Genomic DNA, 57,671 nt, shown 5'->3' with positions numbered 1-57,671 from the left:
TATATGCCTCGTCAATCCTTGTGCCTTTGCTTGCTCCATCGATTTCCAGGTATCTGCAATAGGCAATTGCTCCAATGGAATATACTCATCGGGTGTTTGTGGAAAACCCACTCCTTTTTTGAAGGCCACAGGCCAATGGATGAGATAGAGATCCAAATAATCCAATTGCAGTTTGTTTAAGGAGTCTTGAAGGGCAGGGGCCACAGATTCCGGATGATGGGAGTCGTTCCAGAGTTTCGAGGTAATGAAAAGTTCCTCGCGCGTTAATTTTCCTTCAGCGAATAGGGAGGACAATACTTCACCGATTTCTTCTTCATTTCCGTATACGGCCGCTGTGTCTATATGCCGGTAGCCTGCTTCTATGGCATCTATGAGGGCGTTTTTCAATTCGTCACCCGTTGCTTTCCAGGTACCCAATCCTATGGCATGGAAGGAATCTCCATTGCTAAATGTAAGTGTTTTCATCTCCTATTTTTTAGGCTACTGAAATTACGAAGAAAAAGTGCAAATAGAAAGGGAATATGCTAGTTATTCCTAGGGTGGAATTGTTCGATGACCGAAGCCAAATGAGAAGTGTCTACATGGGTGTACACTTCGGTAGTGGTAATGCTTTCATGCCCCAACATTTGTTGAATGGCCCGTAAATCAGCTCCATTCTGAAGTAAGTGCGTAGCGAAGGAATGCCTAAAGGTGTGCGGGCTCACTTTTTTACGAATTCCAGCTTTTTCGGTCAGTTGTTTTATGATCGTAAAGATCATTGCGCGCGTTAATGGCTTCCCTCTTCGATTGAGAAAGAGGAAGTCGGTAAATTCATCCGGAATATTTTGATGGGAACGCACTTCTTTTCGGTAAATCTCTATGAATTTAATGGCAGAGGGCGCAATAGGAACAAAGCGTTGTTTATTTCCCTTTCCGGTAACCCGTATAAAGCCTTCTTCAAAAAGCAGATCGGATATTTTTAATTGGGTGGCTTCAGAAACCCGTAATCCGCAGCTGTACAGTGTTTCCAGTATGGCCCTGTTTCGTTCTCCCTGATCTTTAGAAAGATCGATCTGTCCAATGATTTGGTCTATTTCTTCCTTGGAAAGAGTATCGGGTAGTTTTCGTCCCAGTTTGGGGGATTCTATCAGTTCTAAAGGATTTGTTTTTCGGTATTCTTCGAAAATAAGATAATTGAAGAAGCCGCGAAGTCCCGAAATGATTCTACTTTGGGAACGCGGATTCATTTCCTTTGCTATCTGATAAATGAATTCTTGAAGTGTTTTCTCTGAAATAGTAAGGGGAGAATCTGTTATATCATGAGTCGCCAACCAATCCATCAATTTTTGAATGTCATAGGCGTAATTAGTGATTGAATTTTGGGATAATCCCCTTTCAATATGGAGATAATGTTTGTAATCGGTAAGCGCCTGTGACCATTTCATACGCTATTTAAAGATATTTTAAAAAAGTGAGGATGAAATAACAACCTAACAAAAATCGTTGTAATTTTACAATAATAACTAAACTTTACCCCCCATTATGAAAAAAATAGTAATAACCGTTATCGCGGTATTTGTGTCTACAGTCACATTTTCTCAAGGCTTGGATTTAGGAATTAAAGCAGGTGTTAACTTTGCCAATATTACAGATGCTTCTGGATTGGACAACCGTACAGGGTTTGTGTTCGGTGCCTTTGCTGGTGTAAAATTGGGTGACAAGATCGGTATTCAAGGAGACTTGTTGTACTCGCAACAAGGAGCGGAGGCCGATGTGGATAAGATCGATCTTAACTACGTAAACATTCCTATTGTCCTAAAATATTTTATTACCGAAAATCTTCATATTCATGGAGGACCTCAGTTTGGTTTTGTAGTGGATGACAATGTTAAGGATGTGTTCCAGAATGTAGCGGAGGCTGAAACAGCAGATGTTTCTGGTGTTGTAGGAGCTGGAATTGACCTTCCCATGGGAATCCGCATCGACGGACGTTATAACTTTGGACTTTCGGACGTAATTAAAAGCACAAGTAGTTCCGTGAATGTGGAAAGCGGTAAGAATAGTGTTATTACACTTTCATTGGGATACTCTTTCCTATAAGTTAGAAAATTGTCAAGATTCATCAAAAAGGGGTTGCGGGATGCAACCCCTTTTTTATTGATAATCAGTTCTTTAATTGGTTTATTTTTAAAGAAATAGGACTATTCTCATTCTTTGTTTAGAAAAATATTCTTTAGTTTCGTTTTAATAATCAAACTTCAAACTAAACAATTATGAAAAAATTATTCACCATGTTGGTGGTTGCGGTATTCGCTTTCACCATCAACGCTAGTGCGCAAGAGATTTCCTTTGGGGCAAAGGCAGGTCTCAACTTGGCTTCCATTAATGGAGACGACGCCGACGATGCCAACTTCGATGGGAGAACCAGCTTCCATGTGGGTGCTGTTGTTAATATCGGGATCGGAGAGTTCTTTGCCGTTCAACCTGAAGTAGTGTATTCTGCACAAGGATTTACTGCAGAGGAAGAAGGGGTAGATGTAACCGGGAAACTGGATTACCTCAACATTCCTGTTTTGGCAGATTTTACCATTGCAGAAGGCTTAAGCCTACAAGGAGGGCCTCAATTCGGTTTTAATATTACAAGCGAAGCCGAAGCCGACGGAGAGACCGAGGACATCGATGATGTTGAGTCTGTAGATGTTGCTGCAGGTATTGGCGCACAGTACAAACTTCCCGCTTTGGGATTGTTCTTCCAAGCCCGTTACGTAATCGGTTTAAGTGATGTTGTATCCGATTTTGATGGAAAAAATGCTAATCTAAGTCTTTCTGTGGGATGGTTTTTTAATTAATTCAAAATACCCAGAATGAATTGAAAAGGAGCCTAAAGGCTCCTTTTTCCATGGGATTAACAGGGAAATAGAACCCATAATCGAAAAAAATAGGGTTTTTCCTGTATAACTGTTAAAGAAAATTTTTATAGATTCGTCCCAATTAATCAAACTTCAAACTAAACAATTATGAAAAAATTACTACTACTAGTTGCAGTTTTCGCGTTTGCGTTTTCTGCACAAGCACAGACAGAAAAGGGAGGTTGGTTCTTCGGAGCTGACGCCGGTGTTTCTTTTTCTTCAACCAAAACTACTCCAGAATTTAACGGTACCGAAGGAGATGACACAACTACATCTACCTTTTCAATCACTCCAAGTGCCAACTACTTTGTTATCGATAACCTAGCTGTTGGATTGGATCTGTCTTTTACTTCTTCTAACACTAAGTTCGATACGGAAGGTGGAGAGCAAGAAGTAAAGAGCAATTCTTTTGGTGTAATTCCTAATGGAACTTATTTCTTCGGAAGTAGCAATACACGTCCTTACATTGGAGCTGGAGCTGGTTTATGGTCCATGGGAGGAGAAGAAGATGCAACCAAGTTCAGTGGTTTGGCTATTAAAGGTCAAGGTGGTGTAGCTATTTTCTTGAATGATACAGCTGCTGTAAACATTGGAGTTGAGTATGTAAATGCTAATCTATCCAACAAGGAAGAGAGCGACCTTAAGAACAAAATGAGCATCATTTCATTTGGAGCTGGTTTCTCTATCTTCTTGAAGTAGGATCATAACGACCTTATTATATGAAGCGGGGCCTTACAGGGCCCCGTTTTTTATTTCTGCTTCCAGAGTTTAAAGATAAACCAACCAGAGAGCCCTGCGATGGCCAGTAATATTAAAGCGCCTGTGAGGTTGCCATAAATGAGATACCCCATGCCAAATAAGGCAGTGTAGACTAAGACGACTCCTAAGAGCATGGATGCAAGGTCGATGGTAAATCGATCGTTGGATGTAGGCAGTTCTTCCCCTTCTTGTTTCGCTTTCTCCTTAAAACCATTCCATCCACTACCATACGGTGTAATAGCCTTGTAAAATTTAGTAAGGTGCTTCGTGTCGGTAGGTTGGGTAATTAAGGTGGCGACAATCCATGCAATGGTGGTGATAAGAACACCTAGTACTAGCTTTTCATGGTCTTCCAATCCCAATTCCGTAAACTCGAATATCAATGCAATAACAAAGGATACGACCATCCCAGTAATTTCGCTGTAGGCATTGACACGCCACCAGAACCAACGGAGGATAAAAATAAGCCCTGTTCCTGCTCCAATTTGGAGCAAAATATTGAAGGTATCCAATGCACTTTCAAACTGAAGAGCCAGCAAAGCAGCCAAAATCATAAGGACAACTGTAGAAAGTCTTCCTACGGAAACTAATTCTTTTTCAGATGCTTCGGGCTTCACAAATCGCTTGTAAAAATCGAGGGCTACATAAGAAGACCCCCAATTTAGATGCGTAGAAATCGTACTCATAAAAGCAGCAATGAGGGACGCCACCACCAATCCTAATAGACCGGCAGGCAAGTGTGTTAGCATGGCCGAATATCCCAAATCATGTCCCATCGTCGCTTTGGGAAACTGTTCTGCAATGTCTGTAAGCTGCGGATACAGTACCAAGGAAGCCAATGCAATTAAAATCCAAGGCCATGGACGTAGGGCATAATGGGCAATATTGAATAGGAGGGTAGCTCCTATCGCATTCTTTTCATCCTTGGCAGAAAGCATACGTTGTGCGATGTATCCACCACCCCCTGGTTCCGCTCCAGGATACCAAACGCTCCACCATTGCACCGCTATGGGAATAATAAGTAGGGTGATAAGGCTCTTTGAGTTACTGAAATCCGGAAGGAAATTCAGTTTGTCCGATACATTTTCATTCTGCAATAGATTTTCCAATCCACCGATTTCCGGCATAGTAATGATATAATAAGCGGCCCAAACGGAACCTATCATAGCAACAATAAACTGCAGGAAGTCCGTGAAAATCACTCCGCGTAGTCCTCCAATAGAGCTATAGGCTACCGTAATGATCGATGCGTAAACCACCGATTGCCATGGTTCGAGATCGAAAAGGATTCCGCCTATTTTAATTGCTGCCAAACATACGGAAGCCATGATCATTACATTGAAGAAAACGCCTAAATAGAGGGCACGGAACCCACGCAAGAAAGCGGCTTCTTTTCCACTATAGCGTAATTCGTAGAATTCGAGGTCTGTGAGTACTTTAGAACGCCTCCATAGTTTAGCATACACGAATACCGTAAGCATTCCCGTGAGTAAGAAGGCCCACCATACCCAGTTCCCGGAGATACCGTTTTGTCGCACGATATCGGTAACAAGGTTAGGAGTATCTGCAGAAAAGGTGGTGGCCACCATGGATATTCCCAATAACCACCAAGGCATGTTCTGTCCCGAAAGGAAAAACTCTTTCGTGTTCTTTCCCGATCGTTTGGAAACCAGTATTCCAATGATTAGGAAAACAACAAAAAATGAAATAATGAGGGCCCAATCGAGAGTAGCTAATTGCATAATGGTGGTATATTAGTCTTTAAGGCTTTCTGCCTGACCCACCCAATCGTCTCGTTCTATACGTCCTGGAAAGAAATCGATCAATTCGGTAAGCACACGAATGTCCTCATCCTTAAATCGACTTATTTGTTCGTAATTGTATATGCCTATTTCATTGAGTTTTTGCTCAATATAAGGTCCAATGCCGTTTATTTGGGTTAGGTCTTGTTTATCGGAAACTTCGGCATGGCCGAAATTATCGAAATTGAGTTTTGGTTTGTTCAGCGTATAAGTAATGTAACTGGTACGTGCCTTTTCGGCTATATCCTCGGCGGGTAAAGCAGTTGGGATTTCCTCTTCTTCTGCTTCTTCAATTTCACTTTGCAACTCTTCTTGGGTTTCCTTAACCACTTCTATGATCTTAGGCTTAATTTCTGTGAAGATGACATCGATGTCCTTTTCATCCCGAACACGTTTTGTTCTTTCAGAAGTCTTATTAATCTTACGCAGTGCCTTGAGGTATTTGGATTTTTGCATGTACCAAGCAGAAAAATAACCAATTAAAAAGGTACTCAACATCAAAAGAAATACCCCGAGATAATCAGGTAATTGGTTTACAAATTCGGTAAGCTGATCCATTAACTTGAACTGTACTTTATTTCAATTCTCCTATTCAATAAACGACCTCTTTCAGTTTTATTGCTTGCAATGGATTTAGATTCTCCTTCGGAGCGTGCGATGATCTTCTTTCTGTCCAATTTGCCCTTGGTTACCAAGTACCAGCGTACCTGTCTCGCATGTTTTAATCCCACTAAGTAATTATCATTGGCATTTCCTACATTATCAGTATGCCCTACGACCTCTACAATTAGGTTAGGATTCGCAGCCATTGCCTCCTTGACTTCCGCCAATAAATCCTGTAAGTCTTTATTTACAAAAATATCATTATTTACCAATTTAGGGTAAATAGTTTTGTCTTCTGGTAATTTTAATGCGGCCTCGGCTATTCGGGCTTCATCTAATGGACTGAAAGAAAAGGAAATACCATTTTCGTGTCGTCCGTTTTCATCAAAATTAATTTCACGGATAATAGGCTTAATAACAATCTTCTCTCGGGCCATACCCGTCTCCAAAAGCAATTCTTTCACTTTCTGGCCTCGCTGAAAACCCCAGTTTGGGGTGTGTATATCTTCAGAAGCACTATATAGAGAGCAAATGTGAAGTTCTTCATTGGGGTGGGAGATCATATACGTATTCAGCTTGTACTTAAAATCCTTGACCTCCTCGTTCAAGATGATATCACTGCTGTTTTTATGAAAACCAATGCCTTGATTGAATAAGAAAATGACATCGTTCTTTGGCGTAATGGCTTTCAAACCAAGGTGCTGTTCATGACTATCAAACGGTTCCACCTCGTTTTCAAGTCGATTAAGGCTATCCCCCTCAATAGGCTCTAAAGATTCATCGGTAATGGGGCCTTCGTCAATCTCTACCGTGTCTGTAGAGGTGCTAGCCACCTCCTCAGGCGGATTGGTATTTTGGTGAACCGGATCTAGTATGGAAAACAACCACAGCCCAAAAAATGACCATACGAGGAATACTAGAAGAGCCGTTAGGAAATTCTTCATTTTGGGTAATTGGTTGTTTTAGAGGTGTTGAAAAAGCTTTTCAAGGCATAACAAACTTACTAAATTAATTAATGACAAGGCCCCGAAAATTTAATCTATTTTTCACATAGACTAAACAAATTTTGATTATGTTTGTAACAGAAATGCAAATGAGAAACTTACATCATCACCATTTATCACGACTGGCTCAGGCGAGGTGATAGATTGTATGTGTAATTTAAACATATTTACAAACCCGTTTGAGTAGTCAAACGGGTTTTTTTATGGCCAAATTTTAACGAAAAAGAATAGGACAATGATTAAATTAAAAATTGCGGTTCAAAAATCGGGGAGATTACACGACGACTCCCTAAGGTTGTTGAAAGATGCGGGGATCTCTATCGACAATGGAAAGGATCAATTAAAGGCAGAAGCCAAAAATTTCCCCGTAGAGGTATATTATTTACGAAACGGGGACATTCCGCAATACCTTAAAGACGGTGTGGTAGACTGTGCCATTATTGGCGAAAATGTCCTAGTGGAGAAAGGGGAGGATATTGAGATAACAGAGCGTTTGGGCTTTTCTAAATGTCGCGTATCTCTTGCTGTTTCTAAGATATTTGAATACGACAGCCTTTCCGATTTAGATGGGAAACGTATCGCTACGTCATATCCAAACACCACCAAAAAGTATTTGGAAAAACGAGGAATTTCGGCCGATCTCCATGTCATTAATGGAAGTGTAGAAATTGCTCCAAATATCGGATTGGCAGATGCCATTTGCGATATTGTGAGTAGTGGTAGTACACTGTTCAAGAACAATCTAAAGGAAGTGGAAATTATGATGAAAAGCGAAGCAGTACTCGCTGTTTCTCCTAAGCTCCCTTTAGATTCGGCACCTATTTTAGAACGTCTGCGTTTCCGGATTCAATCGGTTTTAAAGGGAAGAAGTTCTCGCTATGTGCTGTTGAACGCTCCCAATGACAAACTCGATACGATTGTATCCCTTATTCCCGGGATGAAGAGCCCCACCATACTGCCACTGGCCGATGAGAACTGGAGCAGTGTGCACAGTGTCATTAAGCAAGAAGAATTTTGGGAAGTGATCGATCAATTAAAGGAAGCCGGAGCACAAGGTATTCTGGTCTGTCCTATTGAGAAAATGGTTATTTAAAAGAAAGCTATGCAGATTATTGACAATCCAAATAAAAGTGAATGGGATGAAATTCTGGAACGTCCCACCCAATCCGTACAGGATATTGAGCTTACCGTAAATGAGATTTTTTCAGAAATCAGGCAGAAGGGAGATATTGCTGTTTCCAAGTACACCGAACTATTCGATGGAGTGGTGCTAAAGGACATAAAGGTAGGCGAAGACGAGATTCAGGATGCTGTTCAGGAGATTTCAACAGAACTAAAAGCGGCCATTAATACGGCCAAGGAGAATATTGAAAAATTCCACAAAGCCCAGAAAAGTGACCGAATTGAAGTAGAAACCACTCCTGGAGTGCAGTGTTGGATGGAAAAACGCCCTATAGAAAAGGTTGGGCTCTACATACCCGGAGGATCCGCTCCTTTATTTTCTACCATTTTAATGCTGGCTATACCGGCTACTTTGGCTGGTTGTAAAGAAATCGTGCTATGTACCCCACCAAATAAAGAAGGAAAGGTAGCTCCGGCTATTTTATATGCAGCGAGTTTGTGTGGCGTTACGCAAGTTTTTAAAGTAGGAGGCATTCAGGCGATCGGAGCTATGACTTTCGGAACAGCTACCATCCCTAAGGTCTTTAAGATTTTTGGTCCTGGGAATCAATTTGTGACTGTGGCGAAACAATTGGCCACCAAATTTCAAGTGGCTATAGATATGCCAGCGGGTCCCAGTGAGCTAATGATTTTTGCCGATGAAACCGCTGTGCCGTCCTTTTTGGCTTCCGATTTATTGAGCCAAGCAGAACATGGTGCGGATAGCCAGGTTATGTTGGTTTGTACTTCTAAAAAGATCGCTGAAGAAACACAAAAAGAAATTAAAGTTCAAGTTGAAGTGTTGAATCGCAAATACATTGTAAATCAGTCAATTGAAAATTCAAAAATTATTCTAATGGATAAAAACGAAGACGCCCTTTCATTGATCAATGCCTATGGTCCTGAGCACCTTATTATTGTGAGCGAAAATGAGGAATTTTTTGTGAATGGACTGTCAAACGCAGGATCCGTATTTCTTGGAAACTTCACACCGGAAAGTGCGGGCGATTATGCTTCGGGAACCAACCACACATTACCTACCAATGGATATGCAAAGCAGTACAGTGGGGTAAACTTGGAAAGCTTTATGAAGAGCATGACTTTTCAGAAAATATCTGAAGACGGTATTAAAAACATAGGAAGCGCTATAGAATGCATGGCAGAGGCGGAAGGTTTACAGGCCCACAAAAATGCGGTGACCCTTCGACTAAATTATTTGAATGCGTAAGGTATGAGTCAAGTAGATAACAAAAGAACGGTACAGCAATTGGCAAGACCTAACGTTTTGGCCATGAAGCCTTATAGTTCGGCACGTGACGAATTCAAGGAGTTCGATAAGGAAATGGTTTTCTTGGATGCCAATGAAAACCCGAATAACACCCAGGTAAATCGTTATCCCGATCCGCAACAACGGTCTTTAAAGGAGCTATTAGCTTCCCAAAAGGGAGTGAAAACCGAAGAAATACTTTTGGGTAATGGAAGTGACGAGGTACTGGACCTTATTTTCAGGGTGTTTTGTGAACCTGGGAAGGACAGTGTAATTATAGTACCGCCTACCTACGGTATGTACAAGGTATTGGCAGAAACAAATGATATAGCATGTTTGGAAGTTCCGTTAACTCGAGATTTTCAATTGGATGTTTCAGAAATACTAGCCGCCCAAACGGCTGAAACCAAATTGTTGTTTATCTGTTCCCCCAACAATCCATCTGGCAATACCATGCAAGGGGAGGCCGTTCGCGAACTTATTGAGAAGTTTGACGGTATCGTGGTTATAGATGAAGCCTATATCGATTTTACCGAAGGTTCCAGCTGGACCAAAAGAATCAACAGTTATGACAATCTCATCGTAACCCAAACCCTTTCCAAAGCTTATGGTATGGCAGGAATCCGATTGGGAAGCTGTTATGCTTTTTCAGAAATCATTGCTTTGCTCAATAAAATAAAGCCACCGTATAACATAAATACACTCACCCAGATATACGCTTACGAGCGTATTGTGGACAATGAAAGGTTTACAGAAGAAGTCCAAACCATTATTTCGGAACGGGAACGCTTAAAGAATGCTTTGAAAGAAGTAGCAATAGTGAAACAAGTCTTTCCTTCCGACGCTAATTTTTTATTGATCCGCGTGGATGATGCTCAACAACGATACACCCAACTCATTGATATAGGTATGGTAGTAAGAAATAGAAGCACGCAACTGCATTGTGAGAATACCCTACGCATTACCGTGGGTACACCTGAAGAAAACAATTTAATAATCAACGCATTAAAACAGCTCTAATGGCGCAAAAAGTATTATTCATAGATAGGGACGGAACCTTGATTAAGGAAACAATAGACGAACAGATCGATGCTTTCGAAAAACTGATTTTCTATCCCAAAGTGTTCGCATGGTTAAGCAAGATAGCTAGTGAACTGGATTACGAATTGGTCATGATAACCAATCAGGATGGTTTGGGGACCGAAGTCTTTCCAGAAGAAACCTTTTGGCCCGTTCACAATTTCATTTTAAGCACTTTCGAAAATGAAGGGGTTTGTTTCAACAAGGTGTTTTTAGATAGGACCTTTCCGCATGAAAATGCACCTACCCGTAAGCCGGGAACAGGATTGCTCACCGATTACTTTTCCGATACCTACGATCTTGCCAATTCGTTTGTCATAGGAGATCGTTTAACCGACATGGAACTGGCCAAGAATTTGGGGTCTAAGGGGATTTTTATTAATGATAAAACGGAATTGGGAACTTCCGAAATTACGGTAAACAGAGCTGATTTGGATGCCTATATAGCCCTTGAAAATAATGATTGGGAGGAGATCTATCGCTTCTTGAAGCTTAGGGATAGAACCGCATCCTTAGAGCGGAATACCAACGAAACCCAAATTGCGATTCAGTTGAATTTGGACGGCACGGGGAAAAGTGACATTGATACCGGAATTGCTTTTTTCGATCACATGTTGGATCAATTGGCGAGACACGGGCAAATGGATTTGGAAATTAAGGTAAATGGTGATTTGGAAGTGGATGAGCACCATACCATAGAAGATACGGCCATTGCCCTAGGAGAGACCTTTCACAAGGCGGTGGGCAATAAGTTAGGGATGGAACGTTATGGCTTTTGTTTACCCATGGACGATTGTTTGGCACAAGTGACCATCGACTTCGGAGGCCGCAATTGGCTAGTTTGGGAAGCTGAGTTTAAACGTGAAATGGTAGGGAAGATGCCTACGGAAATGTTCTTCCATTTCTTCAAGAGCTTCTCCGATGGTGCCAAAGCCAATCTCAATATCAAGGCCGAGGGAACCAACGAACACCATAAGATAGAGGCCATTTTTAAAGCCTGGGCCAAGGCTATTAAATCGGCCGTGAAAAGGGATACTGAAAAAATGATTTTGCCATCCACAAAAGGAGTATTGTAATGAAAACGACGATCATAGATTACGGAGCAGGGAACATTCAGAGCATACTGTTTGCGCTTTCCCGCTTGGGTTTTGAAGCAACCTTGAGTGCCGATGCGGACGAAATTAGGAATTCGGACAAGGTGATTTTCCCGGGGGTCGGCGAGGCGAGTAGTGCTATGGATAAATTGAAGGCTACGGGGCTTGACGAGGTAATTCCGGAGCTCAAACAACCCGTTTTGGGTATCTGTTTGGGGATGCAGCTTATGTGCCGTAGTTCTGAAGAGGGAAATACTGATGGATTGGGTATTTTCGATGTGGAAGTGCGTCGGTTTTCGCAGAAGGTAAAGGTGCCTCAGGTAGGGTGGAATACCATATTTGGATACAACTCGTCTTTATTCAATGGGATTTCAGAAAATGAATATATGTACTTAGTACACAGTTTTTATGCACCGGTTTCCAATGATACGATCGCTTTATCCGAATATGAAACGGAATATAGTGTGGCACTTCAAAAGAATAATTTTTATGGGGTACAGTTTCACCCAGAAAAGAGTAGTAAAGCAGGAGCCCAACTCCTGAAGAATTTTTTAGAGTTATAAAATGAGGATTATACCCGCAATCGATATTATTGAAGGAAAGTGTGTAAGACTTTCCAAAGGAGATTATAGTACCAAAAAGATCTACAATGAACGCCCATTGGAAGTCGCTAAGGAGTTTGAAGCCCATGGCATTGAATACCTTCATTTAGTAGACCTAGATGGTGCAAAAAGTAAGCATATCGTCAATTATAGAGTGCTGGAAGAAATTGCTACTAAAACGAATTTAAAAATCGATTTTGGAGGGGGATTGAAGTCCGATGAAGACCTTCGGATCGCTTTTGAAAGTGGCGCACAGCAGATAACAGGTGGAAGCATTGCTGTGAAAGAACCTAGCACTTTCGAGCGTTGGTTAAAGGCCTATGGCAATGAAAAAATCATTTTGGGAGCCGATGCCAAGGATCGGAAGATAGCCGTAAGCGGTTGGTTGGAGGAAAGCAACCAAGAGCTTATTCCGTTCATTAAGGGGTATCAGGAAAAAGGGGTAGGCTATGTGATATCCACCGATATTTCCAAGGATGGAATGCTTCAAGGACCTTCTTTTGGTCTTTATAAAGAGATTTTGGAAAGTTGTGATGTGAAATTGATTGCTTCCGGTGGTATCTCCACCTTCGAAGAACTACCCAAATTGGCTGAGATGGGCTGTGAAGGAACCATCATTGGTAAAGCTATCTATGAAAATAGGATTACGCTAAAAGAGTTAGAACAATATATTCTGAATAACTAATGAAAGATTTAATAGTTAAAGAATTCAAGGAAAATGCAATCTACCGAATGCAGGAGAGTAGCAGGATGATAGGTATTGCGATAGACAAGATAGGAGAACCGGCCGTTTGGAAGCGTCCCAATGGCATTTCCAATAGTATTGGCAACCTCATATTGCATTTGTGTGGGAACATACGACAATACGCCATTTCCTCTTTGGGCAATCTACCCGATGTTCGGGTTCGTGATGAGGAATTCGAAGCTCAAGAAGGCTTCGCCAAAGCCGAATTGATGGATCAATTAGAACAAACGGTGACTGAAGCCATCAACACGATTAATCAAGTTTCCGAAGAGGAGCTTGTTAGGATTAGGGACGTACAAGGTTTTCAGTTATCCGGTATTGGGATCATCATGCATGTGGTGGAGCACTACAGTTATCATACAGGACAGATCGCATTTTGGGTGAAACAATTAGAGGCACAGGATCTAGGCTTTTACGATGGGTTTGATCTAAACATTAAAAACGAATAACATGCTTACGAAACGAATTATACCCTGTTTGGATATTAAAGATGGCCGTACGGTAAAAGGGATCAATTTTGTTGGTCTAAGGGATGCTGGCGATCCGATAGCATTGGCCAAGCGCTATGCACAAGAAGGTGCGGACGAACTGGTGTTCCTGGACATTTCGGCTACAGAGGAACGACGTAAGACCTTGGCCGATTTGGTTAAACGAATTGCAGCCGAATTGGACATTCCTTTCACCGTGGGTGGTGGAATTAGCCGGGTAGAAGATGTTGGATTGTTACTGAAAAATGGGGCCGATAAAGTCTCCATTAATTCCGCTGCAGTAAAACGCCCTAAGCTAATCAATGAATTGGCGGCCAAATTTGGTTCCCAATGCGTTGTGGTGGCTATCGATGCCAAGCAGATTGATGGGGATTGGAAAGTACATTTAGTAGGAGGAAAGGAGCCCACTAATATTTCCCTTTGGGATTGGGCCCAAGAAGTGGAGGAACGTGGGGCAGGAGAAATTCTTTTTACTTCTATGGATCATGATGGTACTAAGAATGGGTTCGCGAACAAGGCGCTTTCCAAATTGGCATCACTTGTCAATATTCCGATCATTGCTTCCGGCGGGGCAGGGAGTATCAACGATTTTGCGGATACCTTTTTAGAAGGAAATACGGACGCAGCCTTAGCGGCCAGTGTTTTCCACTTCAAGGAAATAGAAATAGAAACATTAAAACAAGAACTAAAAGAGCAGGGAATTCCTGTTCGCATTTAAATACAAACCTTATGGAAATTAATTATGCAAAGTACCCAGACGGATTGGTTCCCGCCGTGGTACAAGATGAAGTTACAAAAAACGTGCTCATGTTGGGTTATATGAACGAGGAAGCACTCACCAAAACCCAAGAGACAGGACGTGTTACTTTCTTTAGCAGAAGTAAAGGGCGTTTGTGGACCAAGGGTGAAGAGTCCGGTAATTTTATGGAAATGACATCCATTAAAATTGATTGCGACAATGATGCATTTCTCATTCAAGCAAAACCATTAGGGCCCGTTTGTCACTTAGGAACGGATACTTGTTGGGACGAAAGGAATAGGTCCAATTTTGGATTCTTTTCGTATTTGGAAGAGGTGATTGAAGAACGAAAGAACAATCCCGAACGCGTGAATAGTTACGTAGCTTCCCTTTTTCGGAAAGGAGTGAACAAAGTAGCCCAGAAAGTAGGGGAAGAAGCCGTCGAGGTAGTGATCGAGGCCATGGGGGATAATGACCTTGATTTCTTAAGCGAAAGTGCCGATCTTATGTTCCACTTTATGGTGATGCTTCAGGCCAAAGGATTCCACTTGCGCGATGTTGAGAAAACCCTACGTTCCCGTCATAAGTACGATAAGGACGAGGTAGAAGCATAAAGAGAGGGCACCTCGATAACCGTCGAAGACGGTCAGGCACGTTTCACTTCGTTCGAAGCACTCGGTGACCTTTTTCTGAATTCTCAGATTGGTCTTCTATCCTGTATTCCAGGAGACAAGGGGTTATGGAGGTGGCACACTACAATGGACTTCGGGTGATTTTCGAAGAAAATTGTATCGAGAAGTCCAATTTAGAAATGCTACTTAATCCTCATCCAAAATCCGAACGCGAAGTTCAGGAAACTGCTTTTCCAGTTCTTCCTTGATACCAAGGACGTGACCAGCACCCACAATGACAATGGCTCTGGTGTGATTGTACTCCAAGACCTGTTCCCCGATGTTTTTGGCCATGCCTGCGTTGCGACGATCCCATACTTCACCCGCTTTTTTGCAAGGTTCGAAAGGTGTTTTCCGGAATTCGAATCGGTTACTTACCCGATAGCGTCTTATAGAACTTTGCTTGTTGCTATAGGTACCCAAATTACCAAACAATCCAGGGAGGATATGTTTTCTATAATCCCGCTTATTGTGTTTTACCAAATATTCAATTTCACCATCTTTCCTGCTTTGTTTTATGCATTGTCTCCATAGTCTACTATATTCTGGAGCTTCTTTTTGGTAATCCATGGAATAGATAAAGTTCATGCCCATAGCAATGGCTAATTTGGAGGTTAAGTCCCCATTCTCATGGCGTAGTGGCTTTTTGCTTCCCTTTATACCATATTTATGGAGATATTGATAGTAATACCAATTGGCTTTATCCTTCTGCACAGCATAATAATGCTTTAAGTACTCAAAGTCCTCCGATGTCATGTTTGTGATGTCCTTTTTGGTCAAAGTCAGGGTTCTTTGCTTTTCTTCTTGGAATATTTTTGAAATACTATCGGAATAGGGCAAAAAGAATTGACTTTCGTCATTTGCTAAACTCAGGGAGTCATGGGGACGATTGTGCTCCGTATAAATAGCATCTGGTTCGTATGTAATGGCAATTTTCAATAAGGGCTTGTAGGCATGTTTAACGATTTTGGGAACATCATGCATGGTGCCCATAATGAGTACTTCGGGTTTTTGTTCTTGGCTCCATACTAGGGAAGAAAACAAGAAGGAAATTGAAAAGATAATTACTGATTTCATGTCGCGATTTTTCATTTTTTACTGCGACAAAACTATTCAGTAAAACTTCCGAAACATTCTATTTATAGGTCTTTGGGGTAAAACGCCGCTATTTTGTGGCGAGTGGAATGGCCTCTTTTACTGCTGCCGAATAACTTTTGGAAACAGGGACTTCAATTTCTGAATGCAACACCAAGCTTAATTTTCCAGAGGCATTTTTGTACTGTTTAAAATGATACGGATTTATTAAATAAGAACGATGCGTTCGTAAGAGCTCTGGGAAGGATTCGGAGATTTTGGTCAGTCGATTGCGAATGAGCTGTTTTTTTAATTCTCCATGTTCGGAATAAGAAACTTCCACATAGTTGTCGTCCGCCTTTACACAGATGAGGTCATTAAAGAAGATACGAAGGCCTTCGTAAGTGCCTTCTCCTTGGATTTCGATTTTCTGATCTTCGTATTGCTTTTCCCTATACTTCCCGAACGCCCATCGACCTATGATCACGATGGGGAGTAATACGGAAATGGCCGGAAAGAAAACGTTCCCTATATAATATCCAAAGGAGTAGGGATTAGGTTCATCCACCATTACCACATACAAATATACACTCCGGGTAACGATAAGTGCCCAGACAACGAAAGAGACCAAGAAAAGCAGTTCGCTTTTTACATACCAATTACTGTTGCTTCGTTTCCAAATCCAACGTTGAACTGGCATCATCATAAGATATGAAATGGCTCCACCCAAACCGTAGAAGGGGAGATAGATGAGTTTTTCGGTGTCCCCGAATTCATCTACGTCCAAAGGCTCGGTGAAGTAAAGAAAAGCGAATATCCATAAGGCCAACCCAAGTGCAATGAACATATGGTGTTTTAGGGAAGGATCGAAAGGATAGTGCTTATTCAAAAGAATTCGATTTTTGAAAAACGAAAGTAGTGCGAATTATGCTTATAGAAAAGGACTTCTCGATACAGTTTTTCTTCAAAAAACCACTCGAAGTCCTATGAATCGGTCGCCGAGTGCTTCGAACGAAGTGAGACGTGCCTGACCGTCTTCGACGGTTATCGAGGTGACATCTTAAGAGATATAAATAAAAAAGACCCGCTTTTACACGGGCCTTTAATGGTTTATGGTATTTGGTGTTTATTATGATAACATGCCTTTCTTCGCTTTACCTCTACTATAAAGATAAAGGAATAGGGCGACTATAATTACTAAGATAGGCATCGCCGCCGCCTGGGCCATCCCAGCTACTTCAATAATATCGGTAGCGAAGAGCCAATAAGGCATCTGAATCAATACGGCAATAAGCGACAATAGGAAAAACACTACAGCGAGTCTTTTACGCATCAACAAGAAGAGGCAGCCCAAAACCCCCGTTATCACTGCTACTCCGAACACGACACTATACCATGAAGGAAGGGCATTGAAAATTTCCATAATGTCTGTCGGATAGTCATCGGCTACGGCATCTTTCATAAAAGTTGCCATGGTGAAATTTAATAGTCCATAAAGATTCCAAAGCAAGGCAAGAACGCCAATAACCCAAAACAGGGCACCGGGTTTGTTAGTTGTTGTCATTTTCTTTTGGTTTTGGTTGTACTCAATAAATATAGATATTTTTGTGCAATGTTCCGTAAACGCTACTACTATCTACTTACCATTCAGTTCCTTGGATTCCGTTATCATGGGTGGCAAAAGCAGCCCGATGTACTCACATTGGAGCGCATGGTTTCCCGAACCCTTCAGTATGTATTAGGGCATAACAACTTCAAATTATTAGCGGCGGGCAGGACCGATGCTAAAGTATCTGCGCACATGCAGTATGTGGAATTATTCTTAGATAATGAACCCCTGCAAATAGAAGAGTTCTTTCCGCTTTTCAATCGCAATTTACCACAGGATATAAGGGCCTTGGAGATACAGGAAGTTGACGAATCCTTCAACATTATAGAGGCTCCTACGGAAAAGGAATACATCTATCTTTTTGCCTACGGAGCGAAGACACATCCTTTTGCTGCTCCTCTTATGTATACGGTTTTTGAAGATTTGGATTTGGATACCATGAAACAAGCGGCTCAGCTGTTCGAGGGGACACATGATTTCAAAAACTATAGCTACAAACCTACTCCGGAAACAAAGACAATCGTAACCATAACCCAAAGCGAGATTGTTGAAAATGAATTATATCAAGCCAATTTCTTTCCTGAAAAGAGTTACTTATACCGCATTCGGGGAAAGGGCTTTAAAAGGCATCAAATCCGTCTCATGATGGGAGCACTTTTCGATGTTGGGGAAGGCAAGTTCACCCTTTCCGATATTGAAAAAAGCCTTCAGGAAGATGTGACGATGAAGTTAGAGCGTATCGTTCCGGCCAGTGGATTGCTGTTACAAGAAGTGAAGCTATAATCCGAATAGATTTTTGTACCTTCATACTCCTAAATTTTGAATCGTATGAGTGCGCTACCCAAAGAAGTTCTAAGCTTTTTGAAAGACCTTAAAAAGAACAACCATAAGGATTGGATGCAAGAGAACAAAAAGCAGTACCAAGCCAATGAAAAGGTGTTGAAAGCATTGTATGCCGAGTTGGAAACAGGGTTGAATGAAGATGATCAGATTGAAAAGGTAAAGGTATTCCGAATTAATAGGGACATTCGTTTTAGCAAAGATAAAACGCCTTATAATGTACACAGAAGTGTTAGCTACAGCAGAGCGGGAGCCCATAGGAGGGGAGGGTACTATTTACGTATAGAGCCAGGAGGTAATTCGGCCATGGCAGGAGGTTTCTTTAGTCCAGAACCGCCAGATCTACTTAGAATACGACAGGAATTTCAGATGGACCCAGATTCCATTCGGAAAATCTTGGCTGAGCCCAAATTTGCCAAGGCTTTTGGTGGTGAGTTCGAAGCTTGGGATCCTGTGAAAACAGCACCTAAAGGATTCTCTAAAGACGATCCCAATATCGACCTTATCCGGTTAAAGAACTTCTTCGTAACCCATAAGTTTACTGATAAGGAAGTGCTATCACCCGATTTTGCGGATAATGTCCTGCATCATTTTAAGCTGCTTCGTCCGTTCTTCGACTATATGAGCGAAGTACTTACCACAGATCTTAACGGAGTCTCGCTTTTGGATTAAGACACTCGCGCGTACTCCAGTAATTGGAGATTACTTTTAAGGCGCTCCTTTACGATGTTCATCATCCGTTTGTTAAGTGCGGACGAATTCTCCGTATAAGCTTGGTATTCCTCAAGCGTGAACTGGCCTATGATAATGCCTTTTAAGGAATTACGGAACTTCATATCCTTATGAATAGCGTTCTCTATGTAATCCAATCGCTTTTCGATGGAAAGGTCGTAGAATACATTTTTATGCTTTCTAGCATAATTCCTAAAGACAGCAATTAAAAGGTCATTCTGTAACTTGGCAATAGGCCGAATAGTGCTGTTTTGAAAGGTTTCTTCAGGAGTCATTCCCGGCAGTACTCGGGCAGTGGGAATTTGCGGACGGAGTCCTTTGAGGACACGATCTCTTTCTTCCATAACGAGATTGTTTTATTAAAAGTAGGAATAAAGTGACTTCGAATACCAATGCTTTCTAAGAGTTATGAACTTGTTTTTAACAGCATATTCCCCATAAAAAAAGGCCCCAATTCCTTTTATGGAGGGGCCTTTCGCTTATAACTTGATTCCTATTATTTGACTAGGAAATCTTCTTTCGATTTTATGGCGGGCTTCGGAATATCGTTTTTCTCCAAGAAGGACATAAACTTCTTTCCTTCTTTTTCCATGATCTTCTGAAAACGGGCCTTTTCGGCAGTATACTCTTCCGAAATAAGAACATAGTTGTTCTTTCTATCCTGAGTAACGCGGTCATAACTACTGGCAATATTAGAATACAGGGTTCCCATACGCTCCCTTAATTCCGGTTCGGCCGAAGCCACATAGTTGTCACCCGAAGTAATAACAAGATCACCTCTTAGACTTTCTAAAGCATCGTATAACTTCTGAGCCGTCTTTTTGCCTTTTGGGTGCTTTTCCATTACCATTTGAGCCGTCTTTTGGGTCTCTGTCAATTGGTGCACCGTGTATGCTAAGTCCTCTACCATGTTGTACATATCCATGGTATATTTCTCTTGCTCCTTTCGTTCTGCCAAGGTGGTTAAGGAAGTGTCATCGTATTTGGTTTCGATGATATGTTCGTAGGTCTTCTTTCCTTTGGTTAAGACGACCTTGTATTTTCCGGCCGGTACTCGGGTAGAGGTAAATCCACCAGCGGCAAAGGTCTTTCCTTCCGCCATTTTTGGCCTTTCACCAAAGAATCCCCATGTAACCACATTGATTCCTTTCGATTTGCCAGGAGGGATGGTTATAATTCTGTTACCGTCCATGTCTTGGATTTCCAATGCCATTTTCCCGAAGGTATGTCTCTTTTTAAGATAGTAAATAATTCGGGCTGCAGTAGTTTTATTTCGTCCCACAAATTGCGTCTCGGCACCAAAGCTTCCAGAAAAGCCACTGCTTTCTTTCATTGTGAAGGTTTCATTAGTAAAGAAATGAACATCCTTCGATAGCACCTCTTGGCTCAATTCACGTAATGGGCTTATATCGTCAATAATGATCACACCACGTCCGTGCGTTCCCATAACTACATCGTTGGTTTGCTTTTGTAGATCTACAAAATGCACAGCCACGGGAGGCATATTGTTGGTAAACTGTGACCAGTTTTTTCCGCCATTAATGGTAACATACAATCCCATTTCGGTACCCAAGAAAAGCAGATTCTCGTTTTCATAATCTTCCTGAATGTTTCGCACAAAGGCAGGTGCCTGTACGTCTTCCGAAATGATATTGGTCCATGTCTTTCCGTAATCGGTGGTTTTAAGGGCGTAAGGGGTAAAGTCTCCGCTCGTATGACCATCGAATACAGCATAAGCGATTCCTTTGCCATGAACACTGGCCTCAATATGATATACCCAAGTGTTAGCAGGGATGCCTGTAAGATTCGCGGTTACATTGTCCCATGTTTTTCCACCGTCCTTGGTTACCTGTACATTTCCATCGTCGGTTCCTACCCAAAGAATGTTCTCATCCAATGGAGATTCTGCAATGGTGAAAATGGTCGTATGGTTTTCGGCTCCACTATTGTCCATGGACAGCCCCCCAGAATCTTGCTGATTCTGCTTACTGGGGTCGTTGGTAGTTAAATCGGGTGAAATAATCTCCCAAGAGTCTCCCATGTCATTACTTTTATGCACAAACTGGCTACCCATATAGAAACGGTCCGGTGCATGGTGACTTACCGCCATAGGGGCATTCCAGTTCCAACGCAATTTGGCCTTTCCTTTTTGCTGTAACGGCTGAATCGTTTTGGTTTTGTGCCTGTCGGCATCGTAGCGCCAAACGTTTTGGGCCCCTTGCATTTCAGAATAGATGATATTCTTGGTTGGGTGCTTCAATACACGGAAACCATCACCAAATCCAACGCTGTTCCAATCCCTTGCATTCACTCCACCTGGAGAAGAAGAAGGACCGTACCAAGATCCATTGTCCTGTAAACCTCCATACACATTGTAAGGTTCTGCGTCATCTACGCTAATGTGGTAGAACTGGGAAAGCGGTAGGTTTTCCACTATTTCGAAAGTGGTTCCTCCATTCCAAGAGCGGTATACACCACCATCGGTTCCGCTGTACATAATATCGCTGTCTTTGATGTGAAAAGTAACATCGTGAATATCACTGTGCATGTTACCCAAATCTTTAAAAGTCTTTCCTCCGTCTCGGCTTATGGAGCCGTTCAATCCACCCTTTACAATAACGTTTGGATCACGAGGATCTACCGTAATACGGGAAAAGTAGAAAGGGCGAACCACCAATCCGAAGTCATTGTTTAAGTGTTCCCAACTCTGTCCAGAATTGGTAGATTTCCAAAGTCCGTTCTTGGCTTTGTCCTCAGTTTCCAATACCGCATATAAGATATTGTTGTCACTCGGTGCTACCGCAACGGCAATTCTCCCTAGGTCTCCCGGAGGGAATCCATTGTGGATTTTATTCCAATTGGCACCACCATCGGTAGATTTATACAAGGCACTGGTAGGACCTCCTGAAGCAAATCCCCATCCACTTCTTCTAAACTCCCACATGGAAGCATAGAGCGTGTTTGGATTGTTGGGGTCCATAATAACATCGGCTGCCCCAGTAGAAGGTCCGATGTAGAGTATTTTATTCCAGGTCTTTCCGCCATCGGTGGTTTTGTATACCCCTCGGTCTTCACTATCGCTCCATAAAGCTCCCAAAACACCTACATATACTTCGTTGGTATTGTTAGGGTTAATAACTACAGAGGCGATACGCTCACTGTTCTCAAATCCGGGTATTTCGTTCCAAGTACTTCCTCCATCGGTAGAACGGAACAATCCGTCTCCAATAGAAACGGAGTTTCGCGTCCAGGTCTCTCCGGTTCCTACCCAGATAGTATTATCGGGGTCCTTCGGATCTAAAGTCACTACTCCAATAGATTGTGGGTGTTCGTCGAAAATAGGAGAGAAGGTAGCTCCTCCGTCTACACTTTTCCAAACCCCTCCACCGGCAGTACCGGCATAGATGATTCGGGTGTTGTTGGGGTGCATTTCGAGGTCATTGATACGACCGCTCATTAAGGCTGGACCTATATGGCGAGCGTTCATATCCCCGAAGAGTTCTTTTCCTTTAAGTGCAATTTCCTGTGCTGATCCTGTGAAGGGCAATACCAGCAAGGCACCTAAAAATAATATGGCCTTTTTCATGGGTTGGTGTTTTTTGAATTAAAAAAATCCCCTGCAAGCAGAGGATTTATATAGGTTTGTGATATTAGTTTTTGGTTCCTTCGGCCGGAGTGGCTTTCTCTGGCATTACGAAGATAGACTCGTCGATATCGGCATTGAACTCAACTTCGGTCATGTTAATGGACTGTACTACTTGACCGCCCATTTTAACGTCGAATGTGTAAGGGTAGAAGATATCGCCCGCTTCTAAGTACTCACTGTAAAGGGTTTGTTGCACCATTCCCTTTTGTGGTCCAGAAGTAATTTTTTCTTCAGAAACAATCGGAACGTAGTTTTCGGTATCGAAATAGTACATTACAGAATGTGCCTCTTCCTTACCGTCTACCATGATTGGGTTTTTGGTCAACTTAACTTTGAAAGCCTCTGTACCTTCTATGGTCTCTTTTCCTTCATAAGAAATGGTATACCCCTTGCTTTTGTAATCTAGGAAAGGATCTGGGAAGTCTTTGGCTTCGTTGGCCTTGTAGTTTTGTGATGCTTCAGAATCTGCGGCTTCTGCTTCCATGGTTTGGAAGTTCATTGCCCATTGTTTTTCACCATCAAATGCTTGAGGGATAAATTTCGACCCTTGCAAATCTACCTCGGCAGCCATTCTTCCGTCTACCATAGTGTACATTATAAAAGGGAATTTCTGAGGACCAAAAGAAGCGGTCCCGGTCGCTTTCATCGATTTAATTTTTTTCCAAGCGTCCATTCCGCCTGTATTTTCAAAAAAATTGTCAACGATTTCCTCTGCTGTTTGTGCCTGGGTATTAGGAGTAAATGCTACTAAAGCACAAAGAACAAATAAGAGTTTTAATGTTTTCATGAAATTTCGTGATGTTTTGGTGATAAGAGTTAGACTATCGAACCCTTGGTTTTGTTACATAATGTAACCACTTTTTTTGAAAAATTTCAGGAGTATTTTAAATACCTTTACAAAAACGGAAAAAATGAAATTCGGAAAAGTAGATAATCCAGCCATCATAGACTTCACCTTACCACCCGATCATGAAGGTACATCGGCAGTGCTTTCTAAGAACGAAAAGCTCGATAAACCCAATGTTTATGTGGGTTGTGCCAAATGGAATCGGGCCGATTTAAAGGGATTCTATCCCCGTGGTACCAAGGATGAATTGGAGTATTATGGAACACAGTTTAATTCTATTGAATTGAATGCCACTTTCTATCGAATTTTTCCCGCAGATACCTTTGCAGGATGGTACGATAAAACCCCAGCCGATTTTCGCTTTTTTCCAAAGGTGTTTCAAGGGGTTACCCACTGGAAGCGACTACAGGATTTTGAAGGGTACTGGAACGAGTATATTTTGAACGCTTCCAACCTAAAAGAGAAGCTCGAAATGCCCTTTGTGCAAATGCACGGGACCTTTGGCCCGAAGAATATGGATCGTTTGGTGCCTTTCTTTGAAGCTATTCCGAAGGATATGAGAGTCGCTGTAGAATTTCGTCATACGGATTGGTTCAATGACGAAACGGTCGCCAATGAATTGTATGATATCCTTGAGAAATACAACATTACCAATATTGTCGTTGATACTGCAGGGAGAAGGGATTTATTGCATATGCGAATGACCAGCCCCTCGGCCTTTATCCGTTACAATGGGGCCAACCATGAAAGCGATTATACACGTTTGGACGATTGGGTAGATCGATTGGAAGAGTGGGTTTCCCAAGGGCTACAAGACATATACTTCTTTGTGCACCAAAATGTAGAGAAGGCATCGCCTTTGCTTTCGGCACATTTCATCGAAAAAATAAACGAACGCCTTGGGACCGATGTTCAGATTCCCGTAATGGCCAAACAACATACTCTTTTTTAAATGAGATTTCACACTAGAAAATGGATAAAACCCGAAGACCTAAACCCCAATGGTACGTTGTTCGGGGGACGACTTTTGGAATGGATAGATGAGGAAGCGGCACTGTATGCCATCATTCAGTTGGAAAATTCACGTACCGTGACCAAATTTATGAGTGAAATTAATTTTCGAAGTTCTGCCAAAAAAGGAGACATTATCGAAATAGGTTTGGAAGTGGTAAAGTTTGGAACATCCTCCCTTACTTTGCAATGTGAGGTACGAAACAAAATGACACGGGAAACCATTATTACCATAGATTCCATCATCATGGTGAGTTTGGGGGATGACGGAAAACCCAAGCCGCATGGGAAAACCGAAATAGAATACGTGAAGGACCGATTAAAAGGTTAGTTCTTTTTAAGACTCACTAAATCCGTACTGGTTGGTTTTTCGAACAGTTCCAACTGAAAATAGGGGGTAGCCGCTATCAGATGGTCGAAAATGTGTGCCATGATCTTTTCATAGTCCTGCCATTCCTTGCTTTTACTGAAACAATACACCTCCATAGGAATCCCTTCGGTGGTAGGGGATAAATGCCTAACCATGAGGAACATATCCTTGTTAATTCCCGATAATGTGTTCAGGTAATTCTCCACATATATCCGGAACACCCCAAGATTGGTTTGATTGCGACCATTAATGGGAAGACTTTTGTCGGCATTTTTATCCGAGTTATGACTATCGATTTCCGTTTGCTTTTCTGAAAGATATTCGGTGATCAATTCAATTTTAGAAAGCTCGGCAATTTGTGCTTCGGTAAGGAATTTTACGGATCCCTGTTTTATAAAAAGTGATCTTTTAATTCTTCGTCCGCCACTTTCCTGCATGCCTCGCCAATTCTGAAAGGAATCGGAGGTAAGACTATAGGTAGGAATTGTGGTATAGGTATTATCGAAATTCTGAACACGTACCGTAGCCAAATTGATTTCGGTCACATAGCCATCGGCCCCGTATTTACTGAAAGTGATCCAATCACCTATACGAACAATGTCATTTACCGTTACCTGTATGCTGGCCACAAACCCCAATATGGTATCGCGAAAGATCAATAATAAAGCGGCCGAAGCGGCACCAAGTGTTAGTAGGCTCTTTATTTCATAGCCTGTAAGTCGGCTTATAATGAGGAACAAGCCAATTCCCCAAGCAAATATCATCAACACCTGAACATAACTCTCTAAAGGTTTATCTCGGTATTCTTCCTTAGTTTTTAGATAGTTGGTCGTGGTTCTAAGGATGCTTCGAAATACTAGGACACTTAGAATGACGATGTATACGTCTATGGCAATCAGTAGAAATTCGGAAATCGGAGGATATCCTTTAAAAAGCAATGGTTCCACATACCAAATGACACCGACAGGAATAAAATGGGCTACAAATCTTGGGAAATTACTTTTTACCAAATAATTATCATAGGTCGTCCTAGTTTTACTGCTGAAAATGCGAAAACCCGTAACGATGGTCTTCCTTACCAGAATATCCAGTAGAGTGACGATGGCGGCAACTAGAATACAATTTATGATTGTACTCAATGCCAAAGCCAATGCAGGGTTCATACCCGCATCGACGAAATAGGTATTTAACCAATCAAAATACGTGGCTAGGGATTCGCGGTTCATCTCAAATATTTACGTTCGGCATAAAAGGGGCCGAAAGGTAAGATAGAACAAAGTAGCACAACGGAAAACACCGACCAACTCCAGTTCAATTTTTCTTTGATGAAATAGGCACCAATCACGTACAGCATGAAAAGGATACCATGTGCCATTCCCACAACCTGAACCATTTCCGGTTGGCCCCATATGTGTTTTAAGGGCATGGCGATTCCCAATAACACCAAAAAAGAAATAGCTTCTAGTACACTAATGATTTTGAAGGTTTTAATCGATATATCCACGGGCGAAAAATTTTTGCAAAGATACGTCATGATTCATTTAGAACCTGCAAAACAATAAGAATTAATCGCAGGGTAATGGATCGTTTTGGGTAGGGTAGGAACGGTTTTTTCTAAAGCTGTAGTGCCACCATTCGGTACGAACGGTTTGAAACCCGTGTTTCCGCATTCCTTCTATGAGCATCTTTCGGTTGGCTAGGATTTCTTCGGAAAAGTTGTAGTTGTCAATATGGGCCTCCCGACCAAAATAGTCGTAATCGCTTCCCATTTCCACATAGCACCCTTCTAAGGTAACTAAGGTAATATCTACTGCAGCACCTTTGTTATGGATACTTCCTTTTCCGTAGGGATTGGCCACATATGTAGGTCTGGGAACTTTGGCCCACATTTTTTTCTGGACATCCAAAGGACGGTAACAGTCATACAGTTTTATTTTGTAGCCCAATTCGCAGAAATACATATTGGCTTCGTTCAATGCCTTAGCCACTTCCGGCCGGAGTAGGCATTTGGCGCAATCATATAGGGTTTCCCCAATAAAATTATCGGGTGTGGCGTACCTAATTTCGTAGGCGAATTCATCCGAAAGGGAAGCCATATCTACCAAGGCATCTTGGGCAATTCCCGGATAGCATAAGAAGTGGAGCAGAAGGGGTATCCATCGATTCATGAAGGGGAATTTAGTGAATTATTGAATAAGAGTACCTAGGAATTTGTATTTTAGAATGAATTCTAAAACAAAACCTGAATTTGAAAAACGCAATCTGCTTTATCTTATTAGCGGTACTTTGTATTGCTTGCCAGAATGAACCTAAAGTACAGCCAAAGTATTCCAATTTTGAAACCGACTTGGAAGAAAGGAATTTATTTGGAAAAGTAAAGTCTTACGATCAACGTATCGCTCGCATAGAAGGCGGCAATCTTACTTCTATGAAAGATCCCGTGCTTAATTTAACTGAAGAGTTTTCCGAAAACGGTGCCTTGCTGAAATCTGAATCTTTTGATGTTTTTGGAGCGTCCCAACAAACCATAGCACATTATTTTGACGATAGCGAATTTCTTGTGAAGTCCGTAACAATAAATAAACAAGGCCCAATTGGAAAAACGGTGCAGCTCATTGAGCGGGATACTATCAATAGCAGGGAAACTATTAAGGTTACCCTTAATGACACTATGAATTACGAATTTCATTCGAGGTTTGATGCATCCGACAGAATAGCCGAACAAATAAAGATTGAAAAAGGGGATACAACTGTCGTGCGTTATGCTTATGAGTATGATGCGAATCAGAATTTAATTCGGAGTACTGAAACCAGCGGAGAAGAAAATACCATCAATACATTTACATATGATGAAAATGGAAATATGATCGAGTCGATTTGGGAAGCGGATCACTTTAAGTCAAGAACCCTTACAAAGTATAAGGACAATCGTATTACTGAAATTCACTATTATAATATCTATCCAGACGGCACGGAACACTTGGAAAGCATCACCCAATACGATGAATATTACAATCCTACCAATACAAAATCATATCGGGACAATGAGTTGGATAACGAAACTAAAATGGAGTATGAGCTCGATGATCAAGGCAATTGGATAAAAAAGAAGATGTATTTGAAACAACACTTTGCGAAATCGAATGAATTTGTTCCCATATCTGTGGAGAACAGAGAGATAACATATTGGAATTAAATAGATTCAAGGGATTTTAGAATTATAAAATAGGGATTATGGGCAATTTAACGGGTAAAGTAGGCTTTGTAACAGGAGGTACGAAAGGAATCGGATATGGTATCGCCAAAGCATTTTTAGATCAGGGAATGAATGTAGCGATTACGGGAAGAACCCCAGAGGGAATTCGGGAGGCCATAAGATCCTTGAATGAGTTTGGGAATGATTCGGCTTATGCTATTGGTGTCGTTTCCGATGTTACGGATTATGATAGTCAAAAAGCAGCTGTTGCCCAAGTCTTGGAAGAATTCGGAAAGGTCGATGTGGTCATTGCCAATGCTGGATTGGGACATTTTGCCCCTATAGACAAACTAACCGTTGCTCAATGGGAACAAACCATAGATACCAATCTAACCGGTGCTTTCTATACTCTGAAGGCAGCATTGGAGGCCCTTAAGAAAAGTAAAGGCTATTATATTACCATATCGAGTTTGGCGGGCACCAATTTCTTTGCGAGCGGAAGTGCTTATAATGCAAGTAAGTTTGGACTTACTGGCTTTACACAATCTGCAATGTTGGACTTACGACCTTACGATGTTAAGGTATCGACCATAATGCCTGGAAGTGTCGCGACGTTTTTCAACCAAAACGAACCTTCGGACAAGGATGCTTGGAAAATACAGATTGAAGATATTGGTCAAATAGTGATCGATCTGCTCAAGATGCATCCACGTACCTTGCCTAGTAAGATTGAAGTACGGCCGTCGAAACCGCCGAAACGATAACTTAATTTTTCGGAAACTTTTTCTGCTCCTTGCTATGAATGGCCCAATCGATAGCGGAATCTAAATCCTTGAATTTTTTAATAGGAGCGTTGGAGAAGATCTTTTCCAGTACAACACTCATCCATCCCATTTTGCTATAGGCTACTACAGCAATGCATCTTAAATGGTGTCGTTCTTTAAAGAATTGCATCCAATCCTTGGGTTGTACGGAATACGAATGAATGCGATTGGAAATGTAAGCGACTTTAATTTCGGTGGAACCGAAGAAATCGTAAACCCCGTGAATGACCTTTTCTGCCAAGGCCCAATTGAAATGAACTCCCTCGAAAATTTCACCAATAACATACTTTTCGAAAATGTAAAAATTCCCAAATTCGAATTCCAACTTTTTCAAATAATGCTCTCGGTACTTTGAATTTTCTACGCTAACGGGGGCAATGAATTCATTCATAACCATGAAAGTACTATTTTTTTCGATCGGTGTCAAATAAAAAACGGCTTCCAATCACCTTGAAAGCCGTTAATTCGGTAAGAATTTTCTTATAACTAGTTGGCACTCAACAGGGCCAAGAATTTATCGAGGTTCGGAAGAATCACAATTCGGGTTCTTCGGTTTCTACTTCTTCCTTCGGACGAATCATTATCAGTTAAAGGTTGGTAGCTACTTCTTCCTGCAGCGATCAGTTTAGAAGGGTCTACATCGAAATCATCCTGAAGCTTACGAATCACAGCTGTAGATCGTTCAACACTCAAATCCCAATTGTCCTTAACATAAGCACCTTTCTTAACAGTTTGAGCATCGGTGTGTCCTTCGATTAGAACTTCCATTGCTGGTTCACTGTTAATTACATCGGCCAAACGTTGTAGTAAGTTATTGGCTTTTGGGTTAACACGGTAGCTTCCCGATTTAAATAATAGTTTGTCGGAAATGGTGATCATTACGACGGTCTCATCCACATCGATGGAGATTTCATCTTCTTCTCCTTCGGCTACCAAGGTGTCGTCCAAGTTCTTTTTAAGGTTGTGGGAAATGATAAGGTTCATAGAATCCTCAAGGGTTCTGGCTTCTGCCAATTCATTTTGGTCCACATTGGCCAAGGCTTTTTTCATTTGCTCCTTGTCACTATTGGAAATCACTACATTACCATAGTTTCTAAGGCTGTTGTTTTCCAATTCAACGTTGGCATCGGTTAGGGAAGCGATTTTAGCGTTGTAATTGGCTACACGATCTTCAATTTTGGCGTATTTCGCCTCAATTTCTTCCTTTTCCACCTGGGTCTTGGCAAGGGTAGAGCGAGTCTCGTTGTACTGATTCTCTAGTTCGACATATTTCTTTTTGGAAACGCAGGACGTAAATACAAAAGTCCCACTAAGCAGGGTTAGTGCAATAGCTTTTTTCATTCTACTAAGTTTTTAACGGTTTGTGGGGTGCAAGAACCGAAATATGCTTAAAAAAACAAGTTAAGAAAACTTATAATTTTGTTAATTAACAAGACGTAAAGGAATAGAGATCAATTAATTTAGGATTTTCAATGTCGCAGTTAATTCGTAAATTTATATTGAAAAAATTGTAAAAATCGCTATGCAAGTTTCAACAGATGTTCCCAACCCTACCAACAATCCCCCGATAGATATTACCAGTCCATTAGAGGTGATTGTTTATATTGTAATTCCTATTGCGTTGTTGATTGTTTATTTTTGGGTTCGGAAGAAAGGAAGATCAACTTCAAAAGACCAAGTAGGAGAGGATACTTAAAAAGAATTTTTGGTTTAATTTTTGATAGTCCCAAAGAGATGAATGCCACACTTATGAAATACGCCCTACTATCACTGTTAGCTCTAACAGTTACATTCTCCTATGGTCAACTGGATACCAATACCAATAGTGTACAATTTGAGGTAGAAGATACCGATGTAAATGATCCTACGGGATTGGAGCTGCCCGCACGTAAGAGATATGGTTTAACTACTCCTAAGGATGAAAGGGATCCCAAGACCGATATGTCTTTGGGAAAAACGGACCCCGAACCTTTCGATATGTCTAAAACCGATGGCCTGCTGGAAAATAACAAAGGGAAAGCACCTAAGGCCTTTACAAAGGATAAAGAACCGCTCCCTGAATATGGGCAGGATCAGTTTTTAGGCGATATGAAAACGGGATCCGCCTTTGTGACCATTAAATATAGGGATCATGAATATGTAGATGGAGATCTTATCCGTGTCTACGTAAATCAAGATATCGTACAATCCCAAGTGTTTCTAGGTGGGAGTTTTTCTGGCTTTGTCCTTAATTTGGAGCCAGGCACCAACCGTATAGAATTCGAAGCCCTGAATCAAGGTTCCTCAGGACCCAACACAGCAGAACTACATGTGTACGACGACAATGGCTTCATCATTTCTGCCAAGGAATGGAATCTACTTACGGGAAGCAGAGCCAGCATCATTGTAATTAAGGAAGAGGAATAATCTACTACGCTTCTTTTTTGGCATCTAAATAACTTCCTAAGCGATCTAAGGAATCATCCCAGAACTTATCGTAGAATTGCAGCCATTTTTGTACTTCCTCCAAAGGTTTGGGGTTGGCATGGCAATAGCGCTCCCTTCCTTGAGAAGTGATCTGAATGAGTCCGGCACCTTCTAAGGTTTTAATATGCTTGGTAACTCCCTGTCTTGATATTTGAAACTGCCCAGAAATCTGTGAAATAGACAAGGCCGTAGCGGTAACCACTACGGCATGAAATATTTCCCGACGTGTGGGGTCGGCAATGGCTTTTAAAACTTTGGTAATCTTATCCTGCATGAACCATTTTTTGAGCGTGTTCTTCTAAAGCGACCATGCATTTGTCCCAACCGTTGCTATAGCTTGTGAACATGGTAAGGGCGGTATCTCCGGAATAATTGGATATTCCCGAATGTTCTAATCGGAGGAGAGTACCATTTTCAGTGGTTTCCAATTGCCAGGTCACTGTGGTTTCTACGTCTGTGTTCTCAACAATCCACGTATATACTAGTGTATATGGGTTGGCTGCCTTTACTTCGCCAGTAATGTTAGTACAGTTATTTTCTTCACTGGCTACAAAGGTGTATTGGTATCCGGGTTCGGCCTTAAAATCTGCCTGTATGAACCATGTGGATATTTCTTCGGCTTGAGTAATGGCCTTCCATATCGTATCGATAGGATGGTTAAAGGTAACTTCTTTACTAATGCTATCTTTCATAATGACTAAGGTTTACGATTAAACATGCAACTATACGGTTGCTAAATTACAAAAGATATTTTAAAACGCAACTTTTTGGTTGCTTATTTTAATTCTGCTTCTGAAATCAATAGGGGATAGGCATCGCGCACCTGCTTTATTTCGTCTGGACTCAGCTGTGAAAATGCGCGACCTTTAAACGTCTTGGCAATGTAATGTTCTCGTAATTCGAAATACGCTTTATTGAGTTCTACTTGGATGGCTATAAAATCCTTGTAACGGGATTTTCTGCTCGACTGAAGGGAAATAATGGCTTGGGTAGGATTATCTGAAGACCCTACAAATCCGATCCCTTCGCAATACGTACAGCTCTTATCACCATTATTGTCGATGAACTTCTTCAGGGTTTCTTTTAATTCGGAAAAATCGATGAGCGCTTCGTCGGCTCTGAGTTCCCCTTTTTGGTTCAATTCTAACCGTAATACATTTCGTTCATTGAACGTTAGGTCGCAGGGTGGATCCACACATTTTTTAGGAAGTACTCGTGGAATTCCCTTGTCATTGGGTATAATGGTCGTTACTAAAAAAAAGATGAGCAGGAGGAAGGCGATGTCGGCCATACTGCCTGTGTGAATGCTGGGTGTTTGTCTGGAATTTCTCATACGTGCAATGGTTTGCAGGTAGTTTCACAAGAAAAATGCCAAAGACTGTAGAAATAAAAAAACCGCCTCTTAATTCATAAAAAGGCGGTTTGTAAAAATAGGTTATAGATAACGGCCGCTAATTGTTGTCGTCTTCGTTTTCGCCTTCATTCTCTTGCCCTTCCTCTTCTTCGTTTTTGGAAGGTGCCATGATAGGCTTTACTTCCCCTTCTTCGTTTACACGCATCATTAAAGCATCATAAGAATCGATGTGGATGTACATTTTTCCATCCAACATCACCACAGGGTTTTGCATTTCGGCTAAGGGAACAGATGCTCCTATGAAAGCCTTCCCTAATTGTTCTCTTACTTTTTCATCTTCAGCCACATTATAGGTTCTGTACTTATAAGGACTATTTTCCAAACCACTTACAATGGTATCACAGGTCTGGCACTTTTCAGTAAGATACAATGTGATGTTCTTTTTGGGATCGATTTTAATGAGTTCGAATTCCTTTCTAATCACCCGTCTCGAAAGGCTATCGGTAATATCCAATTCGTATTCGTACACGGGTTGTTTGCCTCTTTCAATAATGAGGCTTAAAAGGTTAACACGGGAAGTCGCAGGTACCCGGGTTTTCCGGGGAACTCCCTTTCGTTGTCTAAATCCGGTTCCAGTTACTTTGATAGCAACATCCAGATCTACTAGGTTCTTGTTTACCGCGTAAAGGAATAGGCGGTTGGCTTTTCTTTCTTCCTCAATATCCACTTTGTACTCCTGCGCGAAGGCGACAGTAGAAAATAAAGCAAATAACAAGGTTAAGCTGAGGTATAGGTTCTTGTTCATATTGCAGGGCTTTTTTCAGGTTTCAATATAGTAATTATTTAATAATCTCAGGGAAGCACAAATGGTGCCACAATTTTTAAAGTGATTGCACGTGCTTTATAAATGAAGAGGCGCGGTTCATAAATGTTGATGGGAATAACGTATCTTTAATGGTTCAACAATCAAAAAAATTGCTCATGAAAACTAAACACACCCTCACCCTGTTTTGTTTCTTGTTATCTATGGTAACCTTTGGTCAAGAATCTTCCGATGCAGAGGTTCGAGCCTTGCACGATGAAACCCCAGATGATCCCTATGTAGCTGTAGATAAGTCCTTAATGCCCAGGCAGCCCGCCTATAGTTTTATTGGATCCAGTTATTTTACTACTCAAGTTAATGTAGATGCTGAAGGAAACGACATTATTGGAGATGCCGGAAATGAACCCTCCTTGGCGGTAGACCCCACTAATAACGACCGAATCGTTGTCGGGTGGCGACAATTCGACGCCATTGCGAGCAACTTTAGGCAGGCGGGATATGGCTACTCCTTAGATGGAGGAGCCACTTTTACCTTTCCAGGGGTTATAAATCCAGGTGTCTTTAGATCGGATCCGGTTTTGGATTTCGATGCCAACGGAAACTTTTACTACAATAGTCTACAGGGAACCTTTGCCTGCGATGTTTATAAAATTGAAGATGGAGGAGTCGATTGGACGGGACCCTTCCCCGCATTTGGAGGGGATAAGCAATGGATGCGTTTGGATAGAACCGGAGGTATCGGGGATGGACACAATTACTCCAATTGGAACTCTGCATTCACCACCTGTTCTCCGGGTTATTTTACCCGCTCTACAGACGGGAGTACCACCTTCGAAAACTGTATCACCATAGATGGAAATCCCTTTTGGGGCACCTTGGCAGTAGATGCTGCTGGAGATCTATACATTTCTGGTAGATCCGGTGCTAGCAATGTTCTGGTAAAATCTACGACTGCTAAGGATGCTGGATCGGCCGTAACATGGGATTTTGCAACCACCGTGAATATGGGAGGTAGTGTAGCCGCCGGATTGCCTATTAATCCGTCGGGACTGGCAGGACAGCTTTGGGTAGATGTAGATTTGAACAATAACAATGTGTACATGTTGGCATCGGTAATACCTACGGGAGGAGGTGATCCCATAGATGTTATGTTTGCTAAAAGTACAGATGGTGGAGCGACCTTTGCAGCTCCAGTTCGTATCAATACAGATCCTTTAGGGAATTACAATTGGTTTGGAACTCTTTCCGTGGCGCCCAATGGAAGAATTGATGTTATTTGGCTGGATACGCGTGATGACAATGGCGGACTTGATTCCGTACTGTATTATGCCTTTTCTACAGACGAAGGTGAAACGTGGTTGTACAACCAACCCATTTCGGATTCATTCGATCCTACCATAGGATACCCGAACCAAAGCAAAATGGGAGATTACTTCGATATGAAAAGTGATAACGACCATGCACATATTGCTTGGTGTAATACTTTAAATGGGGGACAGGATGTGTATTACACGCGTATTACCCCATCGTTATTAGGCGTAGGTGATCTGGCCGTAAATCCATTCAACGTATCGGTTTCGCCGAATCCGGTAACCCAAGAAACCGTTATATCTTTTGAAGTAGCATCCGAATCGAAAACCGAAGTTGCGGTATACGATGTTCAAGGAAAGAAAGTATATAGTTTGCTTAATGAAGTAGTGTCTGGTCCGCAACGTATCTCTTGGAATACGCTCGATAAAGAGCAGTTTAATTCCGGAATTTATTTTGTTACGATTGCAACGGGTGATTTAAAATCCGTTGCCAAAGTTGTGGTGAAATAAGACACTATTTCCTGAAACCAACGCCCGTCCCGAAATATTATTGAGACGGGCGTTGCTATTTGTGTAACGATACGACAAAAGAAGAGTCTTTACCTTAAAACTAACAAGCCATGCCCACCAAACTGATCCCTGTCCTCTTTGTTTTACTCCTTTCTTATGCCTGTGCTAACAAGAAAAAAGAAGACAAAGTTGAGGAGTCCTTTCACCTTACGGCAGAACGGACAGCGCGTTTGGATAGTTTGAACGTATTCTTCACCCAAAAGGCGAATGAAGATATACTCCCTGGTTTTGCTGTGAGCATCTTTAGCAAGGATACCGTATTTCTTTCCAAAGGCTATGGTTTTGCCAATATGGAGAAGCAATTGCGCTACAATCCACAGACGGTGCAAATGATCGCATCGGTTAGTAAAACCCTTATTGGCGTGGCACTCATGAAGGCGGTAGAGGAAGGGAAACTTTCTTTGGACGCTCCTATAAACGAGTATTTACCCTACCAAGTAGTTCACGCACATTTTCCAGACAGTTTGATAACCGTTAGGCATTTGGCCACACATACCTCTGGTATAAACGATGAACCCAATGGAGGAAAGGGAAATATTTTCGCTAAACCTTTATTGAAAGAAAATTGGCGTGAAGTCTGGCATCCTATCATTGCCAAATACAATACGAATGAAACGCGGCCTATGGACGAGTTTCTACAGGATGTTTTTTCTGAAAAAGGAGCTTGGTACGACGAAGATACGTTCTTGAACCATGCCCCCGGAACTCATTATGAGTATAGTAACTACGGATCTGCACTATTAGCGCATATTATTGAGATTGCTGCGCAAACCGATTACCGCGAATACACACGAAAACACATTATAGATCCGCTACAGATGAAGCGTTCTGGATGGTCGAAGGCAGAAGTGGATACGTTGAACCATATTGCTTATTACAACGATCGTTATCACGCCCTCCCAGAGTATTCCATCGTCACCTATCCCGATGGCGGCTTTTATTCCACAATTGAAGATATGACTTTATTCCTTCAGGAAATGATGCGCGGTTATGACGGGGAAGGCAAACTACTCAGTGCCGCTTCCTATGAGGAGATGTTTACTGTGTACAATGATTCCTTAGACTCCCGTACCGGTCTTATTTGGGATCTGGATCAGGGCTGTTGCATAGGGCATGGCGGTAATGACTTCGGAATTGCCACGATGATGTTTTTCTTCAAAGAGCAAGGGATCGGGAGGATCCTTTTCAGTAATCTCGATGTACAACAAGAACAGCAGGATGAGGCTTTCTATGGCATTCACAATGAGCTGTACACTTTCGAATAGTACGGTATGCCTTTGTTCAAGGGCTTTCTAAAAATTTCTTACCTTATTCTGTCACGTTTTTATAAAGCGTGAGTTTACTATTTCAGAAACACCAAAAAAACCAGCTTCTTGAACGCACTAACCGACAACACGCTCATGCTAGCCGTTAAGAATGGCGAAGTGGATCGATTGGGAATGTTATACGAACGTTACAAAGTTTGGGTGTACAATTTCTTTTTTCAATCCAATCACAATGCAGCGCTTTCAGAAGATTTGGTTCAGAATGTGTTTATGCGCATCCTTAAATACAAGCATACGTATACAGAAGAAAGCAAGTTTGTCACCTGGATGTTTCAGATAGCGAGAAATGTAAACCATGATCATTTCAGAAAGAACAAGAAACACATGGATACAGTAGACTTGGATGGCGTAGCCTTTAAAACCGAAAATGGAAAGGGAGCCGAGGAAACTATGGAATTGAAAGAGTCTAAAAATCTATTACACGAAGCATTGAAGCGACTGTCCTTAGAAAAAAGGGAGGTCATTGTGCTAAGCAAATTAAAAGAATTGAGATATAGAGAGGTAGGAGCGATACTAGGTTGTAGCGAAGATGCGGCAAGAACGAAGGCGCATAGGGCTTTAAAGGAACTGAAAACCGTTTATCTCCAACTTCAAAAACAATAGGATATGGATAAGGAAACATTACACGAACTATGGTCCGATTATGTGCTGGGACAACTTTCGGAAACCCAAATGCAGGAGATAGCATCCTATTTGGAGCGTCATCCTGAGGTAAAGGTGGAATTAGCCGATTGGGAGCCCCTTATGGAGGCTTTGGATGCTGAGTTGGAGGCGCCCAGCCAAGAAATGGATAAGGGTTTTTACACGAAGCTTCAGGAAGCGATGGATGAAAGTCCGAAACAGGAATCGGAAACTACAAAAGTATTCCGTCTGCGCCCTTGGGCAATAGGGATTGCTGCTAGCATTGTGATGGCGCTGGGCTTCTTTTTAGGCAAACAGTGGAATACCAGTGGTGCAGAGACCCAAACATTGGTAAGTGCTAATGAAAAACTGAAAGAAGCAGAACAGGAAACCAATGAGGTACGAACGCAATTGGTGATTTCCTTGGCCGATCAGCCATCAGCTTCCAAACGCTTGGAAGCCTTGAGTGAAGTGAAGAAACTGGACAGTGCTACCGACAAGGTGATAGAGGCTTTGTTTAAAATGCTGAATAACGATCCTAACGTGAATGTACGTTTAGCTGCCGTCACTTCCTTGTCTAAATATGTAGAGAACCCCATTGTTCGGGAGGGTTTGGTCATGTCCATTACCCAGCAGGAATCCCCCTTGGTACAAATTGCCTTGGCCGAACTTATGGTAACCCTAAAAGAACAGAAATCGATTAATTCCATGGAAACCTTGCTGAAGAAGCCGGATATTAATAAAGCAGTAAAGGAGAAACTGGAAGAATCCATAAAGGAGATTATTTAATTAAATCATTTAGTCATTCAATCATTCAATCATTCAATCATTAATTCAATCAATCAAGTTACCCACCTACGCTTACCTAACGGCACGCTTCGGTGGATAAGGAAAAGCGAACAATCATGAGAAAATTACAATTAATTACATTGAGCTTGTGCCTACTATTTGTGGGGGTGAGCTATGCTCAGAAACATTCAGAAACCATTACCGATCAGAAACGATTTCCGAGTAATTCATCAGAAAATCTATTGGTAGTGTACAATGTAAATGGTCCTGTACGGGTAGAAGGAACCAACGGGAATGAAGTTTCCGTAACGGTTAAAAAGACCATAGAAGGAAACAATACCCGACAATTGGAGCAGGGAAAAAGCGAGATTGGTATCAAAGTAGAGACCCGGGGAAACATCATCTACGTGTATCACGATTCGCCTTATACGGAATTCAATCTAGAAACAGGTCGATTCAATCATAAAGGCTCTTGGAATGGCAGTAAGTATCACTATAAGCTAGATATTACTGTGAAAGTACCCAAGAACACCAATCTAGAATTAAGTACCATAAACAATGGAGATATTTTTGCCAGTCGTGTGGAAGCCAATGATATTACCGTGAGCAATATTAATGGAGCCATTACTTTGGAAGATATCGCAGGTAAAACCTATGCCAACGCCTTGAACAAAGACATTAACATCAGTTATTCCAAAAACCCAAGCAAGGATTCGAAGTATGCCTCATTAAATGGTGATATCAATATCAATGTTCAAAGCGGACTCAATGCCGACATTTCTTTTAAGAGTTTGAATGGTGATATCTATACCAATCTGGAGACACGTTCTTCCAGTGGGGCCATGGAAATGTCCAAAAGGAAAGGAAAGAAGGGCACAAAATATAAAATGAACAAGGATACCCAATTTCAGATTGGCTCTGGAGGGGTTCAATTGGATTTCGACGTACTGAATGGTGACGTCACCATAAAAGGATAATAGCATGAAAACACACTATAACACACTAAAGCACTTCGGAATACTACTGCTTCTTTTGGTAGGAACCCAACTTACAGCACAGACCAAAGAAACCTTTACCATTCCATTATCTAATCCCGGCCAGGAAGGAAAATTGGTGGTAAATATTATCGATGGAAACATTACTGTTCAATCACACAATGGGGAAGATGTCATTGTAGAGGCCACTGGGCAACAACAAGGCAACAAGGGCTGGAACAATAAGAAACAGCAACGATCTAAGAATGGCATGAAACGAATTGTAGACAATTCCCTTTCTTTTACGGTAGAGGAAATTAATAATAAAGTATATATCAAATATACCCCTGGTAAATGGGTGATCGATTTCGTAGTAAAGGTGCCCAAGCAATTTTCCTTGGATCTCAAGACCGTGAACAAAGGAAATATTGTGGTAGAGGGTGTTGATGGCACGCATGAGGCCAGTAATACCAATGGTAAAATCACCATGCGAAATGTGGGAGGCTCGGTCATTGCAGATGCTCTAAATCAGGACATTGTAGTTACATTCGCTTCGGTTCATAACAATGCAAATATGATGTTTAGTAGCCTTAATGGAGATGTTGACATAAGTTTCCCTAAATCGCTTAAAGCTAATGTGTTAGCTAGTTCAAACAATGGCAATGTGTATACCGATTTCGAAATTGTAAAAGTGAACAATGGAGGTAATGTAAAGACGACCAACAAAAATGGAGTGTACAAGGTAACAAGAGAGAAAGGAGTTGCCGGAACCATTAATGGTGGTGGAGCAGATATTGTATTCAAAACATTAAACGGGGATATTTTAATACGCGAAAACAAATGAGATTAGTAGCTCTTTTTGTATTCCTTTTTTCTTCGGGAATCTTATATGCGCAACAATCCTCACCTGCGATTGCCTATCCAACCACGGACATTGTGGTAGATGGTAACCTCAACGATTGGCCCAAAAACGCCACATCCTACAAGTTGACTTATGTATTCGATGACCCCAATAGGCCTGCTGATGATTTCGCTCCGTCATTCCGTGTGGCTTATGATTCCAAAGGAAAGCACCTCTTTGTAGGTGTAGAGGTGATAGATGATGATCATCTTTCGGTTGCAGTAGGTGAAGAAGGAAACAGGGATACAGTCACTTTGTATGTGGACCTTCAGCATGACACCAAAGGCGGGGCTAATGTACTGTTCACAGCAGGTGATGAGGGATATACCGATATTTTTAAGAGATCTCCGGATTTTGATGGCGTACATGCCGATTTCGATTGGGAGGATGTTACTGTGGCCGTTAAAAGAATGGGAAAGGTAACCACTTATGAATGGCAAATAGCTTTGGGCGATGATTTAAGGCCAATGCACCCCATTGGAATCGATTTCTTTATTAGTGATCGTGATATGGGAGAGGAAGAAGCGGCCCTTGCCATCTGGACTCCGCAATTTGGAAAGAGTCTTGGAGCTATACGGCTAGGCGAAGTACTTCCGGTAAGTGAAGATACGGACTTGGATTGGGTAGAAGGAAGGGTAACCGCCGCCGATACGCTGGTTGGGCCGATAGAACGGATTAAGTTTGTGAATAAGAGGCACCCCGAACGTTGGTTTCAGACTGCTGTAGATTCTACGGGATACTACAAAACAATACTTCCAGAAGGAACCTACACTGTATCACCAACCTATGATTTGAACTTAGATCTGTTTTCAGGAAGTCATGGACATGAAACTCGCCGTATAACTCCCATTGCCGAAGTGAAAGTTCAAGTTGGGAAGACTGAAAAAGCGCCTGATTTGGTGCTGAAAACGATTGCCAAGCCCAAGTTCGAAACACTTTCAGAAGGGGCCTTACGGGCCAAGAAACCCGATCTAAAGGAAATTGATCGATTTATAAAAGAGCATCAGGATTATTATGGAATTCCAGGGGTTTCTATAGCGCTTATCAAAGACGGAGAGGTAGTTTATAACCTGAATCGTGGGGTAAAGCATAGGATCACGGGAGAAAAACTGACCAATGAATCCTTATACGAAGGGGCTTCTACCACCAAGACTTTGTTTGCTGTAATGGTGCTTCGTTTGGTAGAAAGGGGCATTATCGATTTGGATAAACCCTTATTGGAATACCTTCCGTTTCCCTTGATAGAAAAAGACGAGCGATCCAAACTCATTACCGCAAGGATTGTTTTGAACCATCAATCGGGATTAAGCAATTGGCCGTATCCCAGTAAGTTTGGTGGTCCCGGAGGATGGATGAACGGTCCTGATATTACCTTGAATTTTGAACCGGGCTCCGAATTTGGTTACTCGGGAGCAGCTTATAATTACCTGGGTAGGGTAGTGGCCCATCTTACGGGGAAATCTGTTTCACAAGTTTTTAAAGAAGAAGTGGCTATTCCCTTCGGATTAAAGAACACCCACTTCACTTATGATCGAAGTATACTTGACCAGCTAGCTACAGGGCATTATCACGCTTTTCCCTCTTACAAGGAAAGAACCGATGTAGATAGTCCGGCTTCAAGTGTAATGACCGAAGCAATGGACTTCAGCAATTTTGTGATTGGGTTAATGAAAGAGGAGCACATGTCGCAGGCAACCTACGAAAGTATATATACACCTTATACCAAATTAACTTCCGAGCAACGCATGTACGATCCCGAGTATCCGCAAGGAGTCGCCAATGGCTTTTTTGTACAGGAAACACCCGATGGCAAGATCATAGGCCACGGAGGAAACAATGGGGATTTTAACTGTAAATATGCCTATATCCTTGGAGAGCAAGTGGGATATGTGGCTTTTGCGAATAACAACTTGGGGGAGGATTTTGTAAGGGATTTAGAGCTTTTCCTTTTTCGGGGAACTACAGAGGAATAAAATTAAAAATCCCTCACTGGATATTCCGTGAGGGATTTTATCGAAACGGTTCTGTAGTATTATCTGTGGATTGCATAACTACTGGCTTTAGCGTATTCTACCAATTTTTCATTCCACTTACTTAGTTTCTTGTTTAAAAATTCTTTTAGCGTTTTCATAACATTGAAATTTAGTGGTCCGCTTATGGGCAGACGGGTTAAACTTTTATGGTTTTGACTATTTGACTCTGAAATAGCCTAGTTGTTTAATAGGAATTCAACAAGCGTGCCAAAAAAAATTTACTTAGGTGTAAATCGAACTGTATTCATGAATTACGGCCTTCGATTTTATCATGGACAAAGTATGGACAATTCAATTTTAGATTTGTGATTGATTATTTTGTATATTATTGAAAATCAATTACTTGAAACTTAAAAATTGATTGTGCTGTCTATTGTAAGGAAATTGAAGCCATGGATTGGGGTTTCAGAAGGCATTCAAAATGAGTATCTTGGGAACAACTAACTCCCATCTATGAAATTTTTTATTTCCCTTTGTTTTTCTTTTTTGTTTTTCATTTCAGCCCTTGGGCAAAACACCCAAAAGGTAGATAGTTTATTAAATGCTTTATCGGAAGCAAAAGATGATACCGAAAAGATTACACTTCATAAAAGTTTGTTTCTGAAAACCTATGAAAAAGAACCTGCTGTAGGAAAACAATACTTAGATAGTATTGAAGCTATTTCGTTTCGTATGGACCCAAATGAATCGGACTTCGATCTGACTTGGTATAAAGGGCTGTATTATAAAAGGACGTCCAATTTTCCCTTGGCCGAAACTTGGTTAAAGAGGGCAATAGCAAATTTTGAATCTAAAGGAGACATTAACTCCAGAATGCGAGCTATTAATGAATTGGGAAATGTGGAACGCAAGATGGGAAAATATAAGGAAGCCATGAATTCCATTCAGTTGGTTTTAAAACTAAAACAGGAATTGAATTTGGGTGAAGTTGAAATTGCAAGAAGTTATGTATCCTTAGGAAATATTCATGGGGTGCTACAAAATGTGGACTTGTCTACTGAGTATTTCAAAAAAGCCGAAGCCATATACGAAAGGAATGCTGGTGCTGAAGAAGATCTGGCCAAAGTGCAAGGCAATATTGGATTAAATCACAGGAAAAAGAAAAACTATAGCGAAGCGTTGTCCTACTACAAAAAGACATTGGCCTATTTTGACAAGGCTGGATATCCCATTAAAAAGGCGCGTGTTTTGCATAACATTAATGTGTTATATAGGAGGTGGGATAGTTTACCGCAGGCAGAAGACTATGCGCTGCAATCGCTACGGCTCACCCAAGAGTTTAATAACCCAGGATTGGAAGCCAAAAATTTGCTGTCCTTGGCAAAAATAGCACACATAAAAGGCGATTTACGATTGGCTCTGGATTATTATGAGAAAAGTATCGCTATAAATAAAGAAATTGAGCAGACCCCTCATTTAATTGGCAATTACAAGAGTATTGCTAATGTTTATGCCGATTTAGGGGATTTCAAAAAGGCATTTGAGTATCGTGTGATTACTTCAGATATGGAAGCTCGCCTCTACAAAAGGAAGAATGTGGACAAAGTAAATGAACTTGAGGTACAATATGCCACCGAACGAAAAGAAGCCGAGATAGCCCTTCAGCAACAGGAAATTAAGACCTTGAATGAAGAGGTAAAAGTGTCTAACCTTACCAAAACGCTTTACGGTATTGGGATGTTTGCTTTTTTGGCCATTACAGGGTTGCTGTATTTTGGTTTCAAACAACGCATTAAAAAGAATCGGATTGCTAGGGAAAAGCAAGAGGCGATTTACAAGCAGGAAATAGCATTCAAAAAGAAAGAACTGACTTCCCAAACCCTGCATTTGGTGCAGAAGAATACATTTATTGAAGAGCTGAAGAGCAATCTGGAACGGATCAAGGAATCGCCTGAGCTCTTCAAAATAGAATTCAGGAGACTCATTATGTTACTGAAGAAGGAAAAGGCAGAGGATAAGGATTGGGAAGTTTTTAAAAGTTACTTTTCGGAAGTGCACAATAACTTCGATTTAAAACTGAAGGAGATCTACAACGAGATCACCGAAAAGGAAATCCGATTGGCTTCTTTTTTGCGTATGAATCTATCTACCAAGGAAATTGCTTCTATGCTCAATGTACTTCCCGATAGTGTACTAAAATCGAAGTATCGATTGAAGAAAAAACTGAAACTAGAAAAGGAGGATGACTTGGTTTCTTTTCTTTCCACACTTTAGTTCTTATTTGAAGTAAAATTTACCCTTCAAAAAGTGTAACAATTACCTATAAAAATCTATCTAATATTAGATAGATCATCAATCAATCAAATATTATGAAAAAACTAATCCTCCTCCTCGTGGGTTGCTTGGCTTTGCAGGCAACCGCTCAAAGTTCATTTACGGCCCAACAGTGGCAAGAAGACCTAAAATTCCTTCAACAGACTGTTCATAAAGACTATTCCTTTCTCTTCAAAAAAGTAACGCAGGAAGAATTCGATACGGCGGTCGATCAATTTCACAAAGACATTCCCAATTTAGAAGAGCATGAGATCAATGTAGGTTTTGCCAAGATCATTGGTTTGTTCAAATACGGCCATACCCGATTGGGAATAAGCAACAATCCGATTCCCTTCAGTCAGTTACCCATTAACCTGTATGCTTTCTCAGACGGGGTATATGTACAAGGAATTCATAAAGACTACGAAAAGGCATTGGGAGCTAAAGTGATAGCAGTAGGGGACATGCCCATAGAAAAGGCTATGGAAGCGGTGTACCCTGCGGTTCCTGTTGAAAATGAACAATTCTTCAAGGCATACGGATTTCTATATTTAGTAAGTCCGCAGGTATTGCACGCCCAGAAAGTAATCCCTCAAATGTCAGATACCGTATCGTTAACCTTTGAAAAGGATGGAGCAACTTTTAAAATGCCGCTTCAAGCGCTTCCCTTAGGCGAGTTGGTACCAAAAAGCTATGGTTTTGTACAACAAAAAGGAGATTGGCTGGATGTACGCGATCAGAGCAAAACGCCTTTGTACCTAAAGAATTTGGACAAGATTTATTACTTCGAACATCTTCCCGAAAAGAAAGCGGTATACGTACGTCATAGTCAGATTCAGGACGAACCTAACGAACCCACTCCAGCTTTCTATTCGCGTTTATTCGACTTTATTGAAGAGAACGACGTAGAACGTCTTATTCTAGATGTGCGTCTTAACGGTGGTGGAAATAACTATAAGAACAAAGCCGTGGTAACGGAGATCATCGCTTCCGAAAAGATCAATACCGTAGGTAATCTGTATGTTATATTAGGGCGTCGTACTTTTTCTGCCTGCCAGAACCTGGTAAACGAATTGGACAATTATACCAATGCCATTTTCCTAGGAGAACCCACGGGAGAGAACATCAACTTTTATGGGGACAATAATCTCGTAGAACTTCCCAACACCAAATTACCGATATATCTTTCTTTCGCTTGGTGGCAGGACAAACCCCAATGGGAGAACAAGCCTTGGTTGGCACCGCACGTTGCAGTGGATATGAGCTTCGAGCAATATAAGAACAACGAGGATCCGGTCTTAGATACATGCCTAAACTTCTCGGACAACAATTTCATTTTAGACCCTATGCAGTATATGACCGATCTGTATATGGCTGGGGATCAGGAAAAACTTTATAAAGAGGCTTCTAGAATGGTAAATGATCCTTCGTATCGATTTTTCGACTTTGAAGGAGAACTTAATAGAGTAGGGTACAATCTATTGGGCCGTGGGCAACATCAGGATGCTTTGGCCGTATTTGGTTTTGTTTCCCAGTTGTTTCCAAATTCTGCCAATGCTTGGGACAGCTTGGCCGAGGGATACTTAACCATAGGGGATAATACCAAAGCCAAGGAATTGTATCAGAAAGCGTTATCTATGGATCCTGAGGGTAATGTAGGGCGTAATGCCACCAAAATGCTAAAACGTATAGAGCAAGGTCATTAAAAGAAGAATCCCCCGCCTGAATGGTGGGGGATTAAAGAAAAATTTAAAAAGGAACGTTTGGCTAACGGTGAATGGCATAGCTGCTAGCTCTAGCAAGCTCTACCAATTTTATGTTCCATTCCTTAAATTTTTCTTTCCAGAAAAGTAAAAATTTCTTCATACACGTATATTTTGAAGTTTAACAATCTCTATACCATGAATAAGGAGTTTGTTCTTCTTTTTGACAAGAAATGCGGTAGGATAAAGGGCTTACCCTAGCAGGTGTAGATTGTATTGATGGTGATTTGAAGCGTTATATAAATGTACGAAATTTCTGGTTAAGTGATGCTCGTTTTCAGCGAAAATCGTTGAAGTGTAGGGAATTATCTTTTAACGGCATTAACTATTTCCTATTAACCTTATAGAGATACTGTATAATTATCATTTTTCTTTCTCTTATAACAAAATTAACTTGCATAGGCTTCTATTCTTCGTAATTTTATACCTCTCCCCACAAAAAGCCTACTACCGTGAAGAAACAATCGACAAAAGATCCTAAATTAGTTCCATTCGATGGTATTGGCCTCTGTTTTAGCGGAGGTGGATACAGAGCTACCTTTTTCGCCCTTGGGGTGATATCCTATTTACACCGAATTCAGTACAAAAATCAGTCCCTACTCAGTAAAGCCCGAGCAGTAAGTTCGGTAAGTGGAGGTACCTTGCTGGCAGTGGCTTATTCTAAAGCAGCGCAATCCCCAGATTTTGATTTCGCCAAATTCTATTCGGGGTTTTACAATCAATTCACCCCAGAAAATGACACACTGCTTAAAGATGCTGTAGATAAATTGGAAAATCCCAATGTTTGGAAACAGCATAGTTACAAGAAGCAGAGTATCATTAACGCCTTTGCCTTGACCTATGCCGAAATGGATGTTTTTAAAGGTGGTTTCGGCGTATACGACCATGATGACAAAATAGAACTCAACAATGTGTGCTTTAATAGTACCGAATTTTCATTCGGATTGCCTTTCCGATTTCAAAATCATGGCATATTTGGCAATAGTCCATTGCGTAATGAGCATTCGGATGATTTGAAATTCGACGTGCAGTTGGGAGACATTGTGGCTTCTTCGTCCTGTTTCCCCTTAGGTTTTGAGCCTTTGATTTTCCCAGACGATTATTTCTCCGATCATAATTCAGAAGCTTATAAAGCCTTGAAAAGTGAAACCTACTTTAAGGAAGGTATTGGGATTATGGATGGTGGTATTGCCGACAATCAAGGGATTGAGAGTATGATCAACATCACGAAGCGAAAAGGAATGAAAGACCGTTTCAATTTATTGATCGTAAACGATGTAGCCAGTTATAAAATGGTTCCATGGGCTCCCGATAACGATCCTGTGAGGAATAAGAAATCCTTACGAACCACGCTTAAGAGCATCCTCAGTTACTTTAAGGTGAAGTGGTTCTATTGGTTGATACTGGTTATTGGTATCGCTCTGTTGTTTTTAAATGGTCAAGGAATGTTCGGGGAAGGGCAAATTACGGCCTTATACATTGTAGGAGGCCTATTAACAGGAATAGGTGTTGTTCTAGTGATTTTGGGTACGATACTGGCTTCGGTTAAGAACAGCGCCTCCAATTGGATTACGAATTTGATAAAGAAGAATGTTCCGGAAGTATTGTTGAATGATGTCCTCAGTTTTCAGAATTTGGAAGTAGGCTTGGTAAAACGTATGCTCACCGAACGATTAACATCAGGTGCCAAAATGATCAATGATGTTTTTTTGAAACAAATACGCCGACTTAACTATGATATGCTTTACAATGAAGAAAGCCTGGATGACAAGCGAATTACTTCGACAGTATATCAGTTAAATGGCGAGAAAACGCCTTACGGCAATAGTGCTCTAAACAAAAAGATACAGCCAAAACCCAGCAAATCCTTAACACATACTGCACTGATCGCTTCGCAAACCCCAACGACCTTATGGTGGGACGAAGAGGATATCAAGGTGAATAGAATGGATTCGCTTATTGCTTGTGGCCATTTCACCACTTGCTACAATCTATTGGACTATGTAATCGATCTTCAGAAAAAGGGATACGAGTCCGAGGAACTCACAGCACTTCGAACAGCCCTCACGGCAGATTGGGAAGCGCTTAATAAAGATCCGATGGCCTGGGTGAAACCCTAGAATTACGGCATTTCCATTCTTAAATTAGGTATATATACTTATTGGGTTCCCATGGGGTTTTGGATAAGTTTGTTAGATGCAGTTTGCAATACTAAACCTTAAATAAAAACCTAGTACCATGAGTTATCTTTCATTTAAACCGGGCCCATCGCAAGGGGATTCCGGTTCTAGAAAACGATCTACCAAACCCCAAGGATCCGTTAAAAAAGCATTTTCCCAGTGGATTCTTGAGAATCACGGGCAAAACCTTAATAAAGAAGTTAAGCGGCAACGTTCCCTTAAAAAGGCAATGTATACGCCAACAACGGATCAAGCGACCGTTGGAATTATAGGAGGTGGGTTTGCCGGACTGTACTCCGGACTTATTCTTCAGTCTTTAGGAATTGAATGCGAAGTGTTCGAAGCTTCCGATCGTGTGGGTGGTAGGATAGATACTTGGTATTCTACAGAATATGATCCCAACGATCCAGATGCTGCTGGACTTTACGGAGAAGTTGGAGGGATGCGTGTTCCTCAGTTTTCGGCAGATATGCTACCCGTGCAACACCTAACCCTTGCTGTGAATTCTGTGTTGAAATACAACGGAATGGAGGACAAGATGGTAAAATGGCGCAAGTTTTACTACAATTCAGATGTACAGCGACTGCGCTATAACAATATGCCTGCTCCTATTACTGCTGCCGAAGCTCCTTTAAACTCCTTGAACTTTGGTATTAACGAAGGTGGGGATTTAGACATGGTATGGGTGACCGAAGTGAAGCCTGAAAAAGGAGACCCCTACTTGCCTATTAATATGGTATTGGATAAAGTAAACGAGAAGTTTTTGAAGAAAATAGACGAGTCCTTTTCCGAAGGGTTTGAATACTTAATGCAGTTTGATCATTATTCCATGTGGGCCTACCTTACCAATGTGTTTACCTTGGGAGAACTTGGAGAGTACTACGATCCTGCCATGGGAGAAAAAACGGACAACCTTCCGTACAATGTCGCCAGCTATCTGGAAACCCTCAATGTAGGAACGGGAATGTATTCGGTTTCCTTTGTTGAAATGGTGATCGCAGTGTATGATTGGAATGGTAGTAAGAACACCTATGATCCCAAAGACCCCAATATCTACATGGTAACGGTAAATGACGGAATGCAGCATTTTCCAGATGCCTGTAGGACAGTATTGAATTTGGAAGAAGGAGTTCGGGTAGAAGATGGATATTGGGCGCAACAGATCATAGGGATGATAAAGGGAACCAATAATGCTTATGGATATTCCCCACCCAACCTTACGCCTGCCGCAGAGCCGCCAAAGTCAGTACCCAAAGCAGAAGCCAAGAATCCTTCGCCAGGTACTCCTAGTAGTCCAAAGCAGCGTGTGTTTATGCAGCATCGCGTTACCTCGGTAGACTATGATGAAAAGTTATTCGATGGACATGGAGGAATGAGCTTAACGATACAAAGGCCTTTTGGAGAAGGACTTGCAGTGAAGTCTTATCCCTATGCAATTACCACATTGCCCAATGGCAATTACTTAAATGGACAATTGAAAGCGAACTTCTTCGATAAGCTTTCATTCTCTAAAGCCAGAGCCATTCGGGAAAGTAATTATATGCCTTCCTTTAAAGCGTTCATTACCTTTAAATCCCAGTTCTGGGCCAAATTAGGAGAGCGTCAGGACAAAGGACTTGGGGTAGGAACTTCGGATCGATCCAATCGCCAAATTGTTTATCCTTCTTATGCATATGACGCAAAGGGTGGAGTACTGCAGATCTATTGCTGGGCTCAGGATGCCGAACGCATGGGTGCATTGTCCGACAAGGAACGCGTAAACGAATGCCTGAAAGGAATTGCCTATCTATATCCCGAAGTGAATGTGTACGATGAATTTGCAGGCTATGATCCGGAAAGAACGACGAAAACTTGGTTCTGGGATAACCATGCAGGCGGTGGTGCCTTTGCGCTATTCGCTCCAGGGCAATTCAAGAATTTATATCCTACATTATTAACGCCAGAATTTAATGGTTGTCTCAACTTTGCCGGTGAATGTTGTTCTGTGCATCATGGATGGATTGTAGGGGCATTGGATTCTGCCTACAATGCAGTATTGAATATCTTAGAACAAATGGGGGCTCAAGATAAAATCGATCAGATGAAGGCCACATGGGGTGAGCTTTTGGCTCCGGATGTTAGTGCCGACGAGATGTTTACATAAGTAATAGCATTAATCTTTCATTATGAGGTGATATCGGTTAAAAACGGTCGTTGGAAAGGAACATATTGTAGAGGATACTTTCAATGACTTAATTCGATATCCCATCGGGAGAAGTCGTGTGCGGTAAACCACCGTGCACTACTTTTCCCACTATGAAATCACCTAAAAACAACATAATTTTACCATTTACGGATATGAGAAATTGATATCTTTGATATTCCATGGATATTGATGCTCCCATCCTTTTTTTTCTCAGCGCACTGGGAGTCTTTAACGGCTTTCTTTTGAGTTTTTATTTGCTGTTTTTCAGAAAGAAAAACAGGCTGCCCAATTATTTTCTAGGCCTTCTCATCCTTATGCTAAGCATACGTATTGGTAAATCCGTGTACATGGTTTTTAATGAGGACCGTGTGCTTCTGTACCTGCAAATTGGACTGTCTGCCTGCTTTTTAATAGGCGTTATGCTCTATTATTACATAAAATCACAATTGGAGAACTCGAAGAAGGTGCCCATCTCTTGGAAACTCCATATTGCAGGGCTCTTATGCTTTATTGTAGTATTGGGTATGATATATCCTTATGAGGTCTATCCTGAACTCTGGAGAAGCTATTCAGCTCGTTTTATCTATGCAGTTTGGGGTATTTACCTTGTGTTATCGGGTTATATGATTCGCTCTTCTATTCTAAAAATATTCAAGAAAGGACAAGCTTTCACCACGCAAGAACTTTGGTTATTATTGGTCTATACGAGTACCCTGCTTATTTTCATTGCCTATAATATCGGAATGTACCGTTGGTATATTACCGGAGCGCTTACTTTTTCCTTTGCGCTGTACGGTATTATCTTTTTTCTACTTCTGAAAAAGAATCGGGCTATTCTCTTTCAGGATCCTCCCGCTAAGTACAAAGCAAAGAAAATTGAGACTTCGGAAGCGGACGAAATTGTACATCAGTTAGAGGTAATAATGAAGGAAAAGGAACTTTTTATGAATCCAGACATGAAACTAAAGGACCTCGCTAAGGAAGTACAGATTTCGTCCCATAAATTGTCGCAGTTGCTCAATGATAACTTGGGAAAGAGTTTCAATCACTACATCAATGAATATAGGGTTGAGAAAGCCAAGGCGCTTTTAAAGGAAGAAAACCCCTATACTTTGGAAGCCATTGGATTTGAAGCGGGGTTTTCTTCGAAATCTTCTTTTTACAGCATATTCAAAAGGATTACTGGGATGACACCTTCCGAATTTAAGGAATAAAGTGCTCCAAAATTATAATCTTGGAGGACTGGATTATAATTTTTGAATTCATTTCGGGATGGGTTTTAGAAGTTTACCAAAACTTTTAAAAACGTTCATCACAATGAAAATCAGAATCCTATTATTCTTACTGTTCACTTCATGTTCCCTTTTAGCACAATCCGCCCAAGAATCCATCACCAAAACCCTTCAGGATTACATGCAGGGGAGTTCCTATAACCAAAAGACACAACTGCGCAGTGCTTTTGCCGAAAATGCAACGCTTTATTTAACCGTTAGGGAGGAATTCAAACAACTTTCAGCCGATGAATATGTAAGTTGGTTTAAAGGCGAATCGGGTACTTTTAATGGCAGAAAAGCGAAGATCCTATCCATAGATGTGTCCAAGGATATTGCTACCGCTAAAGTTGAAATCCTAATACCTCAAAGAAAATGGCGTTTTATCGATCTTTTTCTTTTGAAGAAGATGGAGGGTAAAACCTGGAAGATTATTTCGAAAACTGCCACACGCGAAGATTCCTCCAAAAGTGGAGATCACGTTCTCTTTGTGGTGTCGAATGCCCAATTTTATGGAGATTCAGAAATGAAGACAGGGAATAGCTTTTATGAAATAGTAAAAGCCTATGACACGTTCGTTCAAGCGGGATATCATGTAGATTTTGTGAGCCCAAAGGGAGGCGCTATTCCCGTAGCCTATGTAGATACTTCCGATGAGACCAGTAAACGGTTACTGTACAATAATGATTTTATGTATGCCATTAAGCATACCTTGAGCCCCGAGGAAGTTGATTATTCCTTGTACAAAGCCATTCAGTATATAGGTGGTGGAAGTTCCATGTTTGGCGTACCAGAAAATGAGAACATACAGCAAATAGCAATGGATATCTACGAGAAAAATGAAGGTATCGTTTCTTCCGTTTGTCACGGGACAGCAGGAATTGTAAATCTAAAAACGAAAAGTGGAAACTATTTGGTAAACGGTAAGCGGGTAAGTGGTTATCCCGATGCTTTCGAACATAAAGATAGGGCGTACTACAGTACCTTTCCCTTTAAGATCACCCAAACCATAGAAAGTCGTGGTGGGATATTTAAGCACTCCCCGAGAAATACCGCTCATGTTGAGGTAGACGGGCGGTTGGTAACCGGACAGAATTGGTTGTCATCCACTCCTGTGGCCAAGGCCATAATCGAAATTCTTGAAGCGGATTAAAGCATCATAACCATGACCTAAAAGCGATCTTTAAAGAGGTCGCTTTTTTTTATAAAACACGTATAAATACGTATTGTGTTATTGTTTGTTAATCAAGAAATTAGAGGGTATAAAACGCAATGTCATGGAATTATTCAATATAGATTCGAATATCAAAGACCTTCTTAATGATGTCAATGAAAAGCTAGAAAGTGGTTTAAACAAGGAGGCAGATTTAAGCACCGGGAAAAGGAATATAGAAGGATTCTGGCAATACTTGGTAACGTGCGAGAGTTACTTTTTGAATGGTGATTACAAGGAGAACTATCATCATGACTATGAGAATATGACTGCCTTGTATTTCCTGAATGAGCTCATTGATAAAAACCTTCTAACAAGAGCATTGCGCGACGTTCTGGGAATTCCTCCCAGTAAGATTACCACCGAAATGTTGGAAGAATGGTCGGATGGTTGGGTAGCAGGCGATGGGACACTGTATGTGATTTCTAAATACTGCCAACTAGATGTAGGCTGGTTCCTATCCTTGGGATATTATATCCTTTATAAAGTATTGCCCTTCCTCATCCATCCTTTCGGAACGAATCCCGAGGGAAAAACTAAAGTATCTAATAATTCAATTCCCCCTTCAGCTAAAATTGCCATTATTGGCGATTGGGGGACGGGTATTTGGAGTGACGGGGAAACACCTAAATGTCCGTCCCAATTGGTTATGGAGGGGGTTATTTCTGAAGACCCCGATTATATCATCCATTTAGGCGATGTGTATTATGCAGGGACCAAGGGGGAAGAAACAAGCAATTTTCTAGAACGAATTCCTTTAAAGTATAAAGGGAAATTCTATACCATGAATAGCAATCATGAAATGTACGATGGCGCCAATGGGCTCATGAAAAACACATTGAAAGATGCTCGTTTTACCCATCAGAATCAGACAACCTACTTCTCCTTTGAAATTGGAGAGTGGATTATCGTAGGACTGGATTCTGCATATTACGACGAAAGTCCCTTGTACATGGATGGTATTATCGCTACCAAGCATGGAGGACAGGAACAGCTGGAATTTTTAACCAAAGCCTACAACTCAGGGAAAAAGGTCTTTTTGTGCACTCACCATAATGGAATAGAAGTGGACAAGAACGGACCGAAACCCAATAACCCAATGTGGGATCAAATATTAGGAGCAACTGCACCCCATATTCCAGATGTATGGTATTGGGGACACGTACATAATGGAATTGTATACAATGATAATTTATCCATCTACGGTGAAAAGAAAACTAGGGATGGCAACGGGCCGCTTATGCGCTGTTGTGGCCATGCCTCCATTCCCTTTGGCAATGCACCCTATCTTCAGGATCTAATTAATGGCCCTAATCCTGAGGTGTTGTACTACAGTCACACCAAAATGCCGCCTCCTTTGGATAAACAACAACAGTTGCGGGTTAAAAACGGTTTTGCCATTGTAGAATTAAGTGGGGATCAAATTACCGAGACTTTTTATGAAGTAGCCATCAAGGATGGCAAATTTGAAAAGACACAATGCTGGAGCTCCGCACCCGCCTAACCTCTAAAGCAATATTCATAGGGAATTATGATATATGGGGAAGCCCAAAAAAATGTTCATAGCTTCTGTTTATTGAACATGTGGTTATAGGCCCCAGAAGGACTGTTTCTTTCTGGGCCTATTTAATTTTGAATATCACTGGTATCAAAAAAAGGAACAACTACTGCAAAATTGCTCTAGGTATTCATATTCTGGTTATCTTTTACCTAATTATTCCGGCAGGAATTTTATGAGCCTAAAATTATAAAGATGAGACTATTCCAGTATTTGATATTGTTTCTCGTATGCCATGCAGGGATTGCCCAAACATTTTTCGATAAGGTGGAGGGATCCTCTTGGGAGGGAAGTGGAACCCTATTTGGTAAGACTGCCCATTTTACCATGCATTGGGAAGCTGCTTTAAATAATACATTTATCAAACTTGAATTCGAGAACGGTTTTGAGGCCTCCGAGGGAAAGATGCAAACCATGCAGGCACATGGTTATTATCAAATTGCACAGGATGGCAGTGTTTCTGGTACTTGGTTCGATTCTAGAGGGGTCCGCTTGCCTTTAATTGGAAGTATATCGTCGGATACACTCGAAATATTTTGGGGCGATGCATCTACCGAACAGGGAAAGACATTATACCGAATTGAAAATGGTATAATATATGTGGAAGATTTCTATAAGAACAAAGAAGGAAAATATGTGAATTTTGGAAATGCCACGTATGAAAAGAAATAGAAAACAAAACAAGAAGCACAGTACGATTTCAATTTTTTTTCCACTCATCTCAGTAATTGGAATTGCTATTGTTTTCGCTCTTTCTTCCTTTTACGAGAAAAGCTGGTCGTACAATTGGAACGGAATTCGAATGCAAATTAAAGATAGTGTACAAGTGATGCAATACGGGAGTGTTTCGGGACCTTATATCGGGATTGATGGAAGAAGGTATAAGCTTTACGATACAAGGCGCTGGATACAGAAAAATGCTACAATTTCTGAATTAAAACAACTTACCGAATTTCCGAATGGGACGATAAAAGCGATCGCATACGAAGCACTCGTTCGTAAAAGAAACTTTGAACAAAGAACCGATTATTTAATAAAAGCAATAAAGGATACAGAATATTCAGTGCCTTATCAGGCTGGTTGTGTGGGTTATATGATACCCCAAGGCGACTATTTAATCGATATTGTTTTGAATCTGGATGAGAAACTGATGCCAAGACTAGAATGGCAGGCAGATTCAGGTTTTAGTGAAAGCGAACGGTTGCGAATACTTTGGGCCTACACACAAGTAGAATAGGCAATGTAGCTTATTCGGTATCCAAAAAATCCTCTTCAATGTTGGTGATGAAATCATGGATATAATCCTTATTTCTTTGAGACGTTTGGACCACCAAATAATGTGTGCGCTTTAAGCCATTCTTACCAATTCTTTTGAAAACGATATCCTTGGGCAAAGTGAAAGAAGCTAACTGCCATTTGGGAGCGCACATGATCCCCATATTAGCATCTATGAGCGAAAGTGTGGCCTCTGTGAAGGGAATAGCAGATATCTTAATAGGGTTCACTTTATCGCGTTTCAGGAAATGCTCATATACCCAAACACCTTCTATAGGGAAGGAATTGATAAGCAAGTGCACCTTTTCAAAATGACCCGCCTCCAGATAAGGATGTTCATTCAGTGGATTTTCCCGATGCATCACCGCAAAAATTTCATCCTTGTGGATCTGCGTGCTAGTAAGGGCTTCTGCTTCGGGTTGGGAGGTGACAATCGCAATGTCTATTTCGTTTGATAGCACCTGTGAGATGATGTGCTGCGTAGATCCTAAGCTCAGGTCAATGTCTATCTCTGGATAAAGCATCCCCATTTTCTGAATAAAGGCAGGAAGGGAATGAAAAAAGGATTGGCATTCGGCACTAAGTTTTATGGAGCCTTTGGCCCCTTCCTTAATTTGTTTTATGGTTCCAAAACCTTCATCGATGGCACTAAATAAAGTATTCGCCAGTTTGTATAATTCCTTGCCTTCTTCGGTTAATTCCCAATTGTTTCGGGTTCTATGAAATACCTTAAAACCCAAACGTTCTTCTAAATCCTTTAACTGATGACTTAGGGCAGATTGGGTTAAAAACAAACGCCCCGATGAGTTGGCAATGCTACCTTCCTCGGCGATGGTTTTTATAAGTCGGAAGTATTTCAATTCCATAGTACAAAGGTACAATACTCACCCTTGGGATGTAGTTGAAAAATTTTCAACCATAAAATTTCAACCTTCAATTACAATGCTGGTATACTGAGGTTTATGGATTTAGTTTTGTTCCAAAATAAGAAGCATGCAACAACAAACAAAGGTTATTGGATTGATAGGCGGGATGGGATGGGAATCTTCAAAATTGTATTACGAACGAATAAATCATGCCGTAAACGTAAAACTTGGGGGATCTCATTCGGCTAAAATCATACTGGTTTCGGTAGACTTTTCCGAAATCGAACGGCATACCTCTAATCGAGATTGGAAAGCCATAGAACGCATCATGGTGAAAAGTGCCCAGCAATTGGAAAGGGCAGGGGCAGATATGGTGTTGTTGTGCACGAATTTAATTCATTTGGTAAGTCCCGCTATTATAGCGGATATATCGATTCCCTTTTTGCACATAGCCGATGCCACGGGACGAGCTATTGCCAAGAAACAACTTAAAAAGGTCCTGCTTCTAGGTACGAAACCTACTATGGAATTGGACTTCTACACCTCTGTTTTGGAAAATAAATATGACCTAGACATCACCGTCCCCAATCCTTCGGACATGCAAATCATTCATGATATCATATATGGTGAATTGCTGAAAGGTGTTTTTACGGAAACATCCAAACAGAGGGTTATTGAGATGATTCAAAATTCAAAAAGCAATGGTATAGAAGGCGTGATTATGGGATGTACCGAATTACCCATGCTTGTACAGGCAGAGGATATTTCAATCCCACTATTCGATACTGGACAAATTCACGCGGACCAAGCTGTTGCCTTTGCCCTAACTTAAAAAGATATTATTATGGAAACTATTTGTTTAGATCATTGCAAATCCTACAAAAAAGAG

Annotated in this window: 58 protein-coding genes (1 of these 58 only partly in view); 37 read left to right on the top strand and 21 right to left on the bottom strand. The window is 41.2% G+C overall.

The genetic code is table 11. The features are described 5' to 3' along the window. Both POV27_RS10025 and xerD read right to left on the bottom strand, forming a co-directional pair. Positions 1-465, bottom strand: the beginning of a protein-coding gene (locus POV27_RS10025; RefSeq protein ID WP_272862622.1) for an aldo/keto reductase. 483 nt of this gene lie to the left of the window's left edge; 465 of the gene's 948 nt are visible here — the first part of the coding sequence; the start codon lies at positions 463-465; its stop codon lies off the left edge, out of view. A gap of 59 nt (positions 466-524) precedes the next feature. Then, entirely contained in the window at positions 525-1,424 is a 900-nt protein-coding gene (gene xerD / locus POV27_RS10020) for a site-specific tyrosine recombinase XerD (protein WP_272862621.1), read from the bottom strand. A gap of 97 nt (positions 1,425-1,521) precedes the next feature. Here xerD and POV27_RS10015 point away from each other — a divergent pair, with 97 nt between their 5' ends. From POV27_RS10015 to POV27_RS10005, 3 genes are all read left to right on the top strand, one after another. Next, the gene (locus POV27_RS10015; RefSeq protein WP_272862620.1) at positions 1,522-2,079 is read left to right on the top strand and encodes a porin family protein; all 558 of its coding nucleotides are present in this window, start codon (positions 1,522-1,524) and stop codon (positions 2,077-2,079) included. Positions 2,080-2,252: 173 nt separating this feature from the next. Next, positions 2,253-2,828 carry a porin family protein gene (locus POV27_RS10010; protein WP_272862619.1) on the top strand — a complete coding sequence of 192 codons (576 nt, stop codon included), beginning with the start codon at positions 2,253-2,255 and terminating at the stop codon, positions 2,826-2,828. Positions 2,829-2,996: 168 nt separating this feature from the next. Next, entirely contained in the window at positions 2,997-3,587 is a 591-nt protein-coding gene (locus POV27_RS10005; RefSeq protein WP_272862618.1) for an OmpW family outer membrane protein, read from the top strand. 50 nt (positions 3,588-3,637) lie between these two features. Here the strand turns inward: POV27_RS10005 and POV27_RS10000 are convergent, their stop codons facing one another. From POV27_RS10000 to POV27_RS09990, 3 genes are read right to left on the bottom strand one after another with little or no spacing between them, the layout of a single operon-like run. Then, positions 3,638-5,389 (bottom strand): sodium:solute symporter family protein, encoded by a 1,752-nt coding sequence (locus POV27_RS10000; RefSeq protein ID WP_272862617.1) that lies wholly within the window; start codon positions 5,387-5,389, stop codon positions 3,638-3,640. A 12-nt stretch (positions 5,390-5,401) separates the two neighbouring features. Beyond that, on the bottom strand, positions 5,402-6,007 hold the full coding sequence (locus tag POV27_RS09995) for a hypothetical protein (protein ID WP_272862616.1): 606 nt from the start codon (positions 6,005-6,007) through the stop codon (positions 5,402-5,404). Then, positions 6,007-6,996 (bottom strand): OmpA family protein, encoded by a 990-nt coding sequence (locus POV27_RS09990; protein WP_272862615.1) that lies wholly within the window; start codon positions 6,994-6,996, stop codon positions 6,007-6,009. The genes POV27_RS09995 and POV27_RS09990 overlap by 1 nt, the downstream gene beginning before the upstream one ends. A 295-nt stretch (positions 6,997-7,291) precedes the next feature. On the opposite strand from POV27_RS09990, the gene hisG reads away from it, so the two are divergent. From hisG to hisIE, 9 genes are read left to right on the top strand one after another with little or no spacing between them, the layout of a single operon-like run. Then, a complete protein-coding gene (gene hisG / locus POV27_RS09985) occupies positions 7,292-8,149 on the top strand; it encodes an ATP phosphoribosyltransferase (RefSeq protein ID WP_272862614.1) in 858 nt (285 codons plus the stop codon). 9 nt (positions 8,150-8,158) lie between these two features. Next, positions 8,159-9,445: a histidinol dehydrogenase gene (gene hisD, locus POV27_RS09980; RefSeq protein WP_272862613.1), complete on the top strand. Its 1,287-nt coding sequence runs from the start codon at positions 8,159-8,161 to the stop codon at positions 9,443-9,445. Positions 9,446-9,448: 3 nt separating this feature from the next. Next, complete coding sequence (hisC, locus tag POV27_RS09975; RefSeq protein ID WP_272862612.1) at positions 9,449-10,504, top strand: histidinol-phosphate transaminase; 1,056 nt, start codon at positions 9,449-9,451, stop codon at positions 10,502-10,504. Continuing rightward, a complete protein-coding gene (gene hisB, locus POV27_RS09970) occupies positions 10,504-11,640 on the top strand; it encodes a bifunctional histidinol-phosphatase/imidazoleglycerol-phosphate dehydratase HisB (RefSeq protein ID WP_272862611.1) in 1,137 nt (378 codons plus the stop codon). Before hisC ends, hisB begins: the two co-directional genes overlap by 1 nt. Then, positions 11,640-12,221: an imidazole glycerol phosphate synthase subunit HisH gene (gene hisH, locus POV27_RS09965; protein ID WP_272862610.1), complete on the top strand. Its 582-nt coding sequence runs from the start codon at positions 11,640-11,642 to the stop codon at positions 12,219-12,221. The genes hisB and hisH overlap by 1 nt, the downstream gene beginning before the upstream one ends. Before the next feature lies 1 nt (position 12,222). After that, complete coding sequence (gene hisA, locus POV27_RS09960; protein WP_272862609.1) at positions 12,223-12,945, top strand: 1-(5-phosphoribosyl)-5-[(5-phosphoribosylamino)methylideneamino]imidazole-4-carboxamide isomerase; 723 nt, start codon at positions 12,223-12,225, stop codon at positions 12,943-12,945. Beyond that, on the top strand, positions 12,945-13,454 hold the full coding sequence (locus POV27_RS09955) for a DinB family protein (protein WP_272862608.1): 510 nt from the start codon (positions 12,945-12,947) through the stop codon (positions 13,452-13,454). The genes hisA and POV27_RS09955 overlap by 1 nt, the downstream gene beginning before the upstream one ends. Position 13,455: 1 nt before the next feature. Further along, positions 13,456-14,211 (top strand): imidazole glycerol phosphate synthase subunit HisF, encoded by a 756-nt coding sequence (gene hisF / locus POV27_RS09950; protein WP_272862607.1) that lies wholly within the window; start codon positions 13,456-13,458, stop codon positions 14,209-14,211. 11 nt (positions 14,212-14,222) lie between these two features. Then, positions 14,223-14,846: a bifunctional phosphoribosyl-AMP cyclohydrolase/phosphoribosyl-ATP diphosphatase HisIE gene (gene hisIE / locus POV27_RS09945; protein WP_272862606.1), complete on the top strand. Its 624-nt coding sequence runs from the start codon at positions 14,223-14,225 to the stop codon at positions 14,844-14,846. A gap of 204 nt (positions 14,847-15,050) precedes the next feature. Here the strand turns inward: hisIE and POV27_RS09940 are convergent, their stop codons facing one another. From POV27_RS09940 to POV27_RS09930, 3 genes are all read right to left on the bottom strand, one after another. After that, entirely contained in the window at positions 15,051-15,980 is a 930-nt protein-coding gene (locus POV27_RS09940; RefSeq protein WP_272862605.1) for a hypothetical protein, read from the bottom strand. A gap of 88 nt (positions 15,981-16,068) precedes the next feature. Next, positions 16,069-16,866, bottom strand: a complete 798-nt coding sequence (locus tag POV27_RS09935) for a LytTR family DNA-binding domain-containing protein (RefSeq protein WP_272862604.1) — start codon at positions 16,864-16,866, stop codon at positions 16,069-16,071. Positions 16,867-17,106: 240 nt separating this feature from the next. Continuing rightward, positions 17,107-17,541 carry a hypothetical protein gene (locus POV27_RS09930; protein WP_272862603.1) on the bottom strand — a complete coding sequence of 145 codons (435 nt, stop codon included), beginning with the start codon at positions 17,539-17,541 and terminating at the stop codon, positions 17,107-17,109. A gap of 48 nt (positions 17,542-17,589) precedes the next feature. Here POV27_RS09930 and truA point away from each other — a divergent pair, with 48 nt between their 5' ends. Then, a complete protein-coding gene (truA, locus tag POV27_RS09925) occupies positions 17,590-18,369 on the top strand; it encodes a tRNA pseudouridine(38-40) synthase TruA (RefSeq protein WP_272862602.1) in 780 nt (259 codons plus the stop codon). Positions 18,370-18,414: 45 nt separating this feature from the next. Then, complete coding sequence (locus POV27_RS09920) at positions 18,415-19,098, top strand: DUF2461 domain-containing protein (RefSeq protein WP_272862601.1); 684 nt, start codon at positions 18,415-18,417, stop codon at positions 19,096-19,098. Here POV27_RS09920 and POV27_RS09915 read toward each other — a convergent pair. The 3 genes from POV27_RS09915 to POV27_RS09905 all read right to left on the bottom strand — a co-directional run bounded on the left by POV27_RS09915 (position 19,095) and on the right by POV27_RS09905 (position 23,591). After that, positions 19,095-19,502, bottom strand: coding sequence for a glyoxalase (locus POV27_RS09915; protein ID WP_272862600.1), 408 nt, complete (start codon positions 19,500-19,502; stop codon positions 19,095-19,097). The genes POV27_RS09920 and POV27_RS09915 overlap by 4 nt on opposite strands. Positions 19,503-19,654: 152 nt before the next feature. After that, positions 19,655-22,744: a WD40/YVTN/BNR-like repeat-containing protein gene (locus POV27_RS09910; protein WP_272862599.1), complete on the bottom strand. Its 3,090-nt coding sequence runs from the start codon at positions 22,742-22,744 to the stop codon at positions 19,655-19,657. Positions 22,745-22,808: 64 nt separating this feature from the next. Continuing rightward, positions 22,809-23,591, bottom strand: coding sequence for an outer membrane lipoprotein-sorting protein (locus tag POV27_RS09905; protein WP_272862598.1), 783 nt, complete (start codon positions 23,589-23,591; stop codon positions 22,809-22,811). 124 nt (positions 23,592-23,715) lie between these two features. Between POV27_RS09905 and POV27_RS09900 the strand changes: the two genes are divergently transcribed. After that, positions 23,716-24,603, top strand: coding sequence for a DUF72 domain-containing protein (locus tag POV27_RS09900; RefSeq protein ID WP_272862597.1), 888 nt, complete (start codon positions 23,716-23,718; stop codon positions 24,601-24,603). Further along, the gene (locus tag POV27_RS09895; RefSeq protein WP_272862596.1) at positions 24,604-24,993 is read left to right on the top strand and encodes an acyl-CoA thioesterase; all 390 of its coding nucleotides are present in this window, start codon (positions 24,604-24,606) and stop codon (positions 24,991-24,993) included. Here the strand turns inward: POV27_RS09895 and POV27_RS09890 are convergent. Genes POV27_RS09890 through POV27_RS09880 form a run of 3 tightly spaced genes read right to left on the bottom strand, consistent with a single transcriptional unit; the run spans position 24,990 to position 27,200 of the window. Next, the gene (locus POV27_RS09890) at positions 24,990-26,258 is read right to left on the bottom strand and encodes a mechanosensitive ion channel family protein (protein WP_272862595.1); all 1,269 of its coding nucleotides are present in this window, start codon (positions 26,256-26,258) and stop codon (positions 24,990-24,992) included. The two genes, POV27_RS09895 and POV27_RS09890, sit on opposite strands and share 4 nt — an antisense overlap. Continuing rightward, positions 26,255-26,566 (bottom strand): DUF3817 domain-containing protein, encoded by a 312-nt coding sequence (locus POV27_RS09885; RefSeq protein WP_419179940.1) that lies wholly within the window; start codon positions 26,564-26,566, stop codon positions 26,255-26,257. The genes POV27_RS09890 and POV27_RS09885 overlap by 4 nt, the downstream gene beginning before the upstream one ends. A gap of 31 nt (positions 26,567-26,597) precedes the next feature. Further along, complete coding sequence (locus POV27_RS09880) at positions 26,598-27,200, bottom strand: M15 family metallopeptidase (RefSeq protein ID WP_272862593.1); 603 nt, start codon at positions 27,198-27,200, stop codon at positions 26,598-26,600. An 80-nt stretch (positions 27,201-27,280) separates the two neighbouring features. Between POV27_RS09880 and POV27_RS09875 the strand changes: the two genes are divergently transcribed. Further along, a complete protein-coding gene (locus POV27_RS09875) occupies positions 27,281-28,228 on the top strand; it encodes a hypothetical protein (protein WP_272862592.1) in 948 nt (315 codons plus the stop codon). Positions 28,229-28,266: 38 nt separating this feature from the next. Then, on the top strand, positions 28,267-28,992 hold the full coding sequence (locus tag POV27_RS09870) for an SDR family oxidoreductase (protein WP_272862591.1): 726 nt from the start codon (positions 28,267-28,269) through the stop codon (positions 28,990-28,992). A 1-nt stretch (position 28,993) separates the two neighbouring features. Here POV27_RS09870 and POV27_RS09865 read toward each other — a convergent pair whose 3' ends face one another. Together POV27_RS09865 and POV27_RS09860 are read right to left on the bottom strand one after the other, a co-directional pair. Next, positions 28,994-29,443, bottom strand: a complete 450-nt coding sequence (locus POV27_RS09865) for a hypothetical protein (RefSeq protein WP_272862590.1) — start codon at positions 29,441-29,443, stop codon at positions 28,994-28,996. Between the two features lie 95 nt (positions 29,444-29,538). After that, positions 29,539-30,393: an OmpA/MotB family protein gene (locus POV27_RS09860; RefSeq protein ID WP_272862589.1), complete on the bottom strand. Its 855-nt coding sequence runs from the start codon at positions 30,391-30,393 to the stop codon at positions 29,539-29,541. Between the two features lie 181 nt (positions 30,394-30,574). Between POV27_RS09860 and POV27_RS09855 the strand changes: the two genes are divergently transcribed. Further along, positions 30,575-30,748 carry an adenylosuccinate synthetase gene (locus tag POV27_RS09855; protein WP_272862588.1) on the top strand — a complete coding sequence of 58 codons (174 nt, stop codon included), beginning with the start codon at positions 30,575-30,577 and terminating at the stop codon, positions 30,746-30,748. 53 nt (positions 30,749-30,801) lie between these two features. Beyond that, entirely contained in the window at positions 30,802-31,458 is a 657-nt protein-coding gene (locus POV27_RS09850; RefSeq protein ID WP_272862587.1) for a hypothetical protein, read from the top strand. 4 nt (positions 31,459-31,462) lie between these two features. Here the strand turns inward: POV27_RS09850 and POV27_RS09845 are convergent, their stop codons facing one another. The 4 genes from POV27_RS09845 to POV27_RS09830 form a co-directional block, all read right to left on the bottom strand. After that, positions 31,463-31,792 (bottom strand): ArsR/SmtB family transcription factor, encoded by a 330-nt coding sequence (locus POV27_RS09845; protein ID WP_272862586.1) that lies wholly within the window; start codon positions 31,790-31,792, stop codon positions 31,463-31,465. After that, complete coding sequence (locus POV27_RS09840) at positions 31,782-32,210, bottom strand: SRPBCC family protein (protein ID WP_272862585.1); 429 nt, start codon at positions 32,208-32,210, stop codon at positions 31,782-31,784. The genes POV27_RS09845 and POV27_RS09840 overlap by 11 nt, the downstream gene beginning before the upstream one ends. A gap of 83 nt (positions 32,211-32,293) precedes the next feature. Then, a complete protein-coding gene (locus POV27_RS09835) occupies positions 32,294-32,851 on the bottom strand; it encodes an ExbD/TolR family protein (RefSeq protein ID WP_272862584.1) in 558 nt (185 codons plus the stop codon). A gap of 118 nt (positions 32,852-32,969) precedes the next feature. Further along, positions 32,970-33,677: a thioredoxin domain-containing protein gene (locus POV27_RS09830; RefSeq protein ID WP_272862583.1), complete on the bottom strand. Its 708-nt coding sequence runs from the start codon at positions 33,675-33,677 to the stop codon at positions 32,970-32,972. Positions 33,678-33,853: 176 nt separating this feature from the next. Here POV27_RS09830 and POV27_RS09825 point away from each other — a divergent pair, with 176 nt between their 5' ends. From POV27_RS09825 to POV27_RS09750, 16 genes are all read left to right on the top strand, one after another. Further along, complete coding sequence (locus POV27_RS09825; RefSeq protein ID WP_272862582.1) at positions 33,854-35,515, top strand: T9SS type A sorting domain-containing protein; 1,662 nt, start codon at positions 33,854-33,856, stop codon at positions 35,513-35,515. A 110-nt stretch (positions 35,516-35,625) separates the two neighbouring features. Further along, a complete protein-coding gene (locus POV27_RS09820; protein ID WP_272862581.1) occupies positions 35,626-36,840 on the top strand; it encodes a serine hydrolase domain-containing protein in 1,215 nt (404 codons plus the stop codon). Positions 36,841-36,948: 108 nt separating this feature from the next. After that, entirely contained in the window at positions 36,949-37,503 is a 555-nt protein-coding gene (locus tag POV27_RS09815; RefSeq protein WP_272862580.1) for an RNA polymerase sigma factor, read from the top strand. Between the two features lie 3 nt (positions 37,504-37,506). Further along, positions 37,507-38,310: a HEAT repeat domain-containing protein gene (locus POV27_RS09810; protein WP_272862579.1), complete on the top strand. Its 804-nt coding sequence runs from the start codon at positions 37,507-37,509 to the stop codon at positions 38,308-38,310. A 116-nt stretch (positions 38,311-38,426) separates the two neighbouring features. Next, positions 38,427-39,287 carry a DUF4097 family beta strand repeat-containing protein gene (locus tag POV27_RS09805; protein ID WP_272862578.1) on the top strand — a complete coding sequence of 287 codons (861 nt, stop codon included), beginning with the start codon at positions 38,427-38,429 and terminating at the stop codon, positions 39,285-39,287. Between the two features lie 4 nt (positions 39,288-39,291). Further along, positions 39,292-40,128 (top strand): DUF4097 family beta strand repeat-containing protein, encoded by an 837-nt coding sequence (locus POV27_RS09800; RefSeq protein WP_272862577.1) that lies wholly within the window; start codon positions 39,292-39,294, stop codon positions 40,126-40,128. Further along, the gene (locus tag POV27_RS09795; RefSeq protein ID WP_272862576.1) at positions 40,125-42,158 is read left to right on the top strand and encodes a serine hydrolase; all 2,034 of its coding nucleotides are present in this window, start codon (positions 40,125-40,127) and stop codon (positions 42,156-42,158) included. The genes POV27_RS09800 and POV27_RS09795 overlap by 4 nt, the downstream gene beginning before the upstream one ends. Positions 42,159-42,671: 513 nt before the next feature. Beyond that, positions 42,672-44,432 carry a tetratricopeptide repeat protein gene (locus tag POV27_RS09790; RefSeq protein WP_272862575.1) on the top strand — a complete coding sequence of 587 codons (1,761 nt, stop codon included), beginning with the start codon at positions 42,672-42,674 and terminating at the stop codon, positions 44,430-44,432. A 95-nt stretch (positions 44,433-44,527) separates the two neighbouring features. Next, positions 44,528-46,177, top strand: coding sequence for a hypothetical protein (locus POV27_RS09785; protein ID WP_272862574.1), 1,650 nt, complete (start codon positions 44,528-44,530; stop codon positions 46,175-46,177). A 509-nt stretch (positions 46,178-46,686) separates the two neighbouring features. Then, positions 46,687-48,354 carry a patatin-like phospholipase family protein gene (locus tag POV27_RS09780; RefSeq protein WP_272862573.1) on the top strand — a complete coding sequence of 556 codons (1,668 nt, stop codon included), beginning with the start codon at positions 46,687-46,689 and terminating at the stop codon, positions 48,352-48,354. Between the two features lie 118 nt (positions 48,355-48,472). After that, entirely contained in the window at positions 48,473-50,557 is a 2,085-nt protein-coding gene (locus POV27_RS09775) for a flavin monoamine oxidase family protein (RefSeq protein WP_272862572.1), read from the top strand. 284 nt (positions 50,558-50,841) lie between these two features. Then, positions 50,842-51,813, top strand: a complete 972-nt coding sequence (locus tag POV27_RS09770) for a helix-turn-helix domain-containing protein (protein ID WP_272862571.1) — start codon at positions 50,842-50,844, stop codon at positions 51,811-51,813. Between the two features lie 103 nt (positions 51,814-51,916). Then, positions 51,917-53,023 (top strand): nuclear transport factor 2 family protein, encoded by a 1,107-nt coding sequence (locus tag POV27_RS09765; RefSeq protein WP_272862570.1) that lies wholly within the window; start codon positions 51,917-51,919, stop codon positions 53,021-53,023. A gap of 124 nt (positions 53,024-53,147) precedes the next feature. After that, complete coding sequence (locus tag POV27_RS09760) at positions 53,148-54,587, top strand: metallophosphoesterase family protein (RefSeq protein ID WP_272862569.1); 1,440 nt, start codon at positions 53,148-53,150, stop codon at positions 54,585-54,587. 249 nt (positions 54,588-54,836) lie between these two features. After that, entirely contained in the window at positions 54,837-55,313 is a 477-nt protein-coding gene (locus POV27_RS09755) for a hypothetical protein (protein ID WP_272862568.1), read from the top strand. Beyond that, positions 55,300-55,878, top strand: a complete 579-nt coding sequence (locus POV27_RS09750; protein WP_272862567.1) for a hypothetical protein — start codon at positions 55,300-55,302, stop codon at positions 55,876-55,878. Before POV27_RS09755 ends, POV27_RS09750 begins: the two co-directional genes overlap by 14 nt. A gap of 10 nt (positions 55,879-55,888) precedes the next feature. On the opposite strand, the gene POV27_RS09745 is transcribed toward POV27_RS09750, so the two are convergent. Then, on the bottom strand, positions 55,889-56,782 hold the full coding sequence (locus tag POV27_RS09745) for a LysR family transcriptional regulator (RefSeq protein WP_272862566.1): 894 nt from the start codon (positions 56,780-56,782) through the stop codon (positions 55,889-55,891). Positions 56,783-56,909: 127 nt separating this feature from the next. On the opposite strand from POV27_RS09745, the gene POV27_RS09740 reads away from it, so the two are divergent. Continuing rightward, complete coding sequence (locus POV27_RS09740) at positions 56,910-57,614, top strand: aspartate/glutamate racemase family protein (protein WP_272862565.1); 705 nt, start codon at positions 56,910-56,912, stop codon at positions 57,612-57,614. The last annotated feature ends 57 nt before the right edge of the window (positions 57,615-57,671 follow it).

Origin of the sequence: Aureisphaera galaxeae, from assembly GCF_028561275.1 — a bacterium.
In the GTDB taxonomy this organism is placed as follows: Bacteria; Bacteroidota; Bacteroidia; order Flavobacteriales; family Flavobacteriaceae; genus Aureisphaera; species Aureisphaera galaxeae.
Note: the sequence above shows the minus strand (reverse complement) of the source record. Positions and strands in the feature narration are given on the sequence as shown.

What these genes read in the sequence shown, in the direction of transcription:
- xerD (WP_272862621.1), bottom strand. Translation starts at nt 1,424, where the DNA reads ATGAAATGGTCACAGGCGCTTACCGATTACAAACATTATCTCCATATT.
- POV27_RS10015 (WP_272862620.1), top strand. Translation starts at nt 1,522, where the DNA reads ATGAAAAAAATAGTAATAACCGTTATCGCGGTATTTGTGTCTACAGTC.
- POV27_RS10010 (WP_272862619.1), top strand. Translation starts at nt 2,253, where the DNA reads ATGAAAAAATTATTCACCATGTTGGTGGTTGCGGTATTCGCTTTCACC.
- POV27_RS10005 (WP_272862618.1), top strand. Translation starts at nt 2,997, where the DNA reads ATGAAAAAATTACTACTACTAGTTGCAGTTTTCGCGTTTGCGTTTTCT.
- POV27_RS10000 (WP_272862617.1), bottom strand. Translation starts at nt 5,389, where the DNA reads ATGCAATTAGCTACTCTCGATTGGGCCCTCATTATTTCATTTTTTGTT.
- POV27_RS09995 (WP_272862616.1), bottom strand. Translation starts at nt 6,007, where the DNA reads ATGGATCAGCTTACCGAATTTGTAAACCAATTACCTGATTATCTCGGG.
- POV27_RS09990 (WP_272862615.1), bottom strand. Translation starts at nt 6,996, where the DNA reads ATGAAGAATTTCCTAACGGCTCTTCTAGTATTCCTCGTATGGTCATTT.
- hisG (WP_272862614.1), top strand. Translation starts at nt 7,292, where the DNA reads ATGATTAAATTAAAAATTGCGGTTCAAAAATCGGGGAGATTACACGAC.
- hisD (WP_272862613.1), top strand. Translation starts at nt 8,159, where the DNA reads ATGCAGATTATTGACAATCCAAATAAAAGTGAATGGGATGAAATTCTG.
- hisC (WP_272862612.1), top strand. Translation starts at nt 9,449, where the DNA reads ATGAGTCAAGTAGATAACAAAAGAACGGTACAGCAATTGGCAAGACCT.
- hisB (WP_272862611.1), top strand. Translation starts at nt 10,504, where the DNA reads ATGGCGCAAAAAGTATTATTCATAGATAGGGACGGAACCTTGATTAAG.
- hisH (WP_272862610.1), top strand. Translation starts at nt 11,640, where the DNA reads ATGAAAACGACGATCATAGATTACGGAGCAGGGAACATTCAGAGCATA.
- hisA (WP_272862609.1), top strand. Translation starts at nt 12,223, where the DNA reads ATGAGGATTATACCCGCAATCGATATTATTGAAGGAAAGTGTGTAAGA.
- POV27_RS09955 (WP_272862608.1), top strand. Translation starts at nt 12,945, where the DNA reads ATGAAAGATTTAATAGTTAAAGAATTCAAGGAAAATGCAATCTACCGA.
- hisF (WP_272862607.1), top strand. Translation starts at nt 13,456, where the DNA reads ATGCTTACGAAACGAATTATACCCTGTTTGGATATTAAAGATGGCCGT.
- hisIE (WP_272862606.1), top strand. Translation starts at nt 14,223, where the DNA reads ATGGAAATTAATTATGCAAAGTACCCAGACGGATTGGTTCCCGCCGTG.
- POV27_RS09940 (WP_272862605.1), bottom strand. Translation starts at nt 15,980, where the DNA reads ATGAAATCAGTAATTATCTTTTCAATTTCCTTCTTGTTTTCTTCCCTA.
- POV27_RS09930 (WP_272862603.1), bottom strand. Translation starts at nt 17,541, where the DNA reads ATGACAACAACTAACAAACCCGGTGCCCTGTTTTGGGTTATTGGCGTT.
- truA (WP_272862602.1), top strand. Translation starts at nt 17,590, where the DNA reads ATGTTCCGTAAACGCTACTACTATCTACTTACCATTCAGTTCCTTGGA.
- POV27_RS09920 (WP_272862601.1), top strand. Translation starts at nt 18,415, where the DNA reads ATGAGTGCGCTACCCAAAGAAGTTCTAAGCTTTTTGAAAGACCTTAAA.
- POV27_RS09915 (WP_272862600.1), bottom strand. Translation starts at nt 19,502, where the DNA reads ATGGAAGAAAGAGATCGTGTCCTCAAAGGACTCCGTCCGCAAATTCCC.
- POV27_RS09910 (WP_272862599.1), bottom strand. Translation starts at nt 22,744, where the DNA reads ATGAAAAAGGCCATATTATTTTTAGGTGCCTTGCTGGTATTGCCCTTC.
- POV27_RS09905 (WP_272862598.1), bottom strand. Translation starts at nt 23,591, where the DNA reads ATGAAAACATTAAAACTCTTATTTGTTCTTTGTGCTTTAGTAGCATTT.
- POV27_RS09900 (WP_272862597.1), top strand. Translation starts at nt 23,716, where the DNA reads ATGAAATTCGGAAAAGTAGATAATCCAGCCATCATAGACTTCACCTTA.
- POV27_RS09895 (WP_272862596.1), top strand. Translation starts at nt 24,604, where the DNA reads ATGAGATTTCACACTAGAAAATGGATAAAACCCGAAGACCTAAACCCC.
- POV27_RS09890 (WP_272862595.1), bottom strand. Translation starts at nt 26,258, where the DNA reads ATGAACCGCGAATCCCTAGCCACGTATTTTGATTGGTTAAATACCTAT.
- POV27_RS09885 (WP_419179940.1), bottom strand. Translation starts at nt 26,566, where the DNA reads ATGACGTATCTTTGCAAAAATTTTTCGCCCGTGGATATATCGATTAAA.
- POV27_RS09880 (WP_272862593.1), bottom strand. Translation starts at nt 27,200, where the DNA reads ATGAATCGATGGATACCCCTTCTGCTCCACTTCTTATGCTATCCGGGA.
- POV27_RS09870 (WP_272862591.1), top strand. Translation starts at nt 28,267, where the DNA reads ATGGGCAATTTAACGGGTAAAGTAGGCTTTGTAACAGGAGGTACGAAA.
- POV27_RS09865 (WP_272862590.1), bottom strand. Translation starts at nt 29,443, where the DNA reads ATGAATGAATTCATTGCCCCCGTTAGCGTAGAAAATTCAAAGTACCGA.
- POV27_RS09860 (WP_272862589.1), bottom strand. Translation starts at nt 30,393, where the DNA reads ATGAAAAAAGCTATTGCACTAACCCTGCTTAGTGGGACTTTTGTATTT.
- POV27_RS09855 (WP_272862588.1), top strand. Translation starts at nt 30,575, where the DNA reads ATGCAAGTTTCAACAGATGTTCCCAACCCTACCAACAATCCCCCGATA.
- POV27_RS09850 (WP_272862587.1), top strand. Translation starts at nt 30,802, where the DNA reads ATGAAATACGCCCTACTATCACTGTTAGCTCTAACAGTTACATTCTCC.
- POV27_RS09845 (WP_272862586.1), bottom strand. Translation starts at nt 31,792, where the DNA reads ATGCAGGATAAGATTACCAAAGTTTTAAAAGCCATTGCCGACCCCACA.
- POV27_RS09840 (WP_272862585.1), bottom strand. Translation starts at nt 32,210, where the DNA reads ATGAAAGATAGCATTAGTAAAGAAGTTACCTTTAACCATCCTATCGAT.
- POV27_RS09835 (WP_272862584.1), bottom strand. Translation starts at nt 32,851, where the DNA reads ATGAGAAATTCCAGACAAACACCCAGCATTCACACAGGCAGTATGGCC.
- POV27_RS09830 (WP_272862583.1), bottom strand. Translation starts at nt 33,677, where the DNA reads ATGAACAAGAACCTATACCTCAGCTTAACCTTGTTATTTGCTTTATTT.
- POV27_RS09825 (WP_272862582.1), top strand. Translation starts at nt 33,854, where the DNA reads ATGAAAACTAAACACACCCTCACCCTGTTTTGTTTCTTGTTATCTATG.
- POV27_RS09820 (WP_272862581.1), top strand. Translation starts at nt 35,626, where the DNA reads ATGCCCACCAAACTGATCCCTGTCCTCTTTGTTTTACTCCTTTCTTAT.
- POV27_RS09810 (WP_272862579.1), top strand. Translation starts at nt 37,507, where the DNA reads ATGGATAAGGAAACATTACACGAACTATGGTCCGATTATGTGCTGGGA.
- POV27_RS09805 (WP_272862578.1), top strand. Translation starts at nt 38,427, where the DNA reads ATGAGAAAATTACAATTAATTACATTGAGCTTGTGCCTACTATTTGTG.
- POV27_RS09800 (WP_272862577.1), top strand. Translation starts at nt 39,292, where the DNA reads ATGAAAACACACTATAACACACTAAAGCACTTCGGAATACTACTGCTT.
- POV27_RS09795 (WP_272862576.1), top strand. Translation starts at nt 40,125, where the DNA reads ATGAGATTAGTAGCTCTTTTTGTATTCCTTTTTTCTTCGGGAATCTTA.
- POV27_RS09790 (WP_272862575.1), top strand. Translation starts at nt 42,672, where the DNA reads ATGAAATTTTTTATTTCCCTTTGTTTTTCTTTTTTGTTTTTCATTTCA.
- POV27_RS09785 (WP_272862574.1), top strand. Translation starts at nt 44,528, where the DNA reads ATGAAAAAACTAATCCTCCTCCTCGTGGGTTGCTTGGCTTTGCAGGCA.
- POV27_RS09775 (WP_272862572.1), top strand. Translation starts at nt 48,473, where the DNA reads ATGAGTTATCTTTCATTTAAACCGGGCCCATCGCAAGGGGATTCCGGT.
- POV27_RS09765 (WP_272862570.1), top strand. Translation starts at nt 51,917, where the DNA reads ATGAAAATCAGAATCCTATTATTCTTACTGTTCACTTCATGTTCCCTT.
- POV27_RS09760 (WP_272862569.1), top strand. Translation starts at nt 53,148, where the DNA reads ATGGAATTATTCAATATAGATTCGAATATCAAAGACCTTCTTAATGAT.
- POV27_RS09755 (WP_272862568.1), top strand. Translation starts at nt 54,837, where the DNA reads ATGAGACTATTCCAGTATTTGATATTGTTTCTCGTATGCCATGCAGGG.
- POV27_RS09750 (WP_272862567.1), top strand. Translation starts at nt 55,300, where the DNA reads ATGAAAAGAAATAGAAAACAAAACAAGAAGCACAGTACGATTTCAATT.
- POV27_RS09745 (WP_272862566.1), bottom strand. Translation starts at nt 56,782, where the DNA reads ATGGAATTGAAATACTTCCGACTTATAAAAACCATCGCCGAGGAAGGT.
- POV27_RS09740 (WP_272862565.1), top strand. Translation starts at nt 56,910, where the DNA reads ATGCAACAACAAACAAAGGTTATTGGATTGATAGGCGGGATGGGATGG.